44 protein-coding genes and 7 pseudogenes are annotated in these 49,655 nt (G+C 37.0%); 25 read left to right on the forward strand and 26 right to left on the reverse strand.

The annotated features are described in order from the left end of the window. Window positions 1-248: 248 nt before the first annotated feature. From NO346_RS13865 to NO346_RS13890, 7 genes and pseudogenes are all read left to right on the forward strand, one after another. Window positions 249-2,453, forward strand: coding sequence for an OsmC domain/YcaO domain-containing protein (locus NO346_RS13865; protein ID WP_256415522.1), 2,205 nt, complete (start codon window positions 249-251; stop codon window positions 2,451-2,453). A gap of 70 nt (window positions 2,454-2,523) precedes the next feature. Next, a pseudogene (locus NO346_RS14965) lies at window positions 2,524-2,595 on the forward strand (type 1 glutamine amidotransferase domain-containing protein); the annotation flags it as partial. Window positions 2,596-2,760: 165 nt separating this feature from the next. Next, a complete protein-coding gene (locus NO346_RS13870) occupies window positions 2,761-4,893 on the forward strand; it encodes a TonB-dependent siderophore receptor (protein WP_256415523.1) in 2,133 nt (710 codons plus the stop codon). A 388-nt stretch (window positions 4,894-5,281) separates the two neighbouring features. Then, complete coding sequence (locus NO346_RS13875) at window positions 5,282-6,274, forward strand: DUF1852 domain-containing protein (protein ID WP_256415524.1); 993 nt, start codon at window positions 5,282-5,284, stop codon at window positions 6,272-6,274. A gap of 30 nt (window positions 6,275-6,304) precedes the next feature. Continuing rightward, the gene (locus NO346_RS13880; protein WP_005160145.1) at window positions 6,305-7,333 is read left to right on the forward strand and encodes a methionine synthase; all 1,029 of its coding nucleotides are present in this window, start codon (window positions 6,305-6,307) and stop codon (window positions 7,331-7,333) included. Window positions 7,334-7,482: 149 nt separating this feature from the next. Further along, on the forward strand, window positions 7,483-7,974 hold the full coding sequence (locus tag NO346_RS13885) for a flavin reductase (protein ID WP_005160147.1): 492 nt from the start codon (window positions 7,483-7,485) through the stop codon (window positions 7,972-7,974). A gap of 51 nt (window positions 7,975-8,025) precedes the next feature. Continuing rightward, on the forward strand, window positions 8,026-8,826 hold the full coding sequence (locus tag NO346_RS13890; RefSeq protein WP_256415525.1) for a sulfite exporter TauE/SafE family protein: 801 nt from the start codon (window positions 8,026-8,028) through the stop codon (window positions 8,824-8,826). Between the two features lie 103 nt (window positions 8,827-8,929). On the opposite strand, the gene NO346_RS13895 is transcribed toward NO346_RS13890, so the two are convergent. Continuing rightward, window positions 8,930-9,628: a DUF1826 domain-containing protein gene (locus NO346_RS13895; protein WP_256415526.1), complete on the reverse strand. Its 699-nt coding sequence runs from the start codon at window positions 9,626-9,628 to the stop codon at window positions 8,930-8,932. 277 nt (window positions 9,629-9,905) lie between these two features. On the opposite strand from NO346_RS13895, the gene NO346_RS13900 reads away from it, so the two are divergent. Both NO346_RS13900 and NO346_RS13905 read left to right on the forward strand, forming a co-directional pair. Next, window positions 9,906-11,237, forward strand: coding sequence for a type II toxin-antitoxin system HipA family toxin (locus tag NO346_RS13900; RefSeq protein WP_256415527.1), 1,332 nt, complete (start codon window positions 9,906-9,908; stop codon window positions 11,235-11,237). Next, window positions 11,234-11,542: a helix-turn-helix domain-containing protein gene (locus NO346_RS13905; RefSeq protein ID WP_256415528.1), complete on the forward strand. Its 309-nt coding sequence runs from the start codon at window positions 11,234-11,236 to the stop codon at window positions 11,540-11,542. The genes NO346_RS13900 and NO346_RS13905 overlap by 4 nt, the downstream gene beginning before the upstream one ends. Window positions 11,543-11,619: 77 nt before the next feature. Here NO346_RS13905 and NO346_RS13910 read toward each other — a convergent pair. From NO346_RS13910 to NO346_RS13920, 3 genes and pseudogenes are all read right to left on the reverse strand, one after another. After that, window positions 11,620-11,854 (reverse strand): annotated as a pseudogene (locus NO346_RS13910) (VF530 family DNA-binding protein). Between the two features lie 215 nt (window positions 11,855-12,069). Then, window positions 12,070-12,192, reverse strand: a pseudogene (locus tag NO346_RS13915) (helix-turn-helix domain-containing protein); the annotation flags it as partial. Between the two features lie 261 nt (window positions 12,193-12,453). Beyond that, window positions 12,454-13,200: a TenA family transcriptional regulator gene (locus tag NO346_RS13920; RefSeq protein ID WP_005160172.1), complete on the reverse strand. Its 747-nt coding sequence runs from the start codon at window positions 13,198-13,200 to the stop codon at window positions 12,454-12,456. 341 nt (window positions 13,201-13,541) lie between these two features. Here NO346_RS13920 and NO346_RS13925 point away from each other — a divergent pair, with 341 nt between their 5' ends. Next, window positions 13,542-14,771, forward strand: coding sequence for a GGDEF domain-containing protein (locus NO346_RS13925; RefSeq protein WP_256415529.1), 1,230 nt, complete (start codon window positions 13,542-13,544; stop codon window positions 14,769-14,771). 67 nt (window positions 14,772-14,838) lie between these two features. Here the strand turns inward: NO346_RS13925 and aroC are convergent, their stop codons facing one another. The 10 genes from aroC to NO346_RS13975 form a co-directional block, all read right to left on the reverse strand. Further along, window positions 14,839-15,930: a chorismate synthase gene (aroC, locus tag NO346_RS13930; RefSeq protein WP_005160180.1), complete on the reverse strand. Its 1,092-nt coding sequence runs from the start codon at window positions 15,928-15,930 to the stop codon at window positions 14,839-14,841. Window positions 15,931-15,940: 10 nt separating this feature from the next. After that, window positions 15,941-16,951: a 50S ribosomal protein L3 N(5)-glutamine methyltransferase gene (gene prmB / locus NO346_RS13935; RefSeq protein WP_256415530.1), complete on the reverse strand. Its 1,011-nt coding sequence runs from the start codon at window positions 16,949-16,951 to the stop codon at window positions 15,941-15,943. Window positions 16,952-17,073: 122 nt separating this feature from the next. After that, window positions 17,074-18,261, reverse strand: a complete 1,188-nt coding sequence (locus NO346_RS13940) for a VWA domain-containing protein (protein ID WP_005160186.1) — start codon at window positions 18,259-18,261, stop codon at window positions 17,074-17,076. Between the two features lie 12 nt (window positions 18,262-18,273). Further along, window positions 18,274-19,125, reverse strand: a complete 852-nt coding sequence (locus NO346_RS13945; RefSeq protein WP_005160188.1) for a MoxR family ATPase — start codon at window positions 19,123-19,125, stop codon at window positions 18,274-18,276. 37 nt (window positions 19,126-19,162) lie between these two features. After that, window positions 19,163-19,549: a hypothetical protein gene (locus tag NO346_RS13950; protein WP_256415531.1), complete on the reverse strand. Its 387-nt coding sequence runs from the start codon at window positions 19,547-19,549 to the stop codon at window positions 19,163-19,165. Continuing rightward, on the reverse strand, window positions 19,542-19,847 hold the full coding sequence (locus NO346_RS13955) for a YcgL domain-containing protein (protein WP_256415532.1): 306 nt from the start codon (window positions 19,845-19,847) through the stop codon (window positions 19,542-19,544). The genes NO346_RS13950 and NO346_RS13955 overlap by 8 nt, the downstream gene beginning before the upstream one ends. A 138-nt stretch (window positions 19,848-19,985) precedes the next feature. Continuing rightward, a complete protein-coding gene (locus tag NO346_RS13960) occupies window positions 19,986-21,128 on the reverse strand; it encodes an HRDC domain-containing protein (protein ID WP_256415533.1) in 1,143 nt (380 codons plus the stop codon). A gap of 274 nt (window positions 21,129-21,402) precedes the next feature. Then, window positions 21,403-21,999 (reverse strand): recombination mediator RecR, encoded by a 597-nt coding sequence (gene recR / locus NO346_RS13965; protein ID WP_005160191.1) that lies wholly within the window; start codon window positions 21,997-21,999, stop codon window positions 21,403-21,405. Window positions 22,000-22,065: 66 nt separating this feature from the next. Then, the gene (locus tag NO346_RS13970) at window positions 22,066-22,395 is read right to left on the reverse strand and encodes a YbaB/EbfC family nucleoid-associated protein (RefSeq protein ID WP_004662103.1); all 330 of its coding nucleotides are present in this window, start codon (window positions 22,393-22,395) and stop codon (window positions 22,066-22,068) included. A 12-nt stretch (window positions 22,396-22,407) separates the two neighbouring features. Then, window positions 22,408-23,595 carry an O-succinylhomoserine sulfhydrylase gene (locus NO346_RS13975; RefSeq protein ID WP_256415534.1) on the reverse strand — a complete coding sequence of 396 codons (1,188 nt, stop codon included), beginning with the start codon at window positions 23,593-23,595 and terminating at the stop codon, window positions 22,408-22,410. A 134-nt stretch (window positions 23,596-23,729) separates the two neighbouring features. Here NO346_RS13975 and NO346_RS13980 point away from each other — a divergent pair, with 134 nt between their 5' ends. From NO346_RS13980 to NO346_RS14000, 5 genes are all read left to right on the forward strand, one after another. Continuing rightward, a complete protein-coding gene (locus NO346_RS13980) occupies window positions 23,730-24,815 on the forward strand; it encodes an alpha/beta fold hydrolase (RefSeq protein WP_256415535.1) in 1,086 nt (361 codons plus the stop codon). A gap of 3 nt (window positions 24,816-24,818) precedes the next feature. Next, on the forward strand, window positions 24,819-25,691 hold the full coding sequence (locus tag NO346_RS13985) for an NAD(P)-dependent oxidoreductase (RefSeq protein ID WP_256415536.1): 873 nt from the start codon (window positions 24,819-24,821) through the stop codon (window positions 25,689-25,691). A gap of 158 nt (window positions 25,692-25,849) precedes the next feature. Beyond that, window positions 25,850-26,119 (forward strand): YARHG domain-containing protein, encoded by a 270-nt coding sequence (locus tag NO346_RS13990; RefSeq protein ID WP_249570702.1) that lies wholly within the window; start codon window positions 25,850-25,852, stop codon window positions 26,117-26,119. An 87-nt stretch (window positions 26,120-26,206) separates the two neighbouring features. Beyond that, window positions 26,207-26,620 (forward strand): HIT family protein, encoded by a 414-nt coding sequence (locus NO346_RS13995; protein WP_087537097.1) that lies wholly within the window; start codon window positions 26,207-26,209, stop codon window positions 26,618-26,620. 252 nt (window positions 26,621-26,872) lie between these two features. Continuing rightward, window positions 26,873-27,973 carry a porin gene (locus NO346_RS14000; RefSeq protein ID WP_256415537.1) on the forward strand — a complete coding sequence of 367 codons (1,101 nt, stop codon included), beginning with the start codon at window positions 26,873-26,875 and terminating at the stop codon, window positions 27,971-27,973. A 59-nt stretch (window positions 27,974-28,032) separates the two neighbouring features. Here the strand turns inward: NO346_RS14000 and NO346_RS14005 are convergent, their stop codons facing one another. Together NO346_RS14005 and NO346_RS14010 are read right to left on the reverse strand one after the other, a co-directional pair. Continuing rightward, window positions 28,033-28,659 carry a YidB family protein gene (locus tag NO346_RS14005; RefSeq protein WP_256415538.1) on the reverse strand — a complete coding sequence of 209 codons (627 nt, stop codon included), beginning with the start codon at window positions 28,657-28,659 and terminating at the stop codon, window positions 28,033-28,035. Between the two features lie 158 nt (window positions 28,660-28,817). Next, entirely contained in the window at window positions 28,818-29,279 is a 462-nt protein-coding gene (locus tag NO346_RS14010) for a DUF6231 family protein (RefSeq protein ID WP_256415539.1), read from the reverse strand. A 38-nt stretch (window positions 29,280-29,317) separates the two neighbouring features. Here NO346_RS14010 and NO346_RS14015 point away from each other — a divergent pair, with 38 nt between their 5' ends. Continuing rightward, window positions 29,318-30,187 (forward strand): DUF2797 domain-containing protein, encoded by an 870-nt coding sequence (locus NO346_RS14015; RefSeq protein ID WP_087537094.1) that lies wholly within the window; start codon window positions 29,318-29,320, stop codon window positions 30,185-30,187. A gap of 37 nt (window positions 30,188-30,224) precedes the next feature. On the opposite strand, the gene lpxB is transcribed toward NO346_RS14015, so the two are convergent. Further along, window positions 30,225-31,403 (reverse strand): lipid-A-disaccharide synthase, encoded by a 1,179-nt coding sequence (gene lpxB / locus NO346_RS14020; protein ID WP_171062411.1) that lies wholly within the window; start codon window positions 31,401-31,403, stop codon window positions 30,225-30,227. 247 nt (window positions 31,404-31,650) lie between these two features. Here lpxB and NO346_RS14025 point away from each other — a divergent pair, with 247 nt between their 5' ends. The 8 genes and pseudogenes from NO346_RS14025 (at window position 31,651) to NO346_RS14060 (ending at window position 40,703) form a co-directional block, all read left to right on the forward strand. After that, window positions 31,651-31,944, forward strand: a complete 294-nt coding sequence (locus NO346_RS14025; protein ID WP_256415540.1) for a hypothetical protein — start codon at window positions 31,651-31,653, stop codon at window positions 31,942-31,944. A 2-nt stretch (window positions 31,945-31,946) separates the two neighbouring features. After that, the gene (locus NO346_RS14030) at window positions 31,947-33,503 is read left to right on the forward strand and encodes a PepSY domain-containing protein (RefSeq protein WP_256415541.1); all 1,557 of its coding nucleotides are present in this window, start codon (window positions 31,947-31,949) and stop codon (window positions 33,501-33,503) included. After that, window positions 33,500-33,787 carry a DUF1634 domain-containing protein gene (locus NO346_RS14035; protein ID WP_256415542.1) on the forward strand — a complete coding sequence of 96 codons (288 nt, stop codon included), beginning with the start codon at window positions 33,500-33,502 and terminating at the stop codon, window positions 33,785-33,787. The genes NO346_RS14030 and NO346_RS14035 overlap by 4 nt, the downstream gene beginning before the upstream one ends. A gap of 243 nt (window positions 33,788-34,030) precedes the next feature. Further along, on the forward strand, window positions 34,031-34,918 hold the full coding sequence (locus tag NO346_RS14040) for a sulfite exporter TauE/SafE family protein (RefSeq protein ID WP_256415551.1): 888 nt from the start codon (window positions 34,031-34,033) through the stop codon (window positions 34,916-34,918). A 117-nt stretch (window positions 34,919-35,035) separates the two neighbouring features. Beyond that, on the forward strand, window positions 35,036-36,127 hold the full coding sequence (locus NO346_RS14045; protein WP_256415543.1) for a 3-deoxy-7-phosphoheptulonate synthase: 1,092 nt from the start codon (window positions 35,036-35,038) through the stop codon (window positions 36,125-36,127). A 418-nt stretch (window positions 36,128-36,545) separates the two neighbouring features. After that, window positions 36,546-37,046: a hypothetical protein gene (locus tag NO346_RS14050; RefSeq protein ID WP_256415544.1), complete on the forward strand. Its 501-nt coding sequence runs from the start codon at window positions 36,546-36,548 to the stop codon at window positions 37,044-37,046. A 75-nt stretch (window positions 37,047-37,121) separates the two neighbouring features. After that, a complete protein-coding gene (locus NO346_RS14055; protein WP_256415545.1) occupies window positions 37,122-39,233 on the forward strand; it encodes a TonB-dependent receptor in 2,112 nt (703 codons plus the stop codon). A 3-nt stretch (window positions 39,234-39,236) separates the two neighbouring features. Then, window positions 39,237-40,703 (forward strand): annotated as a pseudogene (locus tag NO346_RS14060) (PepSY domain-containing protein). A gap of 56 nt (window positions 40,704-40,759) precedes the next feature. Here NO346_RS14060 and NO346_RS14065 read toward each other — a convergent pair. The 9 genes and pseudogenes from NO346_RS14065 to NO346_RS14105 all read right to left on the reverse strand — a co-directional run. Further along, on the reverse strand, window positions 40,760-41,500 hold the full coding sequence (locus NO346_RS14065; protein ID WP_256415546.1) for an adenosylcobinamide-GDP ribazoletransferase: 741 nt from the start codon (window positions 41,498-41,500) through the stop codon (window positions 40,760-40,762). A gap of 98 nt (window positions 41,501-41,598) precedes the next feature. Next, complete coding sequence (locus NO346_RS14070; RefSeq protein ID WP_256415547.1) at window positions 41,599-43,179, reverse strand: histidine-type phosphatase; 1,581 nt, start codon at window positions 43,177-43,179, stop codon at window positions 41,599-41,601. Window positions 43,180-43,294: 115 nt separating this feature from the next. Further along, window positions 43,295-43,894, reverse strand: coding sequence for a histidine phosphatase family protein (locus NO346_RS14075; protein ID WP_256415548.1), 600 nt, complete (start codon window positions 43,892-43,894; stop codon window positions 43,295-43,297). After that, window positions 43,884-44,954, reverse strand: a complete 1,071-nt coding sequence (gene cobT, locus NO346_RS14080; protein WP_256415549.1) for a nicotinate-nucleotide--dimethylbenzimidazole phosphoribosyltransferase — start codon at window positions 44,952-44,954, stop codon at window positions 43,884-43,886. The genes NO346_RS14075 and cobT overlap by 11 nt, the downstream gene beginning before the upstream one ends. A gap of 1 nt (window position 44,955) precedes the next feature. Further along, window positions 44,956-45,474: a bifunctional adenosylcobinamide kinase/adenosylcobinamide-phosphate guanylyltransferase gene (cobU, locus tag NO346_RS14085; protein ID WP_005160251.1), complete on the reverse strand. Its 519-nt coding sequence runs from the start codon at window positions 45,472-45,474 to the stop codon at window positions 44,956-44,958. A 2-nt stretch (window positions 45,475-45,476) separates the two neighbouring features. Further along, window positions 45,477-46,100 carry a 2'-5' RNA ligase family protein gene (locus tag NO346_RS14090; protein WP_087537084.1) on the reverse strand — a complete coding sequence of 208 codons (624 nt, stop codon included), beginning with the start codon at window positions 46,098-46,100 and terminating at the stop codon, window positions 45,477-45,479. 85 nt (window positions 46,101-46,185) lie between these two features. Continuing rightward, complete coding sequence (gene mtlD / locus NO346_RS14095; RefSeq protein ID WP_256415550.1) at window positions 46,186-48,312, reverse strand: bifunctional mannitol-1-phosphate dehydrogenase/phosphatase; 2,127 nt, start codon at window positions 48,310-48,312, stop codon at window positions 46,186-46,188. Between the two features lie 195 nt (window positions 48,313-48,507). Then, window positions 48,508-48,900: pseudogene (locus NO346_RS14100) on the reverse strand (MFS transporter); the annotation flags it as partial. Between the two features lie 63 nt (window positions 48,901-48,963). Continuing rightward, window positions 48,964-49,460 (reverse strand): annotated as a pseudogene (locus NO346_RS14105) (IS4 family transposase); the annotation flags it as partial. A gap of 58 nt (window positions 49,461-49,518) precedes the next feature. Between NO346_RS14105 and NO346_RS14110 the strand changes: the two are divergent. Then, window positions 49,519-49,655, forward strand: a pseudogene (locus tag NO346_RS14110) (IS701 family transposase); the annotation flags it as partial.

The following is a 49,655-nucleotide window of genomic DNA, read 5'->3' on the forward strand; positions in this document are numbered from 1 at the left end:
ATGTTTAATTCGTCTGATCACAGATACTTTATAAAGCATTTTAATACTTTTTTGAATCTGTCAATGCGTAAGTCCTAAAATACTTCTATAATAGCGCCCATTATGACTAGAGTCCGTTTTTTGTTCAGATGAATGAATGACTCTAGCTACTCTTTTTAAATCAATTTCTTATCCGCGATTCGGGTTATTGATCAATATTTGAAATTTTATGTGTCAGTGCTGACACATAAGAATATTTAGGTGCCAGCATGGAAATCAAGGTTAATTATCTCGACAATCTTCGACAAGAAGCCAAGTTCGATGATTTTACAGTTATCGCTGACCAACCCATTCGTTACAAAGGTGATGGTTCTGCACCAGGTCCATTTGACTACTTTTTAGCATCATCAGCATTATGTGCAGCTTACTTCGTTAAAGTATATTGTGCAGCTCGTGATATTCCGACCGATAATATTCGTTTGTCACAAAACAATATTGTTGATCCAGAAAACCGTTATAAACAAATTTTCAAAATTCAAGTTGAACTACCCGCTGATATTTCTGAAAAAGACCGTCAAGGTATCTTACGCTCTATTGATCGTTGTACCGTTAAAAAAGTAATTCAAACGGGTCCTGAATTTATCATTGAAGAAGTTGAAAGTATTGATGCGGATGCGCAAGCACTGTTGATGCCAAGTCTGACTTCAGAAAGCAGCACTTATATCGCAGGGAAAGATTTACCACTAGAAGAAACCATTGCCAACATGTCTAGTATTTTGGCAAATCTAGGAATGAAGATCGAAATTGCATCTTGGCGTAATATTGTTCCAAATGTTTGGTCTTTACATATCCGTGATGCACAATCACCAATGTGCTTTACTAATGGTAAAGGTTCTACCAAAGAAAGTGCTTTAGCATCAGCTTTAGGTGAGTTCATTGAACGTTTGAACTGTAACTTTTTCTATAATGATCAGTTCTGGGGTGAAGAAATTGCCAATGCAGAATTTGTACATTATCCAGACGAAAAGTGGTTCAAACCGGGTCCGAAAGGTAAATTGCCAAAAGAAATTTTGGATGAATATTGCCTTGAAATTTACAACCCAGATAATGAATTACTGGGTACGCATTTATATGATACCAACTCAGGAAATACAGAGCGGGGTATTTGTTCGTTGCCATTTGTGCGTCAGTCAGATAAGGAGATTGTGTATTTCCCATCGAATCTGATTGAAAACTTGTACCTAAGTAATGGAATGAGTGCAGGTAATACTTTGGCTGAAGCACAAGTTCAATGTTTATCTGAGATTTTTGAGCGTGCTGTCAAACGTGAAATTTTAGAAGGTGAAATTACTTTACCTGATGTACCTCAAGAAGTATTAGCAAAATACCCAAGTATTGTGGCGGGCATCCAAGGTTTAGAAGAACAAGGTTTTCCTGTTTTAGTGAAAGATGCTTCTTTGGGCGGTGATTTCCCAGTGATGTGTGTGACACTGATGAACCCACGCACGGGAGGTGTATTTGCCTCATTCGGCGCACATCCAAGCTTTGAAATTGCGTTGGAACGTAGTCTAACCGAACTCTTACAAGGACGTAGTTTTGAAGGTTTAAATGACCTACCTCAACCAACCTTCCAAAGTGAAGCAGTCACTGAACCAAATAATTTTGTTGAACACTTTATTGACTCAAGTGGCTTAGTTTCATGGCGTTTCTTTAGTGCAAAATCAGACTATGACTTTGTCGAGTGGGATTTCACCAATGATGGTGAAAACTCAAATGAAGAAGAAGCGGCTGAATTGTTTGGCATTTTGGAAGAAATGGGCAAAGAAGTATATATGGCTGTCTATGAGCATTTAGGTGCAACAGCATGTCGTATCTTAGTTCCAGATTATTCTGAAATTTATTTGGTCGAAGATTTAATTTGGGATAACACTAATAAAGCGTTGGCATTCCGTGAAGACATTTTAAATCTGCATCGTTTGGATCAGACTCAACTTGAAGCTTTGGTCGAACGTTTAGAAGAATGTGAATTAGATGACTATACTGAAATCGCGACCTTGATTGGCATTGAGTTTGATGACAATACCGTGTGGGGACAGTTGACTATTCTTGAGCTCAAACTATTGATCTATATTGCATTAGAACAGTTTGAAGAAGCCAAAGAACTGGTTGAAACCTTCTTACAATACAATACCAATACCGTTGAACGTGGATTATTCTATCAATGCATGAACGTAGTACTTGAAGTATTGCTCGATGATGAGATGGAATTAGAAGACTATGAAACGAATTTCCGTCGTATGTTTGGTAACGAACGTATGGATGCAGTCATCGGATCTGTTGAAGGGAATGTTCGTTTCTATGGTCTCACACCAACAAGTATGAAACTTGAAGGGCTTGATCGCCATTTACGTTTGATTGATAGCTATAAGAAATTGCATCAAGCGCGTGCAAAGGCTGTCGGAGTAGCTGTATAAATACAAGCTAAACGTTGAACCTTTAAAAAGTGCATGTTGATCATGCACTTTTATATCGTTAGTCCACTGTTGGGAAGACTATGATGTAATTTATTACACGGGTGGGCACGGCGTGATGTGGGGTTTTTTAAATAATGCCGATTAAAAACATTTTGATCATATGCTCTGTCTCTACCTACGGTATACAGAACATTTAAAAATATTAGATAGATGGTGGAAAACATACTTGTTCAATCATAGAAAATTGTGAATACTCATGCCCGAAAATTTAGACTATAAGATTATCTTTCGGGGTTAGGCAATTACTGTGAAAACATATCCATTTACATTTTCTCGTTTACACAAAGCGTTACTGGCAGTTGGTTCATTTTCATGCCTAGGGCTAAGCTCAGTATTGGTACATGCTGAAGATGAAAATAAGGTATCCCAATTAGAAACAATCACAGTAAACGCCCAAGCAGCAGAAAGCGTATATTTTCAACCAAAGGTGAATTTATCTGGTTTTACTCAACAAAATATTGCTGAGATTCCTGCATCTATTCATGCAGTGACGGCTGAGCGAATTGCTGATCAACATGCGAAAACATTAACGGATGTTGTGAAAAATGATGCTGCGGTAGGTGATGGGTACGCCCCAATTGGCTATTACTCAAACTTTATGATGCGTGGTTTCGCACTGAACCTTGGTTCAAGCTACTTGCTCAATGGTAACTTACTTCGCGGTGAGCAAAATGTCGCACTTGAAAACAAAGAACAAGTCGAGATTTTAAAGGGTATAAGTGCCATTCAAAGTGGTATGTCAACACCTGCGGGTGTGGTTAATTATGTAAGCAAACGCCCTAAAGACATCCGTTCAATGACCGTTGATGCAGATAGTCATGGCGGTAATCGTATCGCAGCGGACTTTGGTGGATTTTTAGATGAGCAGCAATTGGGTTATCGAATAAATTTGGCGCATGAGGAAATCCATCCGTATGTAGAACATGCCAATGGTAAACGCTTATTTGGTTCTTTAGCATTAAACTGGAATATATCAGATCGTTCAAAATTAGAACTTGATATCGAATCACAGCGTCAACGTCAGCGTTCAGTACCTGGTTATCAGTTGCTTGATGGTAAAACCGTACCTACTGGCGTAGAGTGGGATCGTTTACTTGGCTATCAAAGTTGGAGCCAACCTGTCATTAACCAAAGTTTAAACACAGGCTTAAAATATAATTACCAAATCAATAAAGATTGGTCAGCAAATCTAAGTGCTTCTCAAAGTCGTGTTGTGGTGGATGATTATTCAGCGTTTGCCTATACCTTTGGTCAAAATGGTAACTATGATATTTATGACTTCCGCAGTCCTGATGACAGTTACCTGACCAATCAATTTAAAGCAGGCTTAAATGGTCAATTTAGTACAGGATCATGGCAACATAAGTTGAGTTTAGAATTATCACAAACTTATAAACGACATGCGCAATACGATGCGATTAACCAAGCTGTCGGTACAGGGAATATTTACACTGATACTGTGGACTTTGCTCCATCAGGCGCGGTTTTGGGCAATCACTACAAATCTTTAAACGGTCAGCAAACAGCATTAAATTTACTTGATCAAGTTGAATTTAATACAGCATGGTCAATTCTAGCAGGCGGAAAACTACTGCATTTAAATGAAGATGCTTATAATGCATCTGGTAATAATATTCGTGACACTAACTTTAATCGCTTTTTACCTCAATTTGCTGTGATGTATCAGCCTTGGGAAAAGACTCATATCTATGCTTCTTATGCCAAAGGATTAAGTGACGGCGGACAAGCACCGTGGTTTGCAAACAATCCTTCTGTGACATTAGCACCTAAACATTCAGCGCAATATGAATTGGGATTTAAGCAGCAGTGGCAAGATTTACTTTTTTCAGCTGCATTATTTGATTTAAAACAAGATAATCAACATACCAATACTTCAAATGATTTCGTAAAAGATGGTGAACAACATAACCTCGGCTTAGAACTTGGTCTACAAGGGCGTATTGGTCAAAACCTAGATATGACATCGACTTTGGCACTGACCCGTTCACGCTTAAAAGACATACAATCATCTGAATATGATGGTCATCAAACTCAAAATGTACCAACTGTACGTTTGGCGAGTTATATCTCATACCAAGTTCCCCAAGTTGAAGGATTACGTTTACTCGCTGGCATACAATACAGTAGCAGTAAATATGCCAATAAAATAGGCAGCGTAAAAGTTCCAAGCTACACAATTTTTAATACTGGTGCAGCTTATAACTTTAAAGCTAATGGCTATGAAAACACGTTAAGATTCAATGTTGATAATCTATTTAATAAAAAATATTGGCGAGATGTCGGTAGCTTCTTTGGTGATGATTATTTATTTCTTGGTACACCACGGACAGCACAATTGTCTTGGACGGTGAATTTTTAAATCCAATTCACTGATATGAATAAAGACGATCTGACTTAAAATTAGATCGTCTTTTTTACGAGATTCTGCTATTGGATTAATAAAATTCAAGTTTTTATATCGTTGTAAACAAAAAATAGAAACGAAACATTGTATGTCATCATCTAAAGAATAATTCCAAATTACAAACACGTCCTTATAGCAATAATTCAATCAATATCCTGATAGTTTTTCAGCTCATGATGAAGCTCGTTCAGGTTAGAGCACTGAAACCCATAAAAACACACAACAATGAATTTTATTCATCTTTTGGTTAGATTAAATCATTTTTATTCATGTGATGATTCGAGTATAAATTACAACATAAAGAAGTTTACGGTTTATCGCAAAAATTAGGATACCAATCATCATGAGTAAAGAGTTTGCATGTTCAATTAAACGCATTCGTTTTGATGAAAACTATCAACCAGCGGATAGCACACGTCTAACGACTAATTTTGCCAACTTAGCACGCGGTGAAAGTCGAGAGCAGAATCTTCGTAATACACTTCGAATGATTAATAATCGTTTCAATGCTTTAGCACAAACTGATAATCCGAATGGTGACCGTTATTCACTTGAAATCGATATTATTTCTGCAGATTTAGATATTGAAGGTAATGGTAAAACTTTTCCAATCATTGAAATGCTGAAAAGCACCATTACCGATCACCATACCAATCAACGTATTGAAGGCATGATTGGCAATAGTTTCTCGTCTTATGTACGTGATTATGATTTTAGTGTGGTACTGAAAGAACATAATAAAGAGAACTCAACTTCGTATGCACCCGAAGGTTTCGGTGATTTACACGGTAAGCTTTATCAATATTTAGTAAATTCAGATACTTTTAAGGCTGAATTTAATCAACAACCTGTCATTTGTTTAAGTGTTTCAACAGCGAGGACTTATCAGCGTACTGTTAATGAGCATTCAGTTTTAGGTGTTGAATATAAGCAAGATCAATATTCACGTACAGATGAATATTTCCATAAAATGGGCTTACAGGTTCGCTTCTTCATGCCGAAAGGAAGTGTTGCGCCTTTAGCATTCTATTTTGCGGGTGATTTATTACGTGATTACACCGATTTTGAACTGATTAGCGCAATTAGCACGATGGAAACTTTCCAAAAGATCTACCGTCCTGAAATTTACAATGCAAATTCTTCAGCAGCACAAGTGTATCAAGCAAGTTTAGAGTATCCAGATTACTCATTAACACGAATCGTTTACGACCGTGTAGAGCGTGGTCAATTGGCAGTAAAACAAGGTAAATGGACGGAAGAAAACTTTATCAAACCTTATCAAAACATCCTTGAACAATGGTCTGCTAACTACACCCTACAAAGTAACGCTGCTTAATTTACCTGAAATAGAGATAGAAGATTTAAAATGGCAATTTTATTACCAACATCAACGGCTGGCAGCTTACCGAAACCTTCATGGCTTGCAGAACCTGAAAAACTTTGGTCACCTTGGAAATTAGAGGGTGAGGCATTAATCGAAGCGAAGCAAGATGCTCTGCGTTTATCTCTACAAGAACAGATCCATGCGGGAATTGATATTGTGAGCGATGGTGAGCAAACTCGCCAACATTTTGTCACCACATTTATCGAGCATCTTGATGGTGTAGATTTTGAAAAGCGTGAAACAGTTCGTATCCGTAATCGTTATGATGCAAGTGTTCCATCTGTAGTCGGTGCAGTCTCTCGCCAAAAGCCAGTTTTCGTGGAAGATGCCAAGTTTTTACGTAGCCAAACAACACAACCAATCAAATGGGCGCTTCCAGGTCCAATGACTATGATTGATACGTTATATGATGGTCACTATAAAAGCCGTGAAAAACTGGCTTGGGAATTTGCCAAAATTTTGAACCAAGAAGCACTTGAATTAGAAGCTGCGGGTGTCGACATTATCCAATTTGATGAACCTGCATTTAATGTGTTCTTTGATGAAGTGAATGATTGGGGTGTTGCAACCTTAGAAAGAGCGCTTGAAGGTCTTAAATGTGAGACTGCGGTTCATATTTGCTATGGCTATGGCATCAAAGCCAATACAGATTGGAAAAAGACTTTGGGTTCAGAGTGGCGTCAATATGAAGAAGCTTTCCCTAAGCTTCAAAAGTCTAAAATTGATATCGTTTCACTTGAATGCCAAAACTCTCGTGTACCAATGGATCTCATCGAACTGATCCGTGGCAAAAAAGTCATGGTTGGTGCGATTGATGTTGCAACCAATAATATTGAAACAGCGGATGAGGTTGCAGATACGCTACGCAAAGCGCTTCAGTTTGTCGATGCCGATAAACTTTATCCATCTACTAACTGTGGAATGGCGCCTTTATCTCGTGAAGTAGCACGCGGCAAGCTGAATGCCTTAAGTGCAGGTGCAGAAATTATCCGAAAAGAGCTCGCCGTTTAGTATTTAGCAATTAGGAAATATCGAATGGGCTACTTATTAATTTAGTTAGCAGCCCATTCGGTTTGAAATGATTTAGATGTGCAAATGTGACGTAAGTGTGTTAGGTCTTAATCTAAAGAAAAGCTACAGTTCAATTTAGGAATCAGATGATGATTGAAGCAAATGACTTTAGAAATGCGATGTCTTTACTGACAAGTGCAGTGAATGTGGTGACTACAGCGGGAGCATCTGGTCGTCATGGATTTACCGCATCTGCTGTATGTAGCGTTACGGATACACCTCCGACATTATTGGTGTGTATGAATACAGCATCTAGGTCACATGCACATTTTATTGAAAATGAAACTTTAACTGTGAATGTTCTAGGCGCGCAACATCAGCATATTTCTAATGTGTTTTCCTCTAAGTTGACGTCTGAAGAGCGGTTTAAACATGGAACTTGGACTAAATTAAAAACAGGTGCACCTGTTTTAGAGGATGCTCTTGTCAGTTTTGATTGTCAGATTGAACAAATTCAGGAAGTAGGAACACATACTATTTTTATTTGCCGTACAGTTGCTATTCAAAAAAGTCAGCATGAACATAGTCTGGTGTATTTTAATCGTGCGTATCACCAAGTAGGTGAGACTGAAGTTGCTTGAACCAACATTCGCTATTCATCTAATATTAACCTTCAATCAAGTAAGTATGTCGTGGAATTAATCATTTTTTTAGCTATAGGTACATTAGCGGGATTCGCTGCTGGACTTTTTGGTGTAGGTGGTGGGCTGATCATTGTACCGCTTTTATATGTTGTCTTTACACAAATGGGCTATGATCCTGAAGTTGTGATGCATCTTGCTTTGGGGACTTCATTAGCCACGATTATTGTGACGTCTATCAGCTCATTAATGGCGCATAATAAAAATGGTGCAGTCATTTGGACTGTATTCAAAAATCTGACTCCTGGTTTAGTCATTGGGTCATTTTTTGGTGCGGGTATTGCAGGATTACTATCAAGGGAACACTTACAACTGATTATTGGTGTTTTTGTGATTTGGGTTGCATACCAAATGTTTATTGGAGCCAAAAAAGTAATAGATCAGAATAAAGTCCTTCCATCAACGACTAAACAGGTGTTCGCAGGTACAGGAATAGGCATAGCATCAGCAATTTTTGGTATTGGTGGAGGTAGTCTAACCGTACCTTATTTAAATCATCACGGTGTAGTCATGCAAAAAGCAGTTGGAACATCTGCTGCATGTGGCTTACCTATCGCAATCGCAGGTGCGCTAGGATTTATGTTATTTGGTATGAAAGAACAAATAAATGTTCCGAATAGCATTGGTTTTGTTCATGTTTATGCATTTCTGGGTATCAGTGCGATGAGCTTTTTCACTGCAAAGGTAGGTGCCAAAGTGGCACATGCTTTATCACCGCAAATGTTAAAAAAATGCTTTGCTGTACTACTGTTGTTTGTCGGATGTTTTTTCCTGTTTAAAGGGATATTTTAGAATTAAGTGAATCTCTTTCTGGCTAGTAAAAGCCCATCATTTATGGGCTTTTATGTACTAGAATTTAATAGATTTATTTTTTAACCATTTGAAATATAAATAATTAACAAATTAAGAGTAGTCTATATTCGCCTTCATTTTCAATAGGTGCTCTATGAACACAAGGTAAAACGTGCTGCATCGGGTGATCAACTGCTAGACGCCAAAGATGTCCTAAACCTAAGTTTAAAGGTCTTGCATCAGGAAGCGGCTGGTAATGTAAATCGAAGAAATAATCTTGTAGAAAACTTTCAAATTCAGCTTCTGAGCCATGATGTAATTCTTTCAGTTTCTCTCTGATTTCGGGAATCAAAACTTTTTGCTTAACTTGATTGCTTGGCAAAATTTCACTTGCTGCGCCGTAATAAGTACATAAAAAAGTATCAGTTGGGATAGGGGAACGATCAACATGAAATGAATACACATCAGTTGAAATAAAATTTAACTCATCATCACGTTCGTAATTTTGAATTAAGTTAAGGGTAGGTGAAGCTCCGAAATCACTTAATAGCTGCATATCTTTTAAGATGATTTCTCTTGCTAAATGACCTTGTTCGGAAAGTTGCAAAGCCAATAAATCATCAACCGAAACCTCAGTGATATTTTCCTTTAGTTCAAGCTGTTTTACGATTTCTTGAAAATCTCCATTCAGGTTTCTATACCAACAAATCGCATTTCTATCTCCTTGAAAATTAGAACTGACAAGTTCGGAGAAACTAGAAACCACGCTAATTTGCTTGTGGTTAGAAAATGCATTCTTCATAAAAAGAAGTTTATCAAAAAGAAAATATGTTTAATGATACACAGTTCGATCACGTTAACAACGATAGATCGAATAGTATTTTTCAAACATTTAATTTTTCATACCTTATAACAACGAAATAAAGGGTTTTAAATAGACACTGAGAAAGTTATTTTCCACAGATCGTTATGAGCAAACTTATGCTCAAAAACTTGCTTAAAAAATAATTATGCGCAAATATATTCACAAATATAAAAAAATAGAGTATTTTTGAGAAAATAATTGCTCATTTACATCAATGAAAAAATTAACAATACAGGCGTTACTTGATCAAAGTTGGTTTGATATTGCTGAACTTACGCTATTAGAACCGAAACTAGGCTCAGCAAGTGCTAGTGAATTAGCTTACGAGTTAGAATACGCAATCCATAATTTGGATAAAAGAGATGAGCATGCCTGTAGTTTATCACTACCTGTACAAATACTTATAAAACATGAATCTAAGTCATGGTTTGGTTTTTTAGATGATATTGTTCCATCTGGTGCTGCGCGCCGTTATTGGGTGAATTTTCTAGGTCTACAAAGACTAACGCATGCTGAGCAAGATAGTATTTTATTAGAAAAAGGTGGCATCGCACCCGTAGGCAACTTGAGAATTAAAGAAGCTCTGCCAGTAATCAATCCTGACTCCACTCTACATTTACGTTATTTTAGTCAAAGTGATGTTGCTGATCGAAATGTAGATTTTCTTGAATATGCACAGCAAATGGGGGCAATTAGTGGTGGTGCAACGGGAGCAGGTGGTGAAGCTCCAAAATTACTAATTCGTGCTACAAAAGATCAAAATATTTGGATTGATACTTATCAACAAAACTTTGATCAACCTGATCAACACTATCTAGTTAAATTTCCTCGGAATAATCGTGCTGAGATAGACTGTAATATTCTCAGAGCAGAATACTATTACTATCAAGAGCTTAAAGAGTTGGGTTTCAATACGATTGAAACAACAGAAATGAAGCTGATTGAAGGTGAAAAATATCCATCTTTATGGCTGCCAAGATTTGATGTCGAATGGCACAATCAAAAATGGCATCGTCATGGGCTTGAATCTGTTTATTCTGTACTAAATAAAGCTTCAGGTAGTCATCTCAATCATTTTGACGTGATTGAGAATCTATGTAAGTTACTGATATCTATTGATTCCGAATTTGATTCTACACAATTCATTTGTGAATGGTTACAAAGAGACTTATTGAATATTATTTTTGGTAATTCTGATAATCATGGACGAAATACTTCATTTCTAAAAAAATCTGGCAAAATTTCGCTTGCTCCAATTTATGATTTCGCTCCAATGAAAGCTGACCCAGAGGTTGTTACACGGTCAACAACTTGGGGAAGTCCTTATGAGGAAGGAGGAGAATATCGATGGGAGCAAATTACTCAAAAGCTAGCACATTTATGCGATCCGAATTTGTCTCTAACGACATTAAAATCTTTGGCAACTAATCTTGTTGGGCTAAAACAAAGACTAATAGATAAAGGTGTACCAAAACAAATTGTGGAGATGCCAGCGCTTTCATTCCACTATGTTGAAGCTAAATTAGAAAGATGGGAACTATTATGAATATAAAAAATCAGACTCAAGATCGTCAACAAGTTCTTATTGATCTATATATGCAGTACTTATTGAATGAAATTACATTGGGGCAATTATTGGCGTATTTACGAAAAAACATTCTGAGTATGTCTCAGGAACAATATGCAAATTTAGTCGGTATAAGTCGCAGGACATTAACTGATATTGAGCAAGACAAAGGAAAACTTACTCAATCTGTTTTAGACAAGGTTTTTAAACCACTTGGATTGAAAGCAGGACTTGTACCAACTCATGAGCACATTGTGAGAAAGGTTATTAAACCATTAGAATGAGATAAATGGTAAAGTCTAACTCTATGTAACAAAGCTGTGTAGCCTAAATTAAAATGCTGGGGCTAGGGTTTTGATATCTAAGATTTCTGTTTGGCTTTTTGGCGTAAGACACAAATATAAGCTTTCTACTTTTTCACGTGCCCATGGTGTGGTACGCAAGAATCGCAATGATGATTTAACACTTGGATCTATGCAAAAACATCTAATTTCAATTTTACGGCTTAAGCCTTCAAAGCCACCGTAGTAATCCAATAATTCATCCAAAATGTCAGCAAGTTTTTTGCCGTGTAGAGGGTCATTGGAGACGTTCATAATAGAGCAACAATATTTTGGAAGACCATTATTATAACCTAGGCTAGTTAAAAATGAGAGGGTTGGAATTTGAACGTAATTAAAATTGAAATCACTTAAGTTATTGAATAGTAGTTAAGGAGTGGAAAAGATGAAGTTATTGTTAGGTGTATCTTATTTAACATAATATACATTATGCGCAATTATTATAACATTAGTTAGATAGTCTATTTTCTTTATTTTGGCATTCTATAGTTATTTGGCGTCATATTTGTCCACTTTTTAAAAGCACGTGAAAAATGAGAAATATCTGCATAGCCTAGATGCTTATCGATTTGGTTCAACGACAAAAATTGCTGTAATTCTGCTTTAGAAGTTCTTTATTAAATATTAAATGATATTGATCAGCACCAAACTTTTATTGCCTACCATGTCCTATATATAAAGAACGAGAAAAAATTTTTATTCGTTTTGAAGAATACATAGTTAATCTAGACAACTTAACCCGCCACTGGAGTTCCCTAAATTAAAGAATTTCTACGATAAAATGAATTCAGTTTAAAAAATTAAATAAAACTGCTACTTAGTACTCCAACTAAATAGCAGTTTATTCAGTATTTTTAATTATTATTTTGTAACTTGTAACACTCATCTAAAGCCAGCTCATAATAAGCCAAGCCTTCTTTCGCTGCTAAAAAAGCTTTTCTCTGAGAAACTGGATCTTTGTCGCATAATCTCTTAATCAGCTCCATCGCCTCATAAGGATGTAGATCATCATAGTGTGCATGAGCTCTTAACCATGCCAATGATCTTTTATTAATATTTACTTCTGGTGTTTCTGTATAAGCTTGTATTCCTTTATAAACATGAATGGTCCAATCGCCTGTCGCCCACTCTATTGCTAAATTTGTTGCAGCAATACTCTCCGCTAAACTTCCCCTAAAATTTACATCCCATAAAAAATGATTGATTGCATTCATTGCTACTGGTGGTCTAACTTCATTCAACATTTCAGTCGTTATGCCAAAACCCTTCGCCCAATCTTGATACCAATGTAAATGTCTTTCTTCAACTTTGATATTTTGAATTAACCAATCTCTAGTCTCAGTTACACCATCTAAAGAAAAAGCCGTCGCTTTAGCCAAAGCACCTGCCATATATGATGGAAAATGAGCAACCAAAGGGTAAAAATTTAATAATGCTGACCGAAAGCATTCTAAATTTAGGCTACCGCTTGCCATATCTAAAAATAAAGGGTGTTTGCTTACTCGTTCTTTTGCAGGAACAAGTTCATCCCAAAATTGTTGTGCCCATTCTGAGTGAGGTGTTATTTCTAGTTTTGTTCCATATTGCTTCATAACAGTCATTTCGATCCATCCTATTTCGTATGACTTATTTCAATTATTTTCCACGATTGCTGCTTATTTTTATAGCTAGATTTAATCGTAATACAATTAATATACAATGATTGCTATTTAATTTGTAACATTTTTTATCTGTTCAGCATTTTATTAAGTTTAATCATTATATTCGTTGCTAATACATTCATATTACACCCGAAGAATATAGAATACTGGCAATAAAATCTGATTATCATAAAAAATGATTAATTTTATATAATCCAATACACATTTTATTTAATACAGTGTAACGTAGTTAACAATCCCTATTTACATTTATAAGAACATTGGGGGCGATGAGAATTAAGATGAAGTTAAAAGCATCCAACTTACTCGGGCAAGAACAGATTGACTTGTTAATCTCTCGCGGACTAAATTTAGTTTGGTTTCCTAAAGAATTAGAAGTCATTTATAAAGATCAGTATAAAAATGAAGCTGCACATGAATTCCGTTACCGTGCACCAATCATTCTATTCTTCTATTTATATTTAAGTTTTGGTACTTATCAAGTTCTACCTACAGAGCTACGCACTGCATGGGTCGCGTACTACGGTTGGGTCGGCATGATAATTCTTTTTGCATGGTTACTTGCTTTCATTCCATCAATGAATAGATGGTTTGATTACTATGTTTGCTTAGGCTCTATAGGTGCCGTCGCTCTTACTTTCACGTTAATTAATGTATTTGAACATGGCCAGAATAACGTTCTTTTTCATGCTGCCATGATGTATGCCGTGGTCATTATATATGGCTTCGTTGGTATGCGATTTTATACAGCGATGTTTGCTGGTTGGTCTGGTGGTTTAATTGGTATTGCCATTAGTGTTTGGCTTAATGGATCAATTGATTGGACTTACTTAAATCGAACTTATACTTTTAGTAGCTTTCTAGGAATGGCTTTAGCTTATGCAATAGATCGGCAACATAGAGAGAATTATCTACAAGACTGTATGATCGAACTAAATCGATTAGAGCTTATGCGTCAGGCGCAACAACTTTCAATTTTATCTCAACAAGATGCTTTAACTGGTTTAGCGAACCGTAGATACCTCGATGAAGTGCTTGAAAATGAGTGGAAACGCTCAATCCGTCATGAAGTTCCTATCACAATCATGATGATCGATATCGATTTTTTTAAACTATACAATGATACATTAGGCCATATTCAGGGGGATCAATGTCTTAGACGAATTGCCATTTTGCTGGGTTCAATCTCATCGCGAAGTGGAGATCTTGCGGCACGTTATGGCGGTGAAGAGTTCTTACTTTTATTTTCCATGACGGATAAAGATCAAGCACTGATACAAGTTCAACGTTTAATGCAATTAATGCAAAATATAGGGATTGCACATCCTAGAAGTAATGTCTCTAAATATGTAACGATCAGTGTGGGTGTTGCAACAACAACTCCTCATCTTAATGACAGCCTATCAGAGTTTATCTCTCAAGCAGATCATGCTTTGTATGTAGCAAAAAATAATGGTAGAAATCAATATCATGTTGCAACGAGTGAAAATGTAATTTCTGAGACTTTATAAGATGAATTTTTTATTATTAAAAAACATACTTGCGCGCAAAGTGTCGCAAGTATGTGAAAAATTAAAATTATGGCTCAATTGGTTGGAATGGAACTACAACATCAGCATTTTGAGCACGATGTCTTAAAAAATGATCCATTAGAACAATTGCTAACATTGCTTCAGCAATTGGAGTCGCTCGAACGCCCACACAAGGATCATGACGACCCTTGGTTAACACATCCGTGTTTTCTCGATCAATCGTAATGGTTTTACCAGGAGTGGTAATACTTGCGGTTGGTTTTAAAGCAATCGCGACACGAATCGTTTGACCACTTGAAATACCACCTAAAATTCCACCAGCATGATTTGCAAGGAAACCATCTGTGGTTAATTCATCACGAGTTTCGTGACCAAACTGTCCAGCAACTGCAAAACCATCCCCTATCTCAACGCCTTTAACCGCATTGATACTCATCATAGCGTGAGCAATATCTGCATCGAGACGATCAAATACAGGTTCACCCCAACCGACGGGTACTTTTTCAGCAATAATTTCGAGTTTTGCACCACAACTAGTGCCTTGCTCACGCAATGCTGTGACTAATTGCTCGAAGCGAGGAACTGCATCAACATCACCACAGAAAAATGGATTATTTGGCACTTCAGCCCAATCTAACTTTTCTGCAATTTCATTCCCGATCTGTGTTACATGCCCGCGGATATCAATACCAAATTTTTCTGCCAAATACTTTTTAGCAATCGCACCTGCCGCAACACGCATTGCTGTCTCACGTGCACTTGAGCGACCACCACCACGATAATCACGGAAACCATATTTTTGAGTATAGGTATAATCAGCATGACCAGGACGGAATGTTTGGGCAATATTACCGTAGTCTTTTGATTTTTGATCTGTATTACGAATCAATAAACCAATTGATGTACCCGTAGTTTTGCCTTCAAAAACACCAGAAATAATTTCAACTTGATCAGGCTCTTTACGTTGCGTTGCAAACTTAGAAGTACCCGGCTTGCGGCGATCCAAATCTTTTTGTAAGTCTGCTTCGCAAAGTTCTAGTCCCGGTGGTACGCCATCTACAATTGCCATCAAGCCAGCACCATGTGATTCACCACATGTGGTCACACGGAATAACTGACCAATACTATTGCCTGCCATTTTCAGCCCCTTAATTTTGAATAGATTGCTGGAATATATCTTTATAACGGCGGCATTGTTCCGCAGTTAATGCAAAAATACCAGAACCACCTTTTTGGAATGTAAGCCAATGGAAATCAACAGTATTAAAGTTTTGACGCATTGCCCATTCTGAATTACCGACTTCAATGACGATTAAACCATCTTCTGTCAAATAGTCAGCAGCTTGCGCTAACATTTTACGAACCAAATCCAAACCATCTTGACCAGCAGCAAGTGCAAGCTCAGGCTCGTGCAAGAATTCTTCTGGTAAATCTGCCATATCCTCTGCGTCTACATATGGAGGATTACTTACGATTAAATCATATTGATTTTCAGCAGGAATTTTTGCAAACAAATCAGACTCAAGTAATGCGACTTGATATTGCTTATCATGGTGTTCAGCATTAATTGATGCAACTTCTAAAGCTTCTTTGGAAATATCAGTTGCATCGACTTCAGAATCTGGGAATGCATAAGCTAAAGCGATTGCAATACAGCCAGAACCCGTACACATGTCTAAAATACGTTGTGGCGTTTTCGGATTCGTGTTTTCTGGTAAATTATTCAATGCTTCGAGCATTTGACCATTTTCATTCAAACAATATGGTGCAAATCGTTGTTCAATCAATTCAGCAATTGGCGAACGCGGAATGAGTACACGTTCATCTACATAATAAGGTTTATTACAGAAATATGCCAAATTTAATAAATATGAGGTTGGAATACGATCATTGATGCGACGTTCTAATAGACTTAAAAATTCTGCTTTTTCAGTTGGTAATAATTTTGCATCTAATATTTCTGCATCAGCTTTCCATTCTAGGGAAAGTGTTTGCAAAACAAGTGCAGCGCTTTCCGCAAAATAATCTTCAGTACCTTGACCTAAGTGTGCATCATATTGACGAAGTGCGGTTACACCAAAACGAATAAAATCTCGAATGGTTACTAAATTTTCAGCCGCTTCTTGTAAATGTTCAGGGCTGATTGTAGGTCGCTCCACTTAGGCGTCTCCAAAAGTGCTAATTGCAAAAACGCTTTATTCTAACGGGATTAGCATCTATTTAACAGAAAAAAAACCGCCTCTATACAGAAGCGGTCATTATAAAGTATTCATATGAATTTTTAACGTGACAAATAACGCGTCATATCTTCAATGCCTTTTAGTGTCATTGGGTACATATGATTTTCAAAAATTTCTTTGATCCAGTTAATGGTCTGGGTGTAATGCCAGTAACCTTCCATTTCAGGGTTTAACCAAGCGGTTTTGTCAAAATGCTGACGTAAACGTCTAAGCCATACCTCGCCCGACTCATCATTCATGTATTCAACTGAACCACCTGCCGACTTGAGTTCGTATGGTGCCATACTGGCATCGCCAACAACAATTACACGATAGTCGCGACCGTAAGTATGGAATAAATCCCATGTATTCATACGAGTTGAACTACGGCGATGGTTGTCTTTCCAAACATAATCATAGAGACAATTATGGAAATAGAAATATTCTAAGGTTTTGAACTCAGACTTCGCCGCACTAAATAATTTTTCACACTCAGCGATATAGGCATCCATTGAACCACCAACATCAAACAGCATCAGCACTTTAATACGATTACGCCGTTCAGGAACCAATTGCACATCCAAAATACCCTGCTTAGCGGTTTCACGAATAGTCCCATCAACATCAAGCTCTTCAGCCGCGCCTTGACGCGCAAACTTACGTAATCGGCGTAATGCAATTTGCATCTGACGTGTTCCCAAAACTTGATCATCATCAAGATTTTGGTATTTACGCTGCTCCCATACTTTTACCGCTGAACGTTTACGCCCTGGCCCACCTATTCGGACACCTTCTGGATGATCGCCAAAAGCACCAAAAGGTGAAGTTCCGCCAGTGCCAATCATACGATTGCCACCCTGATGTTTTTTATGCTGTTCACGTAAACGTTCTTCCAACATTTTCATCAGTTCTTCTAAAGAACCTGCTTTTTGTAGTTCAGCACGTTGCTCTGGTGTCAGATGTTTTTCTAAGAGTTCTAGGTCAAACCAGTCTTTAGGTAACTTGTGAACTTGTTTAAGTAGTTCATCTAAATCAAAAGTTTCAATGCCATCAAAATAATCTTTCATGGCACGATCGAATTTATCAAAGAAACGTTCATCTTTGACTAAAACTGTTTTAGCCAACTGATAGAATTCTTCCTGATCTGCAAATACCAGACCTGATGCAACCGCTTGGTTGAGATCAATCAACTCACGAGTTGTAACAGGTACACCATATTTACGTAAGGTGTAAAACAATCGCACAAACATGTGATTACACTCTTAGCGGCGTGACATAAAAGCTAAACGTTCAAGTAATTGTACATCTTGTTCATTTTTAATCAGCGCACCATACAATGGTGGAATTGCTTTAGATTTATCATGATTACGCAATACGTCTTCAGGCATATCATCTGCCATAAGCAAGCTTAACCAGTCAATTAACTCTGACGTTGATGGTGGTTTTTTTAAATTCGTGACTTCACGTAACTTAAAGAATATTTGCAATGCTTCACCGACCAAAGTATTCGAAATATTTGGAAAATGCACTGCAATAATTTCACGCATCGTTGCTTCATCAGGAAATTCAATATAATGAAAGAAGCAGCGACGCAAGAATGCATCTGGTAATTCTTTTTCATTATTCGAAGTAATAATCACAATTGGGCGTTGTGTTGCGGTAATGGTTTCACCAGTCTCGTAAACATAAAACGACATTTTGTCGAGTTCATGCAATAAGTCATTCGGGAACTCGATATCTGCTTTGTCAATTTCATCAATTAACAATACACAACGTTCTTCACTCGTAAATGCTTCCCACAATTTACCCGGTTTAATATAGTTTTTAATGTCATAGACTCGGTCATCACCTAACTGGCTATCACGCAAGCGAGAAACTGCGTCATATTCATACAAACCTTGCTGAGCTTTGGTTGTTGATTTGATATGCCAAGTAATTAGTTTTAGACCTAAACTTTCTGCAACTTGTTCTGCAAGTAATGTTTTACCTGTACCTGGCTCACCTTTCACCAATAATGGTTTTTGTAAAGCACGCGCGGCTTTTACCGCAAGTTTCAGGCTGTCAGTTGCAATATATTGATCTGTACCAGTGAAGTGTTGTGTATCAGCAGACATTTGAAAACCTTATTTTTCTTTAACTTTATGTGAATATCTAAACCGAACGTGCAAGTTTATTTGCACTGTATTTTGACCAGCAGAAGCCGATCAATAATCCTGTACCAATGACAAATAGAATCAAAGATAAATTTGACCAGATTAAAACATGCTCTTTTGTGAGTACGCCAAAAATCAAACCAAAAATAGCAGGTGCTAATTCTGAATTGGGACCTTCAGAAATTGTTGGTGTGGCAAGGATTGCAAAAACGATAATCCAAAGAATTCCGCCTATTGGATTAGGCATACGTGACATCAAACGATACCAACACCATAATGCAATCATTGCACCTGTAACATACACAATAATCGCAACATTCTCTTCAGGAAATTGTTCCAGTAGCGAAAGAATGTGAGACCAAATTGCAGTTATCGTTTCAAGCACCACGCAACCCCTCTGGCGCTACCGCATTTGGATTAATAAGTCCTTCTGGCGGCATTTGAATAAAAAAGCCTTTGGTCTGTAATGAGTCTAAGACATGCAATACGTTTACACGTGCAAGTTTCCGCTCACCATGAAGTTCCAAATGCATTACAAAAGTAGCTTTTCCAAAAGCTTGTAAGACACTCTCAGGAACAGACTCAAATGGATTTTCTGATGCCTGATCTGCAGAATAATTTGGACGAGCAATATACATATACATTTCGTCTTTTTTGCTTGATCTATAAATATCGCAGTGCATGTTTACTCACAACTCTTATCAATCTTAGAGACTATTGGTCATTTTTATTCCAATAGGCTTTAAACAGCATACATGAAAAAAAAACTAGGTACATTAACGAATGTTAACGCAACAGTCGTCTTTCACAGCTGAACTATTTTACCTAGCTAACTTCATTTGCGCCGCCAAATATTCAATATCTTGTCTCAGTAATGACACCAATGGCTTGGTCAAGATATCGTAGCGCCAGCCTAACAAATAACTCGGCAATTCTTGCTCTTCTAAATGGAATACAACATATTCATAAATTGCATTCAACCATTTCTTACGTAGTAAGACTTCTTTAGGAATGCCAGTTTCAAACACGACTCGATCGATTAAAGCATCAATTTGAGGCGAAACTTCTTTAGAATTATTCTTCACTGGTCTTGCCATTCTTAATGGCCATTCATCTTCAGGTGGTAAAAACTTTAATAAATCCAATATGGTTTTGCCATGTTCACGTACAATGTTTGGACGAATATCTTTAACTTGGGCAAGTTGGAAATTATTACGTGGATTTTTTTCCACTAAATCTAGCATTGTTGTATTTTTGAGAACAAAACTACGTGGTTGATTCATGGCTTTGGTAATTTGCTCACGCCAAATACTGAGCTGCTGTAATTGCATTAACTCACGACGTGAATGGCGATAATTACCAATATCGGTATATAGCTCTGTCAATGGAGTTTCTATCGCAATTTCTTTCGTTAAATTCTGACAATCTTCCAAAACATATTGATAAAGCCCTTTACGCTGTAAATCATGTTTTAATGTATCAGCGAGCTTTGTCAAATATAATACATCATTTGCGGCATAATTAATTTGCTCTTGGCTTAAAGGGCGTGCCAACCAATCTGAGCGAGTTTGATCCTTATCAATATCAATATTTAGGCAGGTTTTTAATGCATTTTGATAGCTTACCTGAAGCCCATGACCAAGAAATGCCATTGCGATCTGCGTATCAAATACATTTTTTAATGGTTTTTGATCTGCATAATGATAAATTAAATCAATATCTTCGCCACAAGCATGAAAGATATTCTGCTGTGCAGTAAAAACCTTCTGCCAAAACTGCTCTAAATCAAGTGCTACTCCATCTAGTAAAGCAATTTGACCATTACAATTAATCTGGCATACCCCAAGTTTTGGATATAAGGTATCAACCTTAATAAACTCAGTATCAAGTGCGTAGGTAGAACATTGTTCCATTTGACTGAGGAGAACAGCAAGGTCTTTTTGCTGTTGAATGAACTGAAACATATTTGCTCAAGTAAAATAATAAAAAACACTAGCAATACAACTGTAAAAATACAGTTTTTGCTGAAACGAAACTAAATCTACAAAGAAGAATTTAATCACTATTCCACATGAAAAACATGAAATTACTCCTATTCTATTCATCAAAAACGAAAATCCTTTTCGTTTGATTATACTGCCATAAATTAAAGCAAATATACCTAAAATAATGTTAGACAAAATGTAAAAGTGAATTATTTGTTTAAATTAATAGCATGAATTTACAATAAATATAAAATTATTTCATCTTCATACGATTATGTACCGCTTGACTTAACGTATGACTATCGACATATTCTAATTCGCCACCTTGTGGCACGCCTTGTGCGATTCTAGTCATGTGAATTGGCAAATGTTTCGTTGCCTCAACTAAGTAATGTGCTGTCGCTTGACCTTCCACGGTGGCATTAGTTGCTAAAATTACTTCTTCAATCTGTCCTTGGCTTAATCGTTGAATCAAATATGGAATACCAATTTCTTCAGGACCTATTCCATCCAATGGAGACAAATGACCACCAAGTACATGATATTTTCCTCTAAAGCTTCCACTTTGTTCGATTGCCATGACATCGGCTGGAGATTCAACCACACAAAGCAATTGCTCATCTCTTTCTACAGACGCACAAATATCACAAATTTCATTTTCAGTTAATGAATGACAAATATGGCATTCGTGAATATGGCTCGAAGCCTCGTGTAATGCATAAGATAATGCAAAAGCACCTTCACGATTTTTCATCAACAAATGTAATGCCATCCGTTGTGCAGATTTTGGACCAACGCTTGGTAAAATACGCAATGCTTGAACTAGCTGTTCAAATCGTTCACTAAACACAGATCAACTCTATTATTTATAAAAAAGGTTCTCTAAGCCTCACCAAAAGACTTAGAGACTTTTGGCTTAGAATAAACCAGATAAACCTGGTGGTAAGCCCATACCTGAATTGGCACCTTGAAGTTTTTCTTCAGAAATAGCTTCGGCTTGACGTGCTGCATCATTCATCGCAGCAGCAATCAGATCTTCAATCATATCAGCTTCATCTTGTAATAAGTCTGGGCTAATTTCGATACGCTTAACGACATTACGGCAAGTCATAGTTACTTTAACCAAACCGCCGCCAGCTTCAGCATGAACTTCAGTATTAGCAAGCTCTTCTTTGGCTTTTTTAAGATTCGATTCCATATCTTTTTGCATGCGCTGAGCTTGCTGCATGAGCATATTAATGTTCATAAGTTTCTCTCGTTAAATTAAATCTAAACCGCGTGATAAGTCGCGAATAATATCATTAATATCTTCTAAGCCAACAGAAACACGAATTAAGCCTTCTTCAATTCCTGCAGCCTGTTTGGCTTCAGGCGACATTCTACCATGTGAGGTGGTTGCTGGATGGGTAATTGTTGACTTAACATCGCCTAAATTACTGGTAATCGATAAGAAGCGCGTATTATCAATAACCGTCCACGCACCTTCACGTTCGCCTCTTACGACAAAAGATACAACACCGCCAAAACCCTTCTGCTGTTTTTTAGCAAGCTCATGTCCAGGATGGTCAGGCAAACCTGCGTAATACACTTTTTCAACCTTTTCATGTTGGTGTAACCACTCCGCAAGTATTTGTGCATTTTCACAATGCGCTTTCATACGAATACTCAGCGTTTCTAAACCTTTTAAGAAAATCCATGCATTAAATGGACTCATTGAATTACCAAGGGTACGCACAACGCCATTAATTTCTTCAACCAAATCGTTCTTACCGACTACAGCACCACCTAATGCACGCCCCTGACCATCAATATATTTTGTTGCTGAATAAAGTACTAAATCAGCACCAAACTTAATCGGTTGTTGCAATACTGGTGTACAAAAACAGTTATCTACAGCAAATAATGCGCCATTGGCATGGGCAATATCTGCAATTGCTTGCATATCACCAACCTGTGCCAAAGGATTCGAGGGTGTTTCAATAAAGAGAATACGTGTATTTGGACGAATCGCTTGTTTCCAGCCTTCAAGATCATCCAAATCGACAAAAGTCACTTCTACAGCAAATTTAGCAACATATTTTTCAAATAAAGCAATGATTGAACCAAATACTGCGCGAGAACAAATCACATGATCGCCAGCTTTTAAATATGCCATACACATCGCATGTACAGCAGCCATACCAGAACTGGTCGCAACTGCACGCTCTGCGCCATCTAATATTGCTAAACGTTTTTCAAAGGCTTGCACTGTTGGATTGGTATACCGTGAGTATGTATTTCCTGCGATTTGCCCAGAAAATTTTGCAGCAGCATCTGCGGCACTTTCGCAAACAAAAGAAGATGTTAAAAAGATAGGTTCACTATGTTCCCCTTCAAAGGTACGATCATGCCCTGTGCGAATAGCCAGTGTTTCAAGTTGGTATTCTAAATCATCGCTTGGATTCATCGTTTTGTATGCCTTATGATCAGGTGTTTAAATATGCCAACATTTTGAGCGCCTAACGTATTTAAGGTCAAGGCATAAGATGAAATTATCGCTTAGACTTCGTGCAATCTTGACTCATGATGAGACTTTCAAAGATGAAATCACTTGTAGAACAGCAAAAAATAAATTTTAAACATCTGGCTATGCGTGTCTTCGATGCAGATAGGCTTGTATTGTCACAATCGACAGCTTATCAAGTGATTGCTGAATTTAAACAAACTCGTGTTCGTTTTTATGCTTCTGAGAACAAACGTTACAAAGAGCCATTGGTATTTACAGCTCCTCTTGCCATCAACATGGATATTTATGATCTATATCCATACCGCTCTTTGATTAAACATTTTCAAGAAAGTGGTTTTGATGTTTATCTAATTGACTGGGGTAAGTTGACTTACAAAAACTACCAAGTGAATTTTTTATCATTTATCGATAAATTTATTCCACGTTGTATTGAGGCGATTCAAAAGCATTCTAAATCTGAAAAAATCTCTTTGCATGGTTGGAGTATGGCTGGAATTTTTGTCACACTTTACACTGCTCGACACAAGCCAAATGCGGTTAAAAATTTAATTGTTTTAGGTAGCCCGATTGATAGTTATGCATCGGGTTATATCGGAAAATTATATAAAACACTGGCATATATTACGACGCGTAACCGAACCATCAAAGATTATATCTATAACCGTTTACCTAAGTTGATGATTCATTCACCTGGTTTTTTAAACTCATTAGGTTTTAAATTGTTAGATCCTAAGGGTTGGATTGATGGCAATATTCAATTGCTCAAAAATCTTGATAACCTCAAACTGGTACAAGAAGACGCCACACTCAGCCATTTCTTAAATAATATGATTGATTACCCTGGGGGGATCAACCAAGACATGTTGTTTAATGTTTGGATGCAAAATCCATTAAAAAATGGTGCAATCACATTAAAGAATAAAACCATTGAGCTTAAAAACATTGAATGTTCATTGTTAGTTGGTGCAGGTAAAAGTGATCAACTTGTTACTTCTGAGGCAGCTTTTCCTTTAACACAGTTGACAAATAGTCAAGATGTCACGTTTACTCTGATACCTGGCGGACACTTAGGTTTAATGTCTAGTCAAAACAGTTCAATTGAGTTCTGGCCAACACTGACAACTTGGTTATCAGAACGTTCAACTCCAATAAAAAGGTAAACTATGACTCAATCTGTTGCATTCATCGGTTTAGGTGCTATGGGCTATCGCATGGCTGCGCATTTACCCAAGTATTTCGAAAAAGTTTACGTTTGGAATCGTAACTTTGATAAAGCTAAGCAACATGCAACAGAATTTGGCACTTTGGCGGTTGAACTTGCTGAAGCGGTTCAGGCAGATGTTATCTTTTCATGTCTGCCAACCAGTGCAGATGTTGAAGCTTTGATTGATGGTGTTGAGATTAAATCAGGTGCAATCTGGATTGACTGCACCAGTGGCGTTCCTGATGCGGCCCGCCGTTTGGCAGAAAAGTTAAAAATACAAAATATTGATTTTCTTGATGCGCCTGTCAGTGGGCAAACCATTGGCGCAGAAAATGCGACTTTAACCGTAATGGTCGGTGGTGATGTGAATGCGTTTGAGCGTGCCTATCCTGCAATGGCAGCCGTTGGAAAATTGATTCAGCATGTCGGCAATTCAGGTGCAGGCTTTGCAGTAAAAGCCATCAACAATATGTTGCTAGCTGTCAATTTATGGTCGGTTGCAGAGGGATTTAGTACACTCAAAGCGCATGGTGTAAACCTAGATGCAGCTTTGAATTGTATTAATGCTTCTAGTGGCAAAAGTCTCGTGACGGAAAATATCTTCCCTCAACGTGTGTTGAGTCGTGAATTTCCATGCACCTTTGCCTTGCCCTTATTGGCAAAAGATACAGGGATTGCCTTAGACTTAGTACATGATGCAAAGCTTCCAGCGCCTATCCTCGCCTTAACCCAGAGTTTGATTCAAGCAGCAAACCTTACTGCAGAACCCAATAGCGACTTTTCTTCTGCTGTCAAAATGTATGAAGATTGGACAAAAATTATACTAAATTAAAAAGCTCAAGGTGATAAAAATTACACTCCAATAATACAGTTTCATTGAAATTTCATTCATAAACCGTATATTAGTAGTTGAACTTAAGTCAAATCGTGAAAATAGACATATTTTCTTAATTTATTTGAGTTCATGCCTTTTAACTAGAGGAATACCTCATGAATAAGTTTACGGTTGCAGTTTTTGTTGGATTGGTAAGCCTTACAGGTTTTAACCTTCAAGCAGCTACACCAGAACAAGAATGTAAAAAGTTGCAAGATGACTATAATCTCATCTATGCATCTAAAGGATTTTGTTTTAAAGATGCAGATGCCAAGGCTAAATATGGTAATGAAAACTGCCATACAACAAAGCCTAAATTTTCTGACAGAGAGCAACAACGCTTAGATGAAATTAAAGAGCGTCAAAAAGAATTAAATTGCAAATAAAAGCCTTATTTTTAAGTCTTAGCAGTTTATTTTCTATTTTTGTCTGAAGAGCAAAACTTCTCATCTCATTATATTAAAGGAGTAATCATGGCGTACGATGACCAAAATATTTTTGCAAGAATCTTAAGAGGCGAACTACCTGCAATCAAAATCTATGAAGATGATCAGGTCCTCGCTTTTATGGATATTATGCCTCAAGCAGATGGTCATGCTTTAGTTATTCCTAAAACACCTGCTGTTACTTTGATGGATTTACCTGCTGATGCAGCAGCCTATACGATTCAAATTGTTCAAAAGATAGCTAAAGCAATTGAAACCGCTTTAGATGCTAAAGGGATCGTACTAATGCAACTTTCAGGAGTTGCTGCTGGGCAAACAGTTCCACATGTGCACTTCCATTTGATTCCTAGCTCAGTTCATGAACTTGGTCGTCATGCAGCACAAATGGGTGATCAAGAAAAGATTAAAGCCTTTGCTGAAAAGATTAAAGCAGTGCTGTAAGTAAAAAATTATCCATACGATGGGGCTTTTCGCCCCATTTTTATTTATTAAATATATAAAAATCAATAACAAATATAATTATTACTAAATATGAATCGTCATCAAACTGTCATTTTTCTTTCACTTATCTGTCACAAAGTTTGCAGATACTGCATACAAGTCAGTGAGCTGTGTAACTTTATGTACACAAGCAAGCTTATAACAGTAACTAAGGCATCAGCCATTTACAAAAAGTGTTCTGGAGAAATCTCAATGAAAAAATTGCTTCTTGCTGCTACTGTAGCAACTTTAGCCATGAATGCAGCGCAAGCAGCACCTACATTGTATGGTAAGCTCAATGTGACTTTAGATCAAATCGACCAGAATGGCTTTAAAGATGAAAGCGTAACAAAAATTAACTCAAATGCTTCTCGTCTTGGTGTGAAAGGCGAAGAAAAGTTAACGAATACCCTTTCAGCTGTTTACTTAGCAGAATGGCAATTAAATGCTGACAGTGAAGATAAAGATGGTAAGGAATTAACACAACGTAATCGTTTTATTGGTCTTAAATCTGATGGTGTTGGAACATTAAAAATTGGTAAATTTGATTCTTACTTTAAAACAGCTGCTGGTAATAACCAAGATATTTTCAATGACCACAATGATCTTGATATGACAGCTGTATTAGCAGGTGAAGATCGTCTTAACAATGTTATTGGTTTTGAAACTGATAAAAAATTATTGGCTGGTTTAGCATTTAACATTATGTTCCAACAAGGTGAACAGAATGAAACTACTAAGGATAAAAACGGTCAAACAATACCTCTAGATAACTCTGCAAGTGGTCAAAAAGGTAGTCGTAATGGATTTGGTGATGGTGTTTCAACGTCTCTAACTTACGAAAATAAAGATATTGGTTTAAATGCAGCTGTTGCAGGTAACTTTGCAGTTGCATCAAAGTATAATGCTTATGGCTTATCTGGTGTATATACAGATGCAGTACGTGTAACTGGCTCACTTGATTTATCTCAAGTAGGTGCTGAAGGTTTAGTATTCGGTGGTTTATGGCAAACTGCGAAACCTACAGATGATACACTTGTAGGATACAAAGGCTTAAAAGAAAACGCTTTCGGTGTAACTGCTGCATATATCATTCCTTCTACACCAGTGAAGTTAAAAGCAGAATATATTTCTGCTAAAACAGAAGCTGATGGTCGTGATGATCGTAAACAAGATCTTTATGGTTTAGGTGCAGATTACCAGATGAATAAACAAGCTCGTTTCTACGGTGTTGTTGCTCAACAAAAAATTGACTGGCAGAAAGACAACAACAAGAAAACTGTTATTGGTTTAGGTATGGAATATAACTTCTAATCAGAAGTTTATTTCAAATGTTAAATAAAAGGGCGTTTCGCCCTTTTATTTTTATATACTTATCTTTTTAAAAAACCACTCACCAAATTCAATACTTGTTGAATATCTTGATTTGCTTCTTGGGGATTGGTATTACTTCCTTGCGGAGTCAAAGAATCAATCACTTGAGGTAATACAGACGCAATCGCACTGTAAATTTCTTGCTTTGGCGCTTGTGCTTGTTGAGCAACCTGCTCTATATCTTGATCATCAAATAAGCTTTGAATATTTTGGGTTGGAACATCTTGAGCATTTGCTTGTTGAGGATCGACCCAGCTCTGTACCTGATTGGATAAACCTGTACTTTTTAGTTTATCTAATGCACCTTGTAAGCCCCCCTGTTTTTGAATCCAAGCAAGAACCAACGGCAATACGGCTATAAGTAATGTTTGTGCTGTGTTACCACTAGTATTACTATTTGTCTGAGATGTATTGTTATTCGTACCACCTAACTGACCCAGGACTGAACCTAGGATTCCACCTAAACCACTTTGCGGCTGATTTTGATTATTTTGTTGTTGACCACTAAGTTGCCCTAAAACAGAGCCTAAAATTCCACCTAAACCACCACTATTTTGCCCAGATTGTTGCTGACCGCCTAAGGCCTGTTTCGCTAAAATCTCTACGATATTTGTCAAATCTGTCATGATTTTTATATTCCAGTTAGAATTATTTATTCGAAAAGCATACGCTGCTTTTCAACATGAAAACAAAGTTAAAGTGTTAAAATTTGCAAGAACATTTCATCAGTTTATTATTATTTTATAACTGCGGCTTATTCAGAGCCGCAGTAAAGTCTAAGAAATCACCAACGAAATTTATTCCAATTTTCTGGATTTGCCCAAAATTTAGAGTTAAACCAATCAGGAACATGTTTGTAAGTTAAAATATTAAATTGCCATAAAGCAAAATCACTATCATGAGTAGTTTTATCAATAAGTTGAGTAAAACCTAGTGAACGTAATAGCTTTTCATCATTTCGTTTACTAACAACTACAATCCTTTTTGCCATTAAATCGCGTAACTTCACTAAAAGCTGTGCTTTATGTGTTTCAGTGATGTTTTGCATTTGCTCTGTATCAAATAATACAAAACCTAAATCATAACGTTGTGTAAATGGCAGATTTAAAAAGTCAGTTACGTTAAAATGATGCCATTGAATTTCAGCATTTTGATCAATTTGCTGACCGATACAAAGTGCAGTATGAATGGGCTGTTCTTTAGATAAATCGTCTAGCATAGAAGTGATGACATTTCGTTCAGCCATAACTGCGACCCTTGATTGAGAAAGATGAGAGTTTATTGATGGAACTACAAGGCATTTGTCACAAAATGCACGCAGCGCTCAAAACGCATAGTGTAACTGATCAACCAACCAGCAAGGCAAATGTTGAATATAAATTTATATTAGATCGTTCAGAAACCGATCTACCCTTCGTATTAGGTCAAGAATTAGAAATTGAATGGACTGGAAATATTTTTTGTACTTCGTGTGGTGCAAAGACTCCAAAATCATATTCCCAAGGTCACTGTTTCAAGTGCTTCAAGACCAAAGCTGAATGTGATCTTTGTATTATGAAACCTGAGACTTGCCATTATCATCTTGGAACTTGTCGTGAAGATGAATTTGCACACAAGGTTTGTTTCCAACCCCATATTGTGTATCTAGCCAATTCAAGTGCACTAAAAATTGGAATTACTCGTATCGTTAATATGCCGACTCGATGGTTAGATCAAGGTGCAACCCAAGCTTTACCCATTTTAAAAGTTGGTTCACGCCGCTTATCTGGTCATTTAGAAACTTTATTTGGTACACAAATTGCCGATAAGACGGATTGGCGTAAGCTCCTTAAAGGTGAAGCTGAACCATTGAATTTAATTGAGCAACGTGACCAGATTTTGGAAGAATTTGCACCAAAAATTCAAACGATTCGAGATGAGTTTAGCCAAAACTTAGAATTCAATGAAGAACTTGAATTTTTAGAACATGAATTGCCTAAAGAATTTATTTATCCAGTTGAACAATATCCAGAAAAAATTAAGTCCTTAAATTTGGATAAAACACCAAAAATTCGTGGTGTTTTACATGGTATTAAGGGGCAATATTTATTACTCGATATTGGTGTCATCAATATTCGTAAATACACAGGCTATGAAATGATTCTAAGAGCGTAAATGATAAGGTGGCATTTGAAATGCCACCTTTTTTAACTTAATTTGTTTTTAAACAATTCAGAATTGCATCAACAGGATTTTCAGTATCTCCTGAGATTAATTGTTTGTGCATACTTAAATGTTGCATCATCTGAATATGTGCTGTTTCATTATCCATTAATTTTTCAATTTCAGAAGCAAGGTGTTCTGGTGTTGCATCAGCTTGAATTAATTCTTGGATGACTTTTTTACCTGCAATGATATTAGGTAAAGAGTAGTATGGAATCTTAACGAGAAACTTAGCAATCATATAAGTTAACCAATGTAACTTATAAAAAGTCACCATTGGGCGATGTAATAACATTGCTTCAAGCGTCGCAGTTCCCGATGCTAGTGCGACAATATCACTCGCATTCATGACCATACGACCTATTTTAGATTCAGCATCGGTATTTTCTAAAATATAAATTTTTGATTTTAAAGTGACATCTAAATTTTGAATACCATGTTCAATTTGTTGTTTTCGAGCATCATTAATTGCTGGAATCAGAAACTCTAGTTCAGGATATTTCTTATGTAGTATTTCCGCAGCCCCAATTAACAAAGGCAATAGTCTGTCAATTTCACCTCTTCGACTTCCTGGTAATAAAGCAACGTGCATTTCATGTGCAGATAAGCCAAGCTGATGTTTTGCTTCTACAATTGGATTTTTTAAAGGTAATTGTTTGGCTAGTGGATGCCCAACAAAAGCTGCTGGAACATCGTAATTTTCATAAAATGTTTTTTCAAATGGGAATAAACACAACACTAAATCTATACTACGTTTAATACCATGTACCCGCCCTTGACGCCATGCCCAAACAGATGGACTTACGTATTGAACTGTTTTAATTGGTAAATTCTTTTCTTTTATTGTTTTAGAAAGACGTAAATTGAAATCAGGTGCATCAATTCCAATAAAAATATCCACTGGATGTTCAGTCCAACGTTCAACTAGACCATCACGTACAGCAAATAACTTCTTTATATCTTTCAAAACCTCCACAATGCCCATTACTGATAAAATTTCCATTGGATAATAACTATGGAAACCCTCAGCAATCATTTGTGGACCACCAATACCTTCAAATTCAGCATCAATTCCTTGTTCGCGAAAACTGCGCATGAGTTTCACTCCTAGAGTATCTCCAGAAACTTCTCCCACCACGATACCAATTTTTAGTTTTTGCTTTAACAAGACCAATGCCCCACTGAAATATTTGAATGATTCTAACAAAATGATTTTACATCGAATCATAATAAGCTATCCAAATTGTTCAAGATTGGTGAATATAATGTTTAATCTAAAATTCCATTCATTACTTTAAAAATTATCTTGATTAACGATAGTTAAATGATTGCGAGTTTATTTTCAATTTATTAATATTAACAATAATCATTTTCATTTGATATTTATTCTCCTATTGGCTAGCTAAAAATCATTTATGGCAAAATCAACACCACTTACGCTCATCTATCGCCTAAGTATTTTTTACCGCTTTACCTTGAGCTTTGTTGTTGGTTACGTCTGCATGATGTATTTGAGCTTATGTCTGACTGCATTATTTCTTCATTCATTCACTAGAGCTGAAGCCATTTATTTGGCTGCCTTTATTTCTATAATTTTTTATTTACTATTCATCATTGTTAGTTTCTGCACGAATTCTTTGTTAAAACTCACTTGGATTAGCTTAATTTTGGCAGGTACTTTATTCGGCTTATCTGTAGGTTTAAGTTAATAATGCAAAACAAAAGTGTACGCCAATCTATGGCATGGCTACATGCATGGACAGGTTTAATTTTTGGATGGCTTTTATTTGCCATTTTTTTGATGGGAACGAGTGCCTATTATCGTCATCAGATTAATTTATGGATGCAGCCACAACTATCGCAGTATCAAATTAATCAAGTAACGGCTATTCAAACAGCAACAGAATATTTAGAAAAAAATGCAGCTGATGCGAAATCTTGGTATATCAAAGTTGCGAACAAAGAAGAACCTGTCAATAAAATTTATTGGGAAAAAAGCATAGGTGGTTATGAAAGCCGAGACTTGGATGCAAATACTGGTCAAGAACTTAAACTTTCTGCAACACAAGGCGGTGACTTTTTTTATAATTTCCACTTTCAACTGTACGGATTACCTGTGCTTATTGGACGCCTAATCGTTTGTATCGCAGCTTTTATTATGTTGATTGCATTGGTTTCGGGCATTATTACCCATAAAAAAATCTTTACGGATTTCTTTACATTGAGAACTTTCAAATCACAACGCTCTTGGCTCGATTTTCATAATGTTTGCTCTGTACTTGCTCTTCCCTTTTTCTTGACAATTACTTTTACTGGTTTAGCTATTTTCTTTTACTTATATTTACCGTGGGGTATGAAACAATTCTATCCTGAAAAGCCATTTCAATATTTCACGGAGATCAGAACGATCTCTCAAACAACCAATATCGATTCTCCCCCAACCCAAACAGATATGCAGCCAATCACTGTATTATTAGATAAATTACCACAGCAATGGGAAAATGAAGAATTAGCAACGATTGAGGTTAAAAATCCAAATACCAATCAAGCAAAAATCACTTTTAAACAATTGGAAGATCATTCTATTACCTTAAATCAGACACAAATTACCTTAGATGGTACTGGAGAAATTTTAGGTAACACGAGAAATAATAGTGCAGTAGCCACCTTAAATGCAGGTGTTTATGGTCTACATATGGCTACATTTGCGCAACCACTACTACGATTTGCTTTCTTCTGTTCAGGAATACTAGGTTGTTTGATGATTGCGTCAGGACTACTACTATGGAGTCTGAAGCGCCAAATCCAAAATAAATCTGAGAAGTTTCATCTTGGTTTTTATTTAGTGGATCGTTTGAATATTGCGACGTTTATTGGCTTACCAATCGCCATGCTAGGTTATCTTTTTTCAAATAGATTGATACATATTACTGAAACCACCCCAAATTATGAAATCTATACTTTTTTTAGTGTGTGGATGCTGAGCTTGATTGTAGCCCTACTCACGCCTAAACAATATTTATGGAAATGGCAAGTTTTCTTCTTCGGTTTGATTGCAGTTGTTTTACCAATATATAACTTTGTATATCTCATCAATCATCGATTAATTTCAGACCTTTCAAGTTATTGGTTATTTCTGCGTGTTGATTTATTCCTGCTCATTTGCGCCGTATTCGCTATTTTTATTTTTAGATATATTCAACCTATTCAGGAAAAGTCCATACAAAAAATTAAAACAAAATTAGCGAAAAATAAGGTGAAGGCATGATTTTTTTGAGTCTAATTTTGATACTGATTGGAATGACCTTCTTATATAAATGTAGTTCTAAGCAAATCAGCAAAACGAAGCAAGTATATCTCATTCGCTATAAAACTCTCTTCAAATTTTTTGCTTACCTCTGCTTTTTAATTGCAGGAAGCCTACTCTGTCTTGAATATGGAAACGCTATAGGATTTGTAAGTTGGTGGCTATTTGCGACACCGATTACATTTCTACTTGTGTTATGGGTTAATGAATTAAAACCTAACAAAAATAAAATTTTAGCAAAATAGAGAATGTTTAAATCACTCTACTTTTCAATTAATTATTTTACGTCACTTTGATCAAACTAAGATTTACTCGACGAACTCATAAGTGCAAATTAATCAAACATGGCTGTGTAATTCAGTCAGTTTTTATACCGCCATCGACATTCTTTAGCTTTTTTTTGCATAAGTAAATCACTATTCATCACAACGAGTTATCTAAAAAAAGCATAAGATATGCTGGTTTTTGCATATTTAGGCATATTGATTATGTTTGGTCCTGTTGAATTTATTCTAGCTGGGGTTTTGGTTGGTTTCTGTGTAGGAATCACTGGTGTTGGTGGTGGCTCATTAATGACCCCCATTTTGATTAGTTTATTCAAAATTGAACCTCATATTGCAATCGGTACAGACCTGCTATATGCCTCTATTTCTAAATTTTGCGGTTCAATGGTACATGCTAAAAAACTAAATATTGTATGGCCAATTGTACTTTGGCTTGCACTTGGAAGTATTCCTGCATCTTTTGCCACCTCTTGGGTTTTAGAACATTATTTAAGTCAATCAACGCATTATAAAGCTGTACTGACCATGGTCTTAGGCTTTATGTTGACCTTGACAGGTATCTCTATTGTATTTCGTAGCCAAGTTGAAAAGTTCTTTGATCGTTTCCGTAATCGTGAACAAGCAAATATGGAAAGTGAGCAGCATGCTCTCCAGCATAAACGCTTATATATCGTCATCATGGGCATGGTTTTAGGTATTTTCGTTACCCTTTCTTCTGTAGGCGCTGGTGCTTTCGGGATTATGGCACTCGTAATTATGTTTCCTAACTTACCGATGATCCGTATTATTGGTTCAGATGTCGTACATGCTGTCTTATTAACCGCTGTTGCTGGTTTGAGTCATATGTCTTCAGGTAATGTCGATTTTCATTTATTAATGTGGTTACTTGTTGGTTCTATTCCTGCAATCATTGTCGGAACTTTGATTAGTTCGCGTATGCCAGAAAGACTTATTCGTAGAATCTTAGGTATTACATTATTTGCCCTTGGTGTTAACTTTATGGTTAATCCAGTTAAGGCAAAACCTAAACCAGTTGAAACCCATAAAGTTGCTGTTGTTCAACAAACAAGCCTTTCATCTAGTATGGTTTAATTCTAAAAAAGCCGGTTGTTTTCCGCAATTTTTGCGAATCGATAGTTAATCAATCGGCTTTTCATGCTATATTCGTAGACAAAATAACCTCTTCTTTCGATTGAATTTGTGACAGCAATGAATACTCTACAGTCAAATCCAGTTTCTCAGCCAGATATCGACGACGTTAATATTAAAAGCATTCAAACCTTAATTACCCCTGCGGAACTGAAAGCTGATCTTCCTTTATCTGAAGCTGCATCTCAAACTGTGTTACAAGGACGTGCAACTGTACGTAATATTTTAGACGGCAATGACAAACGTTTGTTTGTGGTGATTGGACCTTGTTCAATCCATGATGTTAAAGCTGCAAATGAATATGCTGATCGCTTAAAAGAATTAAGTGAAAAAGTAAAAGATACTTTATACCTTGTGATGCGTGTATATTTTGAAAAACCACGTACGACAGTCGGTTGGAAAGGTCTAATCAACGATCCAGATATGAATGACTCTTTCAATATTGAAAAAGGTTTACATATTGGTCGTGGTCTTTTGCTTGAATTAAATGAAAAAGGTTTGCCATGTGCGACTGAAGCACTTGATCCAAACTCACCACAATATTATCAAGATTTAATTTCTTGGTCTGCGATTGGCGCACGTACTACAGAAAGCCAAACACACCGTGAAATGTCTTCAGGCTTATCATCTCCTGTTGGGTTTAAAAACGGTACAGATGGTGGTTTAACTGTTGCGACCAATGCTATGCAATCGGTTAAGCACGGTCATAGCTTCCTCGGCTTAAATGAAAATGGTCAGGTGGCAATTATCAATACCAAAGGCAATCCTTATGCTCATGTGGTATTACGTGGTGGTAATGGCAAGCCAAACTACGATGCTTCTTCTGTTGCGGAAGCAGAAACAGCTTTGGCAAAAGCCAAAGTCAGCAACAAGATTATGATTGATACCAGTCATGCCAACTCAAACAAAGACCCATACTTACAACCATTGGTTCTCAAAAACATCACAGAGCAAATTCTGGATGGGAATAAGTCAATCGTGGGAATCATGGTTGAGAGTCACCTTAAAGGTGGTCGTCAGGATATTCCTGAAAACCTATGTGATCTAGTATATGGTCAATCTGTGACTGATGGTTGTATCGATTGGGATACAACAGAAAAAGCATTGTTAGAAATGCATGAAGCACTTAAAGATGTTTTACCAAATCGTTAATCTTTAAGTAGATGTAAAGCAGGCTCTCATGAGCCTGTTTTTATTTTTAAATTTTCCATTAAAGTTTCATGACTCACTAGATCTAAAACTACTTTTTCAATATTTGCCCTATTTACGTTTGGGATTACAATTAAATTTTCTTGTAAAAATATTGGCTCGAATTTAAATCATCATTTAGTGTTTGCATCAAACGAACAGGGTCATAGAAACTTAATTCATAATTTTCATTTTTATAGGTGAATAATAAAATTATCTACCCTGTAGATTCTATTCTCCATTCTTGATCATCGAAAAAAATCTGGAAAATTTATACGGTAATCTGCCATATATTTGTGTCCTTAAATATTGGATTTGTTTTGAACTGTAACATTTTTTTAATTATACTGCTGCCACATTTCCCCTACGACGTATCGCTGATATGAAGTCCAGTTTTCGTCAACACTTGCTAAAGTGGCGTGCCTCATTCGGTGCGATTACTTTGCTTTGTTTACTCTGGCATATCTTCTTACCAACGATGGTACATACTGGCGTCGTACCTGCACTCTATGCAATGCCTACACATTGCCAAGTCACAGATATTAAAAATAGTTTGATGTTGTCTGAATCTCATTCAAGTCACCATCACGCTATGCATGAAATGCATCATCAACAGCATTTACAACCGACTGCGCATGATCAACTGAATGACTATGCCAAAGAGGTTTTTGCCCTTGCTAGTCAAATCATGAAGCATTGTCCTTTATGTACACATGGTTTAGATGCTGTTGCAATTATTCCTTTAATTGCATTAATTTTAATCTTTGTACTGGCTTGGTTTAGTCGTGTACGATGCCTATGTTATACGTGGTCAGAAGATCTGCAAATTCCACGTATCTTCTATATCTTTCCAATTAAACAAGCACCACCGCTCGCTCTATAAAAATGCTTTTTTAACATTCCGTATCCAGTGTCTCACTGTGGTACCGCCTCGTTTATTGCTTTTATAGAGTTAAATATGAATACTCAATTTCGTTTGTCAGTATTAACGACAGCATGTCTATCGATTACCTACAGCTCAATCACTCTGGCTGAAACAGCTTCTGAAAATGAAACAAAAACCCTAGCTACAATCGTAGTCACGGCAAGTCGTGAAGGTGAATCTATAAATAATACTCCTGCTGCGATTAGCAAAATTAGTAGCCAAAATATAGATGATAAACATGCCACATTCATTGGTCAGTTAGTTAATCAAACCCCAGGTGTGTTAATGAATGACTTGGGCAACGAACAACATATGATGTCGATTCGTCAACCCATCACAACTTCTGCTGTTTATCAATATTTAGAAGATGGTATTTCAATCCGTCCAGTCGGTGTGTTTAACCACAATGCTTTATATGAAGTAAATTTAGCTGGAATTGATAGCATTGAAATTTTGCGTGGCCCAGCAAGTAGCTTGTATGGAAGTAATGCAATTGGTGGTACGATTAATTTCCTCACCAAAGCACCGAGTTTAACTCCAACTGCTGATTTAGGTGTGAGTGCAAGCTCTGAAGGTTATCGCCGTTTAGATTTAGGTGCATCCAATACGTTTGATACTGAGTATGGTGAACATGGTTTAAGACTGTCTGCCTATGCCAGTGATCGTGGTGATAGCTGGCAAGATCATGCTGAAAGTAATAAGCAAAGTGTGACCTTAAGACATGATTGGCGTATATCAGATGCCACTCAAATCAAAAATATTTTCAGCTACAACCATTTAAAAACCGATATGACGGGTAGCCTAAATGCAAATGATTTTAGCGCACGTCCAGGTTATAGTTATCAAACATTTACGTATCGAGAAGTAGACTCAACCCGTCTTTCATCACAGATTAACCATCAGTGGGATGATCAGCAACAAAGTCAATTGACTGTATATTATCGCGATAATACAACCGATCAAAATCCGAGCTACAATATTCGCACTGATGTAAAAGATAAAAAGCCTACAGGAACTTATAGCGGGCAAACCACCTATAACGCTTTTCAATCTTATGGCTTAAATTTACAGCATTCCATTAATTTGGATCAGGTGAAATTGATCATTGGGGCAATGGCAGATCATTCGCCGAACCAAGCTCAAACCAATGATATTCAAGTCTTTCGTGATCCAAACACGCTAGTTTATACGGGTTTCAAACAACGTCAGTTGTTACGTGATTTCAAAGTTGATGTCAATAACCAAGCATTGTACACACAAGCAAATTGGCAAGCTTTGCCGAATCTAAATTTGGTTGGTGGAGCTCGCTATGATTGGATCGGTTATGACTTTGATAACAAGCTTACCCCTTCTAAAGTGACAGGTGCGCCAGATGAAAAACGTAGTTTTCACAAGGCAAGCCCTCAACTTGGTTTTGTATGGAATATCTCACCTGAATTAGATCTGTATAGCAATTGGTCACAAGGTTTTGTACCACCAGAGGTTAGTAGTTTATATGGCGCAAATCTGGTCACACCAAACTTAAAAGAAGCTACATTTAATAATATTGATGCGGGTTTACGTTTCAAAGTTTTAGATGACCGACTGGATGGAGAAATTACCTTATATCGTTTACAAGGTAAGGATGAAGTTCTAAGTTATACAAAACCTGATAATACCCGTGAACCACGAAATGCAGGCAAAACCTTACATCAAGGTATCGAAATTGGTGGAACTTGGAATATTACTGAACAGTATGATCAACGTTTAAAGTTATCTGGAAGTATCGCTAAACACAAATATAAAGAATTTCAGCCATCATCAATACTCAACTATAGCGGCAATACAATGCCAAACTCTCCAAAAAGTTTTGGCACAATTGAATATCAAATCAAACCTATTCCAGCATTATTACTTTCGGCTGAAGGTGTTTATGTCGGTTCATATTGGATCGATGATGCTAATACTGAAAAATATGATGGGCATACCATTCTAAATTTACGTGCAAATTATCGTAAAAATGCTTATGAGATTTATGGGCAAATTCTGAATGTAGCTGATGTCCATTATGCTGACAGCACTTCATATAGCAGTAATCAAGCTAGTTATACGCCTGCAGCACCACGAACCTATTTATTAGGTTTACGTTATCATTTTGGAAAATAAACAATGAATGCCAATCAACTCAAGAAGTTACTGAAATTTCATCGTAGCTTTGGAATGGTGCTTGGCATTCTGATTTTGATGTGGTCTTTAACAGGTGTGTTGCATCCAATTATGAGTGCAACACAACCTCAACCCGTCAAACGAATGCCTCCACCTCAGCAACTGAATTTAACAAATGCTTTGCCTGCACCTTTGGTTTTACAGCAGCATAAAATTGAAGAATTTTCAGCACTGCAAACCATTCAGCTACAACCTGAACTTGTGGCTTATCGAGTTTTACAACCAAATCAAAACATTGCGGAGTATTTTGATAGTCGATCGGGTCAACTCATTACAGATGGAGAGCAACAAGATGCAAAACGTCTTGCGATTTGGTATACAGGTTTAGCCAAACAACAGATCGTTTCGACCGAACTGATCACTGAGTTTAGTGATGATTATCCAAGTGTGAATCGTCTATTGCCTGTCTGGCGTGTAAGTTTTGACAATGGTTTAAGGGCTTATGTCGATCCATCACAATCTCGATTAGCCACACTATCCAATGACCAAAAAATGTGGATGGCGAAAATATTTCGTTTAGGTCATACATGGACTTAGGGTGATCAACCGTGGACAGGACAAAATATACTGATGCAAATTGCCTTAATTGGTATTATGGTACTGACTTGTATGGGTATTGGATTATTTTTTAGGATTCGTAATCGCCAGAACCATCGTTTAGCTCACAAGCCGATTCGCTTTTTACATCGCTATTTGGGCATCAGTCTAAGTATATTTATCTTGCTATGGGTATTCAGTGGTTTCTATCATGTTTGGCATAAAAAATCTGAGATTGTGAACATTCAACCAATATTTTATACACAGGATTTAAGTGCTGTCGCATGGAAAACGGCTGTTCAACAACCAGTACAATGCCTTAATCTTGTACCGATCTCCTTTGCTCAAGATCACGCTCAAGCAGGTTGGATGGTTCAATTGACAGGTAAACCACAGTTACAAGGCAGCATGACTGCAGCCAAAGAACATGATCATCACAATCATGCTAAAAATGCTGCCCCTGCAATTGAATTGATCGATGCGAATGCCGCTACAAAATTAAATACGCTTGAGCAAAGTAAGCAGTTGGCTGCCGACTATTTACATTTACCAGTGGATCACTTTACACAAAGCTCATGGGTCACCAGTTTTAGTGGTGAATATGGTTTTATCAACAAACGTTTACCCGTAGTTAAAGTTGAAAGCAATTTAAGTGATCAACTCAGGCTGTATATTGAGCCAAGTAGCGGTGTGATTGCAGCGCAAGTCACTCAACAAGATGTTTTAGAAGGTTTTAGTTTTGCATATCTACATAAATGGACATGGCTACCAGTAGATAAAACATTCAGAGATATCTTATTAGGCAGTATTGCTGGGCTCATTGCTTTATTGGTGATCTTAGGTTGTACATTAGCAGCCCGAAAAGCATCCTAAGTTCCGTGTTGATCCTTCTTAATTTAAGGAGGATCAATTTTTTAGAATTAAACCCATCAAATATAAAATGAAGCAACCACAAAACTTAGCATTAAGCCTGTCTCAATCAGCTCAATTGCAGCGCCAACAGTATCACCAGTAATCCCACCAATTCTTTTGATAAATAAGGCTCTTAAAAAAAACAACACAGCAATAAAGCAGATAAAAGTCACCAATCCCAACCATTTAAACACACAAAGTAATGCAATTGTAATGACAAAAACAGTCCACGCAAGTTTCTTTGGAATAAAATCAGTAATTGAACGTCCTAGCCCTTTATCACGAACATAAGCTGTGGTTAGAAATAAAAATAATGGAACACTACGCCCAAGTACTGGAACTAAAATCAAAAAAGTATTGAGATGCTGCTCAAGCAGCACATACAGCGCAGCAAACTTGAGTAAACAAACCACAACAAGACTCAGTACACCGATTGGACCGCAGGTTGGGTCTTTCATAATTTTGAGTGTACGTTCAGGATCACCAAAACCACCGACCCAAGCATCAGCTGTATCTGCTAAACCATCTAGGTGAAGTCCACCTGTGAGCCAAATCCATAACACTAAAATGATGCTGGCAATCAATAAAATTGGCAGCTTGACTAAAACTAGAGATGAAGCAAACAGAATCAGCCCAATCAACAAACCCACAAATGGATAAAATAAAATCGCTTGACCATTTTGTTTTGCATTAGGCATTGTTTTTAAGTTAATCGGCAAAACTGTCAAAAATTGCAAGGCAATCCAAAAAGGCGTCATATAAGCTCAATCATATTCGATTCATAATTTAGCAATTATGAGGAAATAAAATTGGGAATAGCAAGGCTATTCCCAATTTGAAAAAACTAATGCTTGGATTATTGAACTTGATAACATTGTTTAAGCTTCAAATAATCATAATAGAAACTGTTCGTACTATATTGTGCATATTTACATGATGGTTTAAACAAGGTCTCTTTTTCATTGTAGAGCATTTTTATCAAAGTGATACCTTGGGCATTTTGATAAATATCCCACTGTAAATTCGCAGCCATTGGTGATACCACTTCACCTCTCCACGTACTATTGCTGTAGTTATAAGTTTGACGTAATGGTAAAGGCTGCATCATGTCATGTAACTCTAAACTGGTTGCCAGTGGAATCATTATTTCTGCATGTGCGAAGCGTAACACAGCGCGGTGGGACTGTTGTTTATCGATAATTGCATCTACTTGCTTAAACAAATCTTGTTTTAGACCTTGAGCAATGTTACTGGTGACAGCATTTGATTCTTGAAAGCTTGGCCCTTTCTCATAAAAATCATTTGCATCGTTAAATTCAGCATAGAATTTTGCAGCATCTATAGGCATATATTGATCAAAATTTACATTTTTTAATTCAAGCTGCATACCACCAGAAATTGAATACAGCTCATAAAGATAAGCAGCGGCATCCACAGCACTTGCAATGGTATTTTTCCCTTTACCTTTTTCTGTAATGGTTTCACCTTTTGGCGATGTCACGGTATAAGCGCCACTATTACTGAAAGTATAACCAGTCGTACCTAATTTTTTGACAAATTCAGGCTTAAAAATTGGGTTAAGTACATTCATTGCAATTTGCTGTGCGCGTGTATTTTTTGCCAAATCATTTAACTTATTTTTTAGATATACATCTTCAGCTTCAAATTTTTGATAGGCTTGACTTGCATCATAGATTGCTTGTTGTTGTGTTGATAATGGTTTAAGCAAATCTTGATCTTTATTCAAGCTATGGAAATAAAGTTTAAAACGATCTACGCCACCATCTTCAATAGATGGAATACTGGTACTGACCAAACTTGTATATGACGTAGGTGTAATTTGATTCTTCAATTGCGGTTGTTGTTGAATCAATTCAGCAGTAAAAAACTTGGCGCTATCAACCGCACGATCTACGCCTGAGCTTTGAACTAAAATAGATTCAGGTTGTGTCGCTGCTGTTTTAAATAGCTCAGGTAGACGCTGTAAAAGACGGTCTGCGATACCTCGATGTTCTTGAATACCAAGCATCGTTTCATTGCCATATCCATACTGGCGAATCCCATCTACGCCGTAACCCAGCAAAATATTTGCTTTCATCATATTTTCTAAATCAGCACCTAGTTTTTCACCTAAAGGTGTTAAAGCATTCTCAGCCTTGGCTTGTTTCCATAAATTATAAAGTGCCAAATCATATTTAATGCTCGATAATCCTCGAGAACCATGACGTGCGACTAACTCTGTAAAAACAGGTTTAAAACCTTGTGGAATCGCTTCGTATTTTTTTAGATGTTGTTGTGGTTGGTATGGTGTTTTGGTTTGATAATATTTTGATGAGGTATTTTGTTCCGGGCTAGACTGTGATTGTTGCTCATTATTATCACATGCTGCCAATAAGATACTTGCACATAACAGACTGCTTTTCAATAATATATTCATAATGAATTTGCTTATCGTTTAAGAAATGACATGTATCATAGGCAGTAGTAATGACAGTTCGATTACAATTTTATGGCAGTGTGTGATGATCGAAAAATCTCTTATTACTTATTTATCAATGTTTTTCTTCAAAATACATCTCATCTAATCTTTTAGAGCATTCAAGTTGATAGAGCTTGCCCAGTTCAGCAGGCATTTTTAATAAATCATCTAGATTTTGCTGACGTGCCAAACAAGTCAACAATTTAATCACCCCACCATGCGTCACAATCAATGCCTTATTCCAGTTGTGTCGCTGCATTTGTACATAAATTTCATCAAAACCATCTATGACTCGTTGCTTGAATTGAAGCAAAGACTCTCCTTTTGGAGCATGATATTGCGTTGGAAATTGCCAAAAATTTGCTAATCGCTCAGGTTCAGCTTCATAAATTACTTGGGTGGAAATACCCTCCCAATCACCAAAATACATTTCTTTGATATGCTCATTGACCCGCATTGGCAATCCGAGTTGATTTGCCAAATGCTCTGCAAAGCAATGACAGCGCCGCAAAGGTGAACTGATAATCACATCCCAATCCATTGGAGTAGTGATGTACTGCTGAATGGTTGATTGCATTTGCAACCAACCCTGTTCAGTCAAATCATCATCCAAATGCCCACGTAGCGTATGGCTTAAAGTCGTTTCACCATGTCGCAGTAAATCAATCTGCAACTTTATCACCTGTTACAGCAGCTTCAGCAAATGTTGCCATTTGATTATGTAAGACACAGGCAAGCTGAATCATAGATAATGCCGCACCAGCACCACTGCCTTCCCCTAAACGTAAATTCATTGCTAAGATTGGTTGGGCATCCAATTCTTTTAGAACACGCTGATGACCATATTCCGCTGATTGATGTCCAAAAAGCATCCACTCACGGCTTTGTGGTTGAATACGTACTGCACATAAAGCTGCGACCGAACTAATAAAGCCATCGACGATAATTGGTAAACCAATTTGCGCACATCGTAAATAAGCCCCTGTGATTGCAGCAATTTCCAAACCACCTACGGCAGCCAGAATTTTTAATGCATCATTGGCCACATTTGCTTTATGAAGCTTTACTGCTTGATTAATCACTTTTATTTTATGTTGTAATTGCTCAATATTAATTCCTGTTCCTAAACCTGTCAGTTGCTGGGCTGATTCACACAGCAACAAACAAGCAAGTGCTGAAGCTGAACAGGTATTGCCAATTCCCATTTCACCTGCAATAAAAATATCCGCATCTTTCGCCTTAGCAAGATCGGCGCTATTTTTACCCAGCTCTAACGCTGCTAAACACTCTCGGTTGGTCATCGCAGCTTGCTCTACAAAATTAGCAGTGCCAGCACGAATAGTATGGCATTCAACGCCAACATAATTGTAACTATCGCCTACTGTCCCACAATCAATCACTTGTAAATGGGCATGATGATGTTTAGCAATTACACTAATTGCTGCACCACCCGAAGCAAAGTTTTGCAACATTTGACGAGTTACTGCTTGAGGATAGGCTGAAACATTTTCTGCTACAACACCATGATCACCAGCAAAAATAGTAATCCAAGGTTTGTTAATTTTAGGGAAAACTGTTCTTTGTAATGCAGATAAATTAATCGCAATTTGCTCTAAATCACCTAATGCGCCTGTTGGTTTGGTCAATTGAAGTTGACGTTGCTCAGCTTGTTGTTTTACATCTAGATCAGGTTGCTGTACTTCGGCTAAAAACCATTGCGCTTGTTCAGTCATATTATTTCTCATCTTTTAAAATCATTGGAAAACCTGCCACACAGAACACCACTTTATTTGCTAATTGCCCTAAAGCTTGATGTAAACGTCCCGCTTCATCCACAAATCGACGACTAATTTCACCCATAGGAACGACACCCAGTCCAGTTTCGTTACTCACTAAAATAATATGTGATTTGAGTTGGGGTAATAGGTTTAAAAATTTGTCTGTTTGCTGCTGTTGTAATTCAGCATGATCGGATAACAATAAATTGGTGAGCCATAAGGTCAAACAATCCACCAAGATCACTTGATTATCTTGGTCTAATTGCAACAGTTGATCCGCAAGAAAAATAGGTTCTTCACACAATTGCCAATCATCAGGACGTTGTTGTTGATGATGCGCAATACGCTGCTGCATTTCAGTATCTAAGGCCTGCGCCGTTGCAATATAAATGACCGATAAACCTGTCTCTTTGGCTGTTTGTTCTGCCAAACGACTTTTACCTGAGCGCGCCCCACCTAAAATTAGTTGCAACATGTCTAACCTAGTTCAATTTGCCGATAAGAATATAGGAATCCTTGTAAAATCTGTGCTTTATAATAACCAAAAGTCAGTTTTTTGACCTCAATATTTATAGTTTTTACCGAAAGTTGTTGCATCCGCTCAAGTACAATATCACTCAGCCAAGCTTCACGATACAAGCCTAAAGTAATATGTGGACAATATTCGAGTGCTGCAATTTCCCCAGATACTTGAGCAAATTGTTGACGAATTAGTTCTAGTACGCCCTGATGATCTTTAATCTGTAGAAACAAAGCACTACTAAAGCTATCGATCTGTATGATTTCAAGCTCAAAAGGTTTGAGCTGTAATGCTTCAATCAGCTTGATCTGCTGCTGTAATTGTTGAATCTGAAAATCGTCATCGTACTGATGAGCTGAAGGTTGTAAGAAACCACAAACAAATAGTGTAATGTGATATTGGCGTTGCTGTGTAGCAAGTAATAGATCAGAAAACTGTGTTTGAATTTCATCTAAATATTGAATCAATTCAGGTTGATCAATCTCAATATACCAAAGCCCATAATCTGAACGGCCCTTGTGCCATTCGGGATAATCACGTATTTCGGTCGCAATCAGCTGGGTGTCTGCTTGTAATAACACAACTTTAGCATTCTGTTTAAAGTTGTGTTATTCAAACATAAACCTAGATCGAAGTTAAGCTGCTTTACACTATAATCACTAATGCCTAAGCGGTTAGAGGTTTCAATTCCTCAGATTGTTGTGACATGAATACTTCGTCCTTGAGCTCTGTCTGAATCCCTTGATAGAGCTGGTTTAACAAGGCTTTCTTCTGATTTTCAGTAATGTCCATATGTTCGATATTGCTCTGGACATGCTTTACAATCTTAATCTCGTCCAGCCCAAGCATTTTTAGTGCATAGACATAGCCATAAATTGCGCCTTGCATTAACTTCTGATAAGGAAGTTGCTGCTGTACATGCGATTCCAAACTGCCTAAAACACGCTCATTCAAATTGAGTTTTCTAAGCGGATCACGAGCTACACGTTCACATGGATATTTATAAGCAGATCGACATGAGTTTAAAAAACTCTCAGCCATTCGATCCAATTGCTTTTTTTGATTTGGGATTAAATTAGCTAAACCTAATTTAACCTCATCAACCAGTCTTTCAGCATATTGTCGAACTGCTAAATCAGCCATCGCAATACCAATCGTCTCATACCCATTTAAACTGGCATACCAAGCAAGCATCGCATGACAGCCATTCCACAAACGATTTTTAATGATTTGAATCTCAGAAATCTGATCCACCAAAATCATTTGACGCATTTTGCTCAACAATGGGCTGCGATTTTCCACATAAATCGGCATATCCATTTCACTATGGAATAGGATCAAATCCATATTTTGTAGAAATTGCCCTGTTTGAAACTGCCCACGCATGTCTTCTAAACAATGGGTAATCTGCTGTTCTTGCTTTACAGTCAGAGCGGTTTCCTCTGAAAGTTCAATCGTTTCTGGATTGAGATCATTTTGATATTGTTTGAACAGATTATGCTTAATATTGAGCTGACGAAATAAGGCTTGATCGTTAAGCTTGGATACCATTCGATTGACCACGGTATCGCAAAAATAATGTTCACTTAAAATATGTTCTGCAATATCTTCATTCGTCATGGAAAGTAAGGCTTCACGGATATGTTTTAAGACCAAATACTTTGCACACACTTTATTGAGAATAATCAAAAAGGTAATGGGCTCATTATTGTCCGCATCTGCTGACATAAAACGGGCGAATAGTCCCTTCGCAATCGTTTTCGCCTCGGACTCAATCGCTTGTTCTGGTAAACACAGTGCAATCAGGCTAGATTGCATATACATTTCTAACATCTGCTGTTCATTGTCAGCATCAATCACAGTCAGATTATCAATACGCTCATAATAACAAGACTGATCATATCGAATACTATAGCTACCAAAACTGTTCACTGATTCTAAATATAATCGATTTCGGGTTGATGCCAGAATGCGTTTTGGGCGTGTATAACCATCCCAATAGGACAAAATCTGTGCCAGATATCCCCCACCAATAGCACCAAAGCCATGAATCCCAACAGTCAATTGATTGACACTTTGCGGAAATAATTCTTGTAATTGTGGCATACCCATTTCAGGGATATATTGATCCAAAGCATACAGGCACTCATACATGTCTTGATAGTAAAAATTTGCTTTAGAGAGCATATGATCATTGGGTTCTTTAATGTCTTTAAATAAAATCGTGATTCCGCCTGCATCATAGGCTGAACAAATACCATTCTCCGAATCTTCAAACATTAAACATTGTTGCGGTTGTAGATTGAGTTTCTGTGCCGCTTTTAAAAAGATTTCTGGATGCGGTTTACCTTTTTCAACTTCATCACCACAGATGAATAGATCAAAAAATTTGTAGACATTGGCATTAATTAAATATTCTTCTGCAATTGCTCGACGACTTGAGGTCACAACGGCCATTCTTAGGCCAGATTTTCTTAAACGTTCTAAAACTTGAATTAGCCCTTTTTTAATCGGTACACCATTTTTACGCACAGACTCTAATTCAACTTCATCCGCACGATTACAGATAGCAGTATAAGGAACATCTGTACCATAAAACTTTTGTGCCAGCTGCTCAGATGCTTTGGCACTTAACCCTAGACACTGCATCAAATATTCATCTGAAAATTCCTGTCCAATCAGCTCTTTTGATGCCTGTTTCAATGTCTGGAAGCGTAAACGCTCGGTATCAAACATTGTTCCATCAATATCAAAAATTGCCCCCTGAACAGGATAATCATGAAAAATCAGCATTGTTACTCCTCTGTTTTGTTATATTTTTTATAGAGTAACTAAAAAATAGGCTTAAAATTCAAATAGTAAACAAATGAAATAAATCTAATTAAAAAATAAACATAAAGACGACTCATAACAGCAATATATGACTGAAACAGTCGGAATACTTGCATTATGAGAAAAAAGATGAGTTATTTTTAACCAAAACCCCTTTTATTCATCAAGTAGCAATGCAGTTTCAGCTTCTTTTCGAATCAACATCCAACTAAAATAAAGGCCAATCGATAGGGTTAAGAACAGTAATAAATAGAATGGGAAATGGGTATTAAAACGGTACAAAAATGTACTGAGTAAGGGGCCAACAATTAAACCTAATGCCTGTATCGCCGTACAAAAACTTGCCATTTTAACCTGTGATTGCTGAGATACCGCTTGGGCAGCGCCTGTAGTAAATGCAGGTAATAAGCACGCCACAGAAATACCATAAAAAATATAACTGGCCTGAAATACAAAAATTGTAGGTGCGTAGAGTGAAAGTAATAGACCAAAACACATGGTGACCAAACCAATAATCACCAAACTATTTAATTTAAGCTGTAAAACTTTCCTCTGTACAAGACAAATTTCATAGGGCCCTTGTCTTATCAGGCTTTTTCTTTATTAAACACAAATAGCAGAAGCATTAAACATAGGAGAAACAACAAGTAAAAGTTCTCCATCTTCTAATCGTAGCGCACTAATATACAGTTTCACTCGACCAACCCAAATACGTCGTTTACGACATTCAGTTTGACCAACTTGAAGATGACGAAATAAATCACTAATTTTATGATTCTTGGCTAAGTGATTGGTCACAATAAAGTTTTTTTAACACGTATACAGAAGTTAATGTCATTTTCAATTCACCATGTAAACCATTTCTCACCGATAAACTCTCTGTCTGCGAACACATTCACAATACGGTTTTTACCAAAAATGGAGATAAAGCGTTGAATCAAAGCAATACGCTCTTTTGTATCTGAATTTCCACGTTTATTGAGCAATGTCCAAACAATAGGTATCGCTATTCCACGATAGACGATGGCTAAGATCAAGATATTGATATCTCGTTTTCCCCATTTCCAGTTGGTTCTATCCAAAGTTAATTGGACTTTATCGAATAAAAATCTAGGACTTACGCATTGACAGATTCAAAAAAGTATTAAAATGCTTTATAAAGTATCTGTGATTAGACGAATTAAACATGCTTCTACAGCAACCTGTACTCTACCCATTTATATGGGTTTTCTCATGACAGAACCGAACTCTATTAGCTGCACACAACTTGCCGAGACTTATAACATCTCGCATGATAGTGTAAA

It is taken from the genome of Acinetobacter sp. 5862 (genome assembly GCF_024494585.1).
Taxonomy (GTDB): Bacteria; Pseudomonadota; Gammaproteobacteria; order Pseudomonadales; family Moraxellaceae; genus Acinetobacter.

Coding starts and splice junctions, on each gene's coding strand:
- NO346_RS13900 (WP_256415527.1), top strand. CDS start 9,906: ATGAAAAAATTAACAATACAGGCGTTACTTGATCAAAGTTGGTTTGAT.
- NO346_RS14015 (WP_087537094.1), top strand. CDS start 29,318: ATGGAACTACAAGGCATTTGTCACAAAATGCACGCAGCGCTCAAAACG.
- NO346_RS13955 (WP_256415532.1), bottom strand. CDS start 19,847: ATGCACTGCGATATTTATAGATCAAGCAAAAAAGACGAAATGTATATG.
- NO346_RS14050 (WP_256415544.1), top strand. CDS start 36,546: ATGAAGTCCAGTTTTCGTCAACACTTGCTAAAGTGGCGTGCCTCATTC.
- NO346_RS13995 (WP_087537097.1), top strand. CDS start 26,207: ATGGCGTACGATGACCAAAATATTTTTGCAAGAATCTTAAGAGGCGAA.
- mtlD (WP_256415550.1), bottom strand. CDS start 48,312: ATGCTGATTTTTCATGATTATCCTGTTCAGGGGGCAATTTTTGATATT.
- aroC (WP_005160180.1), bottom strand. CDS start 15,930: ATGGCAGGCAATAGTATTGGTCAGTTATTCCGTGTGACCACATGTGGT.
- NO346_RS13920 (WP_005160172.1), bottom strand. CDS start 13,200: ATGACTGTTATGAAGCAATATGGAACAAAACTAGAAATAACACCTCAC.
- NO346_RS13940 (WP_005160186.1), bottom strand. CDS start 18,261: ATGTTTGTGCGATTGTTTTACACCTTACGTAAATATGGTGTACCTGTT.
- NO346_RS13980 (WP_256415535.1), top strand. CDS start 23,730: ATGAAATCACTTGTAGAACAGCAAAAAATAAATTTTAAACATCTGGCT.
- NO346_RS14000 (WP_256415537.1), top strand. CDS start 26,873: ATGAAAAAATTGCTTCTTGCTGCTACTGTAGCAACTTTAGCCATGAAT.
- NO346_RS13880 (WP_005160145.1), top strand. CDS start 6,305: ATGGCAATTTTATTACCAACATCAACGGCTGGCAGCTTACCGAAACCT.
- NO346_RS13865 (WP_256415522.1), top strand. CDS start 249: ATGGAAATCAAGGTTAATTATCTCGACAATCTTCGACAAGAAGCCAAG.
- NO346_RS13975 (WP_256415534.1), bottom strand. CDS start 23,595: ATGAATCCAAGCGATGATTTAGAATACCAACTTGAAACACTGGCTATT.
- NO346_RS14040 (WP_256415551.1), top strand. CDS start 34,031: ATGTTTGGTCCTGTTGAATTTATTCTAGCTGGGGTTTTGGTTGGTTTC.
- NO346_RS13875 (WP_256415524.1), top strand. CDS start 5,282: ATGAGTAAAGAGTTTGCATGTTCAATTAAACGCATTCGTTTTGATGAA.
- NO346_RS14070 (WP_256415547.1), bottom strand. CDS start 43,179: ATGAATATATTATTGAAAAGCAGTCTGTTATGTGCAAGTATCTTATTG.
- NO346_RS13895 (WP_256415526.1), bottom strand. CDS start 9,628: ATGAAGAATGCATTTTCTAACCACAAGCAAATTAGCGTGGTTTCTAGT.
- NO346_RS13985 (WP_256415536.1), top strand. CDS start 24,819: ATGACTCAATCTGTTGCATTCATCGGTTTAGGTGCTATGGGCTATCGC.
- NO346_RS13945 (WP_005160188.1), bottom strand. CDS start 19,125: ATGTCTGCTGATACACAACACTTCACTGGTACAGATCAATATATTGCA.
- NO346_RS13925 (WP_256415529.1), top strand. CDS start 13,542: ATGAAGTTAAAAGCATCCAACTTACTCGGGCAAGAACAGATTGACTTG.
- NO346_RS13960 (WP_256415533.1), bottom strand. CDS start 21,128: ATGTTTCAGTTCATTCAACAGCAAAAAGACCTTGCTGTTCTCCTCAGT.
- NO346_RS14010 (WP_256415539.1), bottom strand. CDS start 29,279: ATGGCTGAACGAAATGTCATCACTTCTATGCTAGACGATTTATCTAAA.
- cobU (WP_005160251.1), bottom strand. CDS start 45,474: ATGTTGCAACTAATTTTAGGTGGGGCGCGCTCAGGTAAAAGTCGTTTG.
- cobT (WP_256415549.1), bottom strand. CDS start 44,954: ATGACTGAACAAGCGCAATGGTTTTTAGCCGAAGTACAGCAACCTGAT.
- NO346_RS14055 (WP_256415545.1), top strand. CDS start 37,122: ATGAATACTCAATTTCGTTTGTCAGTATTAACGACAGCATGTCTATCG.
- NO346_RS13905 (WP_256415528.1), top strand. CDS start 11,234: ATGAATATAAAAAATCAGACTCAAGATCGTCAACAAGTTCTTATTGAT.
- NO346_RS14035 (WP_256415542.1), top strand. CDS start 33,500: ATGATTTTTTTGAGTCTAATTTTGATACTGATTGGAATGACCTTCTTA.
- NO346_RS13885 (WP_005160147.1), top strand. CDS start 7,483: ATGATTGAAGCAAATGACTTTAGAAATGCGATGTCTTTACTGACAAGT.
- NO346_RS14030 (WP_256415541.1), top strand. CDS start 31,947: ATGCAAAACAAAAGTGTACGCCAATCTATGGCATGGCTACATGCATGG.
- NO346_RS14065 (WP_256415546.1), bottom strand. CDS start 41,500: ATGACGCCTTTTTGGATTGCCTTGCAATTTTTGACAGTTTTGCCGATT.
- NO346_RS14045 (WP_256415543.1), top strand. CDS start 35,036: ATGAATACTCTACAGTCAAATCCAGTTTCTCAGCCAGATATCGACGAC.
- NO346_RS14025 (WP_256415540.1), top strand. CDS start 31,651: ATGGCAAAATCAACACCACTTACGCTCATCTATCGCCTAAGTATTTTT.
- NO346_RS14005 (WP_256415538.1), bottom strand. CDS start 28,659: ATGACAGATTTGACAAATATCGTAGAGATTTTAGCGAAACAGGCCTTA.
- NO346_RS13990 (WP_249570702.1), top strand. CDS start 25,850: ATGAATAAGTTTACGGTTGCAGTTTTTGTTGGATTGGTAAGCCTTACA.
- NO346_RS13970 (WP_004662103.1), bottom strand. CDS start 22,395: ATGAACATTAATATGCTCATGCAGCAAGCTCAGCGCATGCAAAAAGAT.